The sequence below is a fragment of the Bifidobacterium vansinderenii genome (assembly GCF_002234915.1).
In the GTDB taxonomy this organism is placed as follows: Bacteria; Actinomycetota; Actinomycetes; order Actinomycetales; family Bifidobacteriaceae; genus Galliscardovia; species Galliscardovia vansinderenii.
Window position 1 is genome coordinate 1 of record NZ_NEWD01000020.1, and the last position, 57,671, is coordinate 57,671.

Annotated in this window: 40 protein-coding genes and 1 pseudogene (1 of these 41 running past the window's edge); 29 read left to right on the top strand and 12 right to left on the bottom strand. The window is 63.0% G+C overall.

Annotation, left to right across the window (positions count from 1 at the left end):
* Window positions 1–33 precede the first annotated feature (33 nt).
* Window positions 34–414, bottom strand: coding sequence for a hypothetical protein (locus Tam10B_RS12970; RefSeq protein ID WP_143248599.1), 381 nt, complete (start codon window positions 412–414; stop codon window positions 34–36).
* 317 nt (window positions 415–731) lie between these two features.
* On the opposite strand from Tam10B_RS12970, the gene Tam10B_RS07680 reads away from it, so the two are divergent.
* The 9 genes from Tam10B_RS07680 (at window position 732) to Tam10B_RS07720 (ending at window position 14,568) form a co-directional block, all read left to right on the top strand.
* On the top strand, window positions 732–3,347 hold the full coding sequence (locus Tam10B_RS07680; RefSeq protein ID WP_158214164.1) for a Spy0128 family protein: 2,616 nt from the start codon (window positions 732–734) through the stop codon (window positions 3,345–3,347).
* Between the two features lie 398 nt (window positions 3,348–3,745).
* On the top strand, window positions 3,746–5,590 hold the full coding sequence (locus Tam10B_RS07685; protein WP_093960669.1) for an AMP-binding protein: 1,845 nt from the start codon (window positions 3,746–3,748) through the stop codon (window positions 5,588–5,590).
* Between the two features lie 61 nt (window positions 5,591–5,651).
* Window positions 5,652–5,876, top strand: coding sequence for an acyl carrier protein (locus Tam10B_RS07690; RefSeq protein WP_093960670.1), 225 nt, complete (start codon window positions 5,652–5,654; stop codon window positions 5,874–5,876).
* A 429-nt stretch (window positions 5,877–6,305) separates the two neighbouring features.
* A complete protein-coding gene (locus Tam10B_RS07695) occupies window positions 6,306–6,965 on the top strand; it encodes an ABC transporter ATP-binding protein (RefSeq protein WP_093960721.1) in 660 nt (219 codons plus the stop codon).
* A 7-nt stretch (window positions 6,966–6,972) separates the two neighbouring features.
* Complete coding sequence (locus Tam10B_RS07700) at window positions 6,973–10,293, top strand: FtsX-like permease family protein (RefSeq protein WP_093960671.1); 3,321 nt, start codon at window positions 6,973–6,975, stop codon at window positions 10,291–10,293.
* A 15-nt stretch (window positions 10,294–10,308) separates the two neighbouring features.
* Window positions 10,309–11,847, top strand: a complete 1,539-nt coding sequence (locus Tam10B_RS07705; RefSeq protein WP_093960672.1) for a condensation domain-containing protein — start codon at window positions 10,309–10,311, stop codon at window positions 11,845–11,847.
* Complete coding sequence (locus tag Tam10B_RS07710; RefSeq protein ID WP_093960673.1) at window positions 11,844–12,455, top strand: 4'-phosphopantetheinyl transferase family protein; 612 nt, start codon at window positions 11,844–11,846, stop codon at window positions 12,453–12,455. The genes Tam10B_RS07705 and Tam10B_RS07710 overlap by 4 nt, the downstream gene beginning before the upstream one ends.
* On the top strand, window positions 12,452–13,696 hold the full coding sequence (locus Tam10B_RS13395; RefSeq protein ID WP_198947560.1) for a hypothetical protein: 1,245 nt from the start codon (window positions 12,452–12,454) through the stop codon (window positions 13,694–13,696). Before Tam10B_RS07710 ends, Tam10B_RS13395 begins: the two co-directional genes overlap by 4 nt.
* Window positions 13,697–13,743: 47 nt before the next feature.
* On the top strand, window positions 13,744–14,568 hold the full coding sequence (locus tag Tam10B_RS07720) for an SDR family NAD(P)-dependent oxidoreductase (protein ID WP_093960674.1): 825 nt from the start codon (window positions 13,744–13,746) through the stop codon (window positions 14,566–14,568).
* Between the two features lie 112 nt (window positions 14,569–14,680).
* Here the strand turns inward: Tam10B_RS07720 and Tam10B_RS07725 are convergent, their stop codons facing one another.
* The gene (locus tag Tam10B_RS07725; RefSeq protein WP_093960675.1) at window positions 14,681–16,498 is read right to left on the bottom strand and encodes an AMP-dependent synthetase/ligase; all 1,818 of its coding nucleotides are present in this window, start codon (window positions 16,496–16,498) and stop codon (window positions 14,681–14,683) included.
* Window positions 16,499–16,681: 183 nt separating this feature from the next.
* The gene (locus tag Tam10B_RS07730; protein WP_093960676.1) at window positions 16,682–17,410 is read right to left on the bottom strand and encodes a gamma-glutamyl-gamma-aminobutyrate hydrolase family protein; all 729 of its coding nucleotides are present in this window, start codon (window positions 17,408–17,410) and stop codon (window positions 16,682–16,684) included.
* 77 nt (window positions 17,411–17,487) lie between these two features.
* Here Tam10B_RS07730 and Tam10B_RS07735 point away from each other — a divergent pair, with 77 nt between their 5' ends.
* The 4 genes from Tam10B_RS07735 to Tam10B_RS07750 all read left to right on the top strand — a co-directional run bounded on the left by Tam10B_RS07735 (window position 17,488) and on the right by Tam10B_RS07750 (window position 22,655).
* Window positions 17,488–18,786 (top strand): hypothetical protein, encoded by a 1,299-nt coding sequence (locus Tam10B_RS07735; RefSeq protein WP_093960677.1) that lies wholly within the window; start codon window positions 17,488–17,490, stop codon window positions 18,784–18,786.
* Between the two features lie 279 nt (window positions 18,787–19,065).
* On the top strand, window positions 19,066–20,406 hold the full coding sequence (locus Tam10B_RS07740) for an MFS transporter (RefSeq protein ID WP_093960678.1): 1,341 nt from the start codon (window positions 19,066–19,068) through the stop codon (window positions 20,404–20,406).
* 101 nt (window positions 20,407–20,507) lie between these two features.
* Window positions 20,508–21,548, top strand: coding sequence for an NAD(P)-dependent alcohol dehydrogenase (locus tag Tam10B_RS07745; protein WP_093960679.1), 1,041 nt, complete (start codon window positions 20,508–20,510; stop codon window positions 21,546–21,548).
* A gap of 186 nt (window positions 21,549–21,734) precedes the next feature.
* Window positions 21,735–22,655 (top strand): AraC family transcriptional regulator, encoded by a 921-nt coding sequence (locus Tam10B_RS07750; protein ID WP_093960680.1) that lies wholly within the window; start codon window positions 21,735–21,737, stop codon window positions 22,653–22,655.
* Between the two features lie 103 nt (window positions 22,656–22,758).
* Here Tam10B_RS07750 and Tam10B_RS07755 read toward each other — a convergent pair.
* From Tam10B_RS07755 to Tam10B_RS07765, 3 genes and pseudogenes are all read right to left on the bottom strand, one after another.
* Window positions 22,759–22,965, bottom strand: a pseudogene (locus Tam10B_RS07755) (VOC family protein); the annotation flags it as partial.
* Between the two features lie 139 nt (window positions 22,966–23,104).
* Complete coding sequence (locus Tam10B_RS07760) at window positions 23,105–24,511, bottom strand: MFS transporter (RefSeq protein ID WP_093960681.1); 1,407 nt, start codon at window positions 24,509–24,511, stop codon at window positions 23,105–23,107.
* 573 nt (window positions 24,512–25,084) lie between these two features.
* Window positions 25,085–26,098 carry a zinc-dependent alcohol dehydrogenase family protein gene (locus tag Tam10B_RS07765; RefSeq protein WP_093960682.1) on the bottom strand — a complete coding sequence of 338 codons (1,014 nt, stop codon included), beginning with the start codon at window positions 26,096–26,098 and terminating at the stop codon, window positions 25,085–25,087.
* A 763-nt stretch (window positions 26,099–26,861) separates the two neighbouring features.
* Here Tam10B_RS07765 and Tam10B_RS07770 point away from each other — a divergent pair.
* From Tam10B_RS07770 to Tam10B_RS07790, 5 genes are all read left to right on the top strand, one after another.
* A complete protein-coding gene (locus Tam10B_RS07770; protein WP_093960683.1) occupies window positions 26,862–30,686 on the top strand; it encodes an ABC transporter ATP-binding protein/permease in 3,825 nt (1,274 codons plus the stop codon).
* Between the two features lie 219 nt (window positions 30,687–30,905).
* Window positions 30,906–31,760 carry an aldo/keto reductase gene (locus Tam10B_RS07775; protein WP_093960684.1) on the top strand — a complete coding sequence of 285 codons (855 nt, stop codon included), beginning with the start codon at window positions 30,906–30,908 and terminating at the stop codon, window positions 31,758–31,760.
* A gap of 37 nt (window positions 31,761–31,797) precedes the next feature.
* The gene (locus Tam10B_RS07780; protein WP_093960685.1) at window positions 31,798–32,532 is read left to right on the top strand and encodes an HNH endonuclease family protein; all 735 of its coding nucleotides are present in this window, start codon (window positions 31,798–31,800) and stop codon (window positions 32,530–32,532) included.
* Window positions 32,533–32,843: 311 nt separating this feature from the next.
* Entirely contained in the window at window positions 32,844–34,274 is a 1,431-nt protein-coding gene (locus tag Tam10B_RS07785) for an Nramp family divalent metal transporter (protein WP_408606645.1), read from the top strand.
* Between the two features lie 201 nt (window positions 34,275–34,475).
* The gene (locus Tam10B_RS07790; protein ID WP_233133656.1) at window positions 34,476–35,789 is read left to right on the top strand and encodes a sensor histidine kinase; all 1,314 of its coding nucleotides are present in this window, start codon (window positions 34,476–34,478) and stop codon (window positions 35,787–35,789) included.
* Window positions 35,790–36,184: 395 nt separating this feature from the next.
* On the opposite strand, the gene Tam10B_RS07795 is transcribed toward Tam10B_RS07790, so the two are convergent.
* The gene (locus Tam10B_RS07795) at window positions 36,185–36,889 is read right to left on the bottom strand and encodes a response regulator transcription factor (protein WP_093960686.1); all 705 of its coding nucleotides are present in this window, start codon (window positions 36,887–36,889) and stop codon (window positions 36,185–36,187) included.
* A 363-nt stretch (window positions 36,890–37,252) separates the two neighbouring features.
* On the opposite strand from Tam10B_RS07795, the gene pstS reads away from it, so the two are divergent.
* From pstS to pstB, 4 genes are all read left to right on the top strand, one after another.
* Complete coding sequence (gene pstS, locus Tam10B_RS07800; RefSeq protein ID WP_093960687.1) at window positions 37,253–38,380, top strand: phosphate ABC transporter substrate-binding protein PstS; 1,128 nt, start codon at window positions 37,253–37,255, stop codon at window positions 38,378–38,380.
* A gap of 129 nt (window positions 38,381–38,509) precedes the next feature.
* On the top strand, window positions 38,510–39,463 hold the full coding sequence (pstC, locus tag Tam10B_RS07805) for a phosphate ABC transporter permease subunit PstC (protein WP_093960688.1): 954 nt from the start codon (window positions 38,510–38,512) through the stop codon (window positions 39,461–39,463).
* Window positions 39,463–40,449, top strand: a complete 987-nt coding sequence (gene pstA / locus Tam10B_RS07810) for a phosphate ABC transporter permease PstA (RefSeq protein ID WP_093960689.1) — start codon at window positions 39,463–39,465, stop codon at window positions 40,447–40,449. The genes pstC and pstA overlap by 1 nt, the downstream gene beginning before the upstream one ends.
* A 36-nt stretch (window positions 40,450–40,485) precedes the next feature.
* Complete coding sequence (gene pstB, locus Tam10B_RS07815; protein WP_093960690.1) at window positions 40,486–41,265, top strand: phosphate ABC transporter ATP-binding protein PstB; 780 nt, start codon at window positions 40,486–40,488, stop codon at window positions 41,263–41,265.
* Between the two features lie 307 nt (window positions 41,266–41,572).
* Here the strand turns inward: pstB and Tam10B_RS07820 are convergent, their stop codons facing one another.
* Both Tam10B_RS07820 and trxA read right to left on the bottom strand, forming a co-directional pair.
* Window positions 41,573–42,616, bottom strand: a complete 1,044-nt coding sequence (locus Tam10B_RS07820) for an aggregation-promoting factor C-terminal-like domain-containing protein (RefSeq protein ID WP_093960691.1) — start codon at window positions 42,614–42,616, stop codon at window positions 41,573–41,575.
* A gap of 135 nt (window positions 42,617–42,751) precedes the next feature.
* The gene (gene trxA / locus Tam10B_RS07825; protein WP_093960692.1) at window positions 42,752–43,108 is read right to left on the bottom strand and encodes a thioredoxin; all 357 of its coding nucleotides are present in this window, start codon (window positions 43,106–43,108) and stop codon (window positions 42,752–42,754) included.
* A 275-nt stretch (window positions 43,109–43,383) separates the two neighbouring features.
* Here trxA and Tam10B_RS07830 point away from each other — a divergent pair, with 275 nt between their 5' ends.
* The 7 genes from Tam10B_RS07830 (at window position 43,384) to Tam10B_RS07860 (ending at window position 52,453) form a co-directional block, all read left to right on the top strand.
* Complete coding sequence (locus Tam10B_RS07830) at window positions 43,384–44,007, top strand: DUF4916 domain-containing protein (RefSeq protein WP_093960693.1); 624 nt, start codon at window positions 43,384–43,386, stop codon at window positions 44,005–44,007.
* Window positions 44,008–44,086: 79 nt separating this feature from the next.
* Window positions 44,087–44,953, top strand: coding sequence for an alpha/beta fold hydrolase (locus tag Tam10B_RS07835; protein WP_233133657.1), 867 nt, complete (start codon window positions 44,087–44,089; stop codon window positions 44,951–44,953).
* Window positions 44,954–45,055: 102 nt separating this feature from the next.
* A complete protein-coding gene (nudC, locus tag Tam10B_RS07840) occupies window positions 45,056–46,126 on the top strand; it encodes an NAD(+) diphosphatase (protein ID WP_093960695.1) in 1,071 nt (356 codons plus the stop codon).
* 247 nt (window positions 46,127–46,373) lie between these two features.
* Window positions 46,374–48,164: a L,D-transpeptidase gene (locus Tam10B_RS07845; protein WP_093960696.1), complete on the top strand. Its 1,791-nt coding sequence runs from the start codon at window positions 46,374–46,376 to the stop codon at window positions 48,162–48,164.
* A gap of 135 nt (window positions 48,165–48,299) precedes the next feature.
* Entirely contained in the window at window positions 48,300–48,701 is a 402-nt protein-coding gene (gene gcvH, locus Tam10B_RS07850) for a glycine cleavage system protein GcvH (RefSeq protein WP_093960697.1), read from the top strand.
* Window positions 48,694–49,923 carry an App1 family protein gene (locus Tam10B_RS07855; protein ID WP_093960698.1) on the top strand — a complete coding sequence of 410 codons (1,230 nt, stop codon included), beginning with the start codon at window positions 48,694–48,696 and terminating at the stop codon, window positions 49,921–49,923. Before gcvH ends, Tam10B_RS07855 begins: the two co-directional genes overlap by 8 nt.
* Window positions 49,924–50,005: 82 nt before the next feature.
* Window positions 50,006–52,453, top strand: coding sequence for a S9 family peptidase (locus Tam10B_RS07860; RefSeq protein ID WP_093960699.1), 2,448 nt, complete (start codon window positions 50,006–50,008; stop codon window positions 52,451–52,453).
* Window positions 52,454–52,585: 132 nt separating this feature from the next.
* Here Tam10B_RS07860 and Tam10B_RS07865 read toward each other — a convergent pair whose 3' ends face one another.
* From Tam10B_RS07865 to Tam10B_RS07875, 3 genes are all read right to left on the bottom strand, one after another.
* Window positions 52,586–54,952 carry a hypothetical protein gene (locus Tam10B_RS07865; protein WP_143248600.1) on the bottom strand — a complete coding sequence of 789 codons (2,367 nt, stop codon included), beginning with the start codon at window positions 54,950–54,952 and terminating at the stop codon, window positions 52,586–52,588.
* 117 nt (window positions 54,953–55,069) lie between these two features.
* Entirely contained in the window at window positions 55,070–57,508 is a 2,439-nt protein-coding gene (locus Tam10B_RS07870; RefSeq protein WP_093960701.1) for a type IV secretory system conjugative DNA transfer family protein, read from the bottom strand.
* Window positions 57,509–57,666: 158 nt separating this feature from the next.
* Window positions 57,667–57,671, bottom strand: partial view of a hypothetical protein gene (locus Tam10B_RS07875; RefSeq protein WP_093960702.1) — the 3' end only. It continues 811 nt past the right edge of the window; 5 of the gene's 816 nt are visible here — the last part of the coding sequence; its start codon lies beyond the right edge, outside the window; it ends in the stop codon at window positions 57,667–57,669.

The window sequence follows — 57,671 nt, forward strand, 5'->3', positions numbered from 1 at the left end:
GTCGGAGATGTACCACCGTCTCAACAACCGCCACTAAAAATATTGCGGTGATGGAGCGTCATCGGCACAGTGGAAGACTCGACGTACCATTTGTACGCCTTCGCCTTCCACTGCACCGATGCCGCACGCATCACCACAATATTTTTGGGTAACAACTGAATAACGAGTTATTCGGTTGTATTGCCTGATCGGAGATGGATCGGTTTCTTCGATCGGGCAAAAACCGGATGTCGAAGTCAGTGCTTCGGTGTTCGGATGAATCTGAGACGGTTGCCATTCGGCTGATGACGGATGACGACCGGCAAAGATCTCCTTTGTGGGTGTGCGATGACATTTTGTCGCCGCACACCAAGCAGTAGTTATTCTCTTTCTTTTCTTCTCTCCTTCCTTCCCAAAAGGGCCGCTTCCAATCACGGAAGCGGCCCTTTTTTCTTTCCGTATGCGTTCCGTCCTCGATCGAACATCGGCCGGGCCCAAGCGAATCGACTGTCAGGCAAACAGTTCGTGATAGTTCGGTGAAACAGGGTGTGATACGGGATTCGTCGAATACATGCGATCCCAATACATCGTCAATATTCAGTGGGTATTTCACCGCGATAGGGGGAGTGTTGCGGGGGCTACAGACCTGCTACACGGTTGGTTAGCGTGATGCATTGAACTATCTCCATAAGACCATCGATATTCCAATGAACTTTCTGGAGATGCAATCGGAGAATCTAGGGAGCATACACATGACAGTCCTGAACAAGGCCGGACTGCGTAAGGTCGTCAAGACGGCCGTCGCCGCGGTCGTCTCGGTCGCCACGTTCGGCACGCTGGCCGTGGCCGGCGCCGGAACCGCCGTGGCCGACGACAGTCTCACCCTGCCGCAGCCCGCAAGCTCGAAAACCGTCACCCACAACAACGACGGCACCTACACGATGACGCTGAGCGTCACCGGCAAGACAGCGCAGAACAGCACCGTAAAGACCGCGCCGACCGACATCGTGCTCGTCGTCGACAAGTCCAACAGCATGAGGGGCGACCGCTTCACCACCGCCAAGAACGCCGCTACCGGCCTGGCGGACAAGCTGCTCACCGCCGACAACGCCAAGTCCGGCGTGGTGCGCATGTCCGTCGTCACGTTCGACACCAAGGCGCAGAACGCGACGAACTGGACCACCAGCGCCAATGATGTGAACGCCGCCATCGGCGACCAGCCATACTATGCCGACCGCTACAGGGGTGGCACCAACTGGGATGACGCCCTCGAGAAGGCCAACGCCGCGACCGCCCGCACCAACGCCACCAAGTACATCGTGTTCCTGTCCGACGGCCTGCCCACCTACCGCAACGACGCCCGTTACGGCATCGCCGGTAACGGTCAGGATGACGAAGACGGCCGCAACTACGCCGCCGCCCTCGCCGAGGCCAACAAGCGCGGTAACGCCGTGCTGTACTCCGTGAGCGCCGCCAGCGAAGCCAACGACAACATGCGCAGGCTCGCCAACGAGACCAAGCCGGCCGGCACCTTCTTCGACGGCAGCAACTCCGCCAAGCTCAACGACGCGTTCAACAGCATCTACGACAAGATCACCTCCACCGCCGCCTACAGCAACGTCGTGGTCAGCGACAAGCTGTCTGACTACGTGACCTTCGCCGAAACCAACGCCGACGGCACGCCCGCCTTCACCGCCACCAAGGGCGGCAAGGCATGGGCCAACGCGCCCAAGCCCACGGTCGACGGCAAGACCATCACCTGGAACCTCGGCTCCACCGAACTCGAGGCCGTCGAATACCAGCTGTCCGTGAAGCTCAAGCCCACGCAGGACGCCTACGACCAGGCCGTGAAGAACGGCAAGGAATCCACCCTGCCGTCCAACGACGACGCCACCGTGAACTACAACGTCGTCACCAAGGTCAACGGCCAGCCTGGCAAGCCGCAGCCCGGCACCCCGGTCAAGCTGCCCGCAGGCACCATCACCGTGCCCGTGTCCAAGGTGACCATCAACAAGGTCTGGGCCGGCAAGGAGCCCAGCACCAACAGCCTCGACGTGACGCTGCTCAAGGACGGCAAGGACTACCAGACCGTCACCCTCACCAAGGCCGACAACTGGACCAAGACCGTGATTGTGCCCGCCGGCACCGACTCCCACACGTGGACCGTGGCCGAGCCGAACGTCGCCGAAGGCTACACCGCCGTCATCAGCGGCGACAACGGCAAGAAGTTCGCCGCCGGTACCGCCGACAGCGCCACCATCACCGTGACCAACACCTACGAGGCCAAGCCCGCCACCCTGAACGGCAAGGACAACCTCAAGGGCACCAAGGAATTCACCGGCCGCGCCGACAACGCCTGGCTTGAAGGCGACAAGTTCGACTTCGCGCTCGCCGGCGCCGACGACGCCACCAAGGCCGCCGTCAAGTCCGGAGACGTGAAGCTCGGCAACGACACCGCCAGCGTGACCGGCAAGAACGGCGAATTCAGCTTCGGCGACGTCACCTTCGCCAAGGCCGGCGACTACGCCTTCGCGATCACCGAAACCAAGGGCAACATCGCCGGCGTGACCTACGACGGCCACGCCTACACCGTGAAGGTCAAGGTGACCGACAACGGCAAGGGACAGCTCGAAGCCAAGGTCGACTCCACCAGCGGCAGCAGCACGTTCAAGAACACGTACGCCGCCAAGGCCGTGACCTCCGGCGAACTGACCGCCAAGAAGACGCTCAAGGGCGGCGACCTCGCCGACCAGCAGTTCACCTTCACCGCCGCTCCGGAAACCGCCAAGGAATCCGAGGCCAAGGATTCCGACGCCAAGACCGCTCCGGCGTTCACCAGCGCCACCGCCAAGAACGACGCCAAGGGCGTGGTGAACTTCGGCACCGTCACCTTCGACAAGGCCGGCACCTACGCCTACACGGTGAGCGAGAAGAACGACGCCCAGAAGAACATCAAGTACGACGACTCCACCTACACCGTGACCTACACGGTGACGGACGACACCAAGGGCTCACTGAAGATCGAGAAGACCACGATCGTCAAGAAGACCGCGGACAACACCGCCGAGGCCAAGGAGATCGCCTTCGCCAACCAGCAGGGCATCCCCGCCACGCCGCTCACCCCGGCCACCCCGGTGAAGCCCGACGACGGCAACAAGCCGGAGACCAAGCCCTCCACCCCGTCCACCACGGAGCAGAAGACCCAGGCCCCGGCCAAGCAGCAGGCGCAGCAGGCCAAGAAGGCCCAGCCCAAGCAGCTGAGCCGCACCGGTGCCGCGGTCACCGGCGTGGCGATCGCCGGTCTGATCGTCGCCGTGATCGGCGGAGCGATGCTCATCGCACGCCGCCGCGAGATCAATTCGCTCTGATCCCTGATCTCTGACCGCTGATCACTGAGGACAAAAGGCTTCCCCATACGGGGAAGCCTTTTTTGTACGCCTACACGTCCAATCCTGTTCGCATCATGTTCGCTGTATCCCCCTATATGAACACTTCATTAATTTCTGTCCCCCTTATGGTCATGTAGTAATTCTGGGAATTACATGAATAGGGGGTGAAAGTCGTTATCAAAACGTTTGATGCGGGGTAACGCTGTTTCAACGGGGGAATTCTACGGATTTCGGTACGAGGAAAGTGGGGGATGACACCGGTTCGCTGAGAGAATACTCTTCCACACAGGAATACGAGGCATATGTGATGTGGTGGGCATCAGACGGGTGCATGGAGCATATGTGCGTTCCAGTAACCGAGGGGAGTCTCAACAGGAATGAAGCGGTACTACAGAATTCCCAATCTTTCGAAGATCGAGAATCTTCGAGATGCCATCAACTATGCCAAGCGTAAATACGCCAGCAAGATCGCCTACCGTCAGATCGAAACGCCGATCTACGAAAGCGCCATCACCTTCCGTGGCTTCGCCGACAACATCAACGCGCTCGGAACCGCACTCATGAAGCTGCCCGAACCGTTCGGCGCGGATCCGAAGCCGAAAGACGGTCGTCCTGCCGATACCGATGACGCCGAACAGGCCGCTCCCACACTGTCCGGTGCACATATCGCACTGATCGGCGGCACGTCCATCGAATGGCTCACCGCCTTCTTCGCCACCGTCAATGGCGTGGGTTGCGCCGTGCCGATCGACCGGCTGCTCGACCCGGACACCATGGTCGGACAGTTGGACTTCGCCGACGTGGACGCCATCTTCTGCGAGGGATCGTTCCTCGCCAAGCTCCAGCCGCTGCTCTCCCGTCTGCCGAAGGTGCGTGCCGTTGTCGTGATGCGCGGCACCGGTACAGCCGTCGACCTGCTCAAGCGACTGGCCGCGGAGGATCACGATCGCGACTACTACGCCTACACCAGGCTCATCGCCCACGGCCGCTCCCTGATGCGCGCGCACGACACCGTGTTCACCAACGCTCCCATCGACGCCGACGCCATGAGTCTGCTGGTCTTCACGTCCGGCACCACGGGCGCCAACAAAGGCGTGATGCTCTGCCATCGCAACATCGTCACCGTCATGAAGGGCGCACGCCAGCTCACCACCTTCCGCCGGACCAATCTTTCCGTGCTGCCCATCAACCACACCTACGAGCTCGTATGCAACATCATCTGCTCGATCTGGGAGGGCACCACCGTGGCCATCAACGACGACCTGCGTCATGTGGCCCGCAATCTGGAGCACTTCGGCCCGGAGATGTCGAGCATGGTGCCCATGATGCTCGACCTGCTCGTGCGCAAGATCACCATCGAATCCAAGCGCAACGGTCTGTGGGACCACCTGCAGTACGGCATCAGGGTGAGCAACGCGCTGCGTCTGATCGGCATCGATCGCCGGCGCAAGTTCTTCAAGCCGGTGCTCAAGGCGCTGGGCGGCAACCTGTCCATGGTCGTGTCCGGTGGCGCGCCGCTGGCTCACGAGACCGAATCATTCCTTGACGCCATCGGCATCGACGTAAAGAACGGCTACGGCATCACCGAATGCGCGCCGCTCGTGGCATCGTGCGGCGACTACTTCCGCAAGGCGGGATCGGTCGGCCATGTGATTCCGAACATCGAGGTGCGCATCGCGAACCCGGACGAGCACGGCAACGGCGAGATCCAGGTGAAGGGCGACAACGTGATGCTCGGCTACTACAAGATGCCCGAGGACACGGCCGCCGTGTTCACCGACGACGGCTGGCTGCGCACCGGCGACCTCGGCCACGTGGACAGGGACGGCTATATCTTCCTCACCGGCCGTCTCAAGAACCTCATCATCCTTGCCAACGGCAAGAACGTGAGCCCCGAGGACATCGAGGACCACATCATGCACGATCTCGACTATGTGCGCGAATGCGTGGTGTACTCCGACGAGGCCGGCACCGGCATCTACGCCGTATGCTTCCTCGACGACGACGCGTGCGAAAAGCTCGGTCTGCACGACGAGAAGTCGCGGCACGACCATCTCATGAACGACATCCGCACGTTCAACAAGTCGATCCCCTCATACAAGCGCATCGCCGACGTAAGCATTGCCGACCACGAGTTCGAGAAGACCACCACGCAGAAGATCCGCCGGTTCAAGGTGATCGAAAGCATGCGCAGGAAGCGCCGCGGCCGCAACGACAGCTGAGACGACGAGACGAACGGAACACGGAAGAACACAGAAGAACACAGAAAGAAGGATTCAGACGATGTTTGAGAAAGTACGCACGATGCTGTTGGAATACGTGGACGTCGATCCCCGGACGATCACGCCGGAGACCGAGTTCCTCAAGGATCTCAAGGTCACTTCGTACGACATCCTGACGATGGTCGGCGAACTGGAGGACGAGTTCGGCATCAGCATCGGCGATGACGAGCTCAAGGACATGATCACCGTGGGTGATCTGGCGAAGTACCTGTCGGACAACGTGTGAGCCGACGGCGAGAGAACGAATGAGATGATTCCGCGCGGGCATGAGGCTCGCCTGCGGAACCGTGAAATGCGGAGGGCATGAAGGATAACCATGGATACACCGATCGAGGATGTGAATGATCTGGGAGTGTTCGCCCAGAACGGTGCGAACGCTCCGGCCGGGGAGGCCGGCAAGGGTGGCAGACACCGCCGTCGCACGGCGTCGTCGTCCCGTCCGCACGTGACGGTCAGCGACGCGCCGACTGCGATTCCTGTTGTGCCCAAGACCCCGACCGTGCCCGCCGTCGATCCGATCGCCACGACGCGGACGGTCACGGAGCCGATCGCACGTCCGGAGAACGTCACCGATCCCATTCCCGCAACGACCCCCAATACCGACGGCGACGATCATGCGTTCATCGAGTTCGACCATGTATCGAAGACCTACACGATGGGCGAAACCCACATCCAGGCGCTCGATGACGTGAACTTCCGCATCGACAACGGCGAATTCGTGATCGTGGTCGGCGCGTCCGGCGCCGGCAAGAGCACCATCCTCAACATCCTCGGCGGCATGGATACGCTCACGTCCGGCAAGGTGTTCGTCGACGGCAACGAGGTGAGCACGTACAACGACAAGCAGCTCGTGCTCTACCGCCGCTACGACGTCGGACTCGTGTTCCAGTTCTACAACCTGGTGCAGAACCTCACCGCGCGAGAGAATGTGGAGCTCGCCACGCAGGTGAGCCGCGACCCGCTCGACGTGGACGAGGTGATCGACGCCGTGGGACTCAACGACCGCAAGGACAACTTCCCCTCGCAGCTTTCCGGCGGCGAGCAGCAGCGTGTGGCCATCGCACGAGCCCTGGCCAAGAACCCCAAGCTGCTGCTGTGCGACGAGCCCACGGGTGCGCTCGACTACAACACCGGCAAGCAGATCCTCAAGCTGCTGCAGGACTATGCGCGCCGCAGCAAGATGACCGTGATCATCATCACGCACAACTATGCGCTCACCAGCATCGGCGACAAGGTGGTGCACGTCAAGAACGGCCACATCGAGTCGATCGAGCTCAACGCCCATCCGATGAACATCGCGGACGTGGAGTGGTAGGCCCGACATGACCAAAGCGCTGCTGCTCGATTTCTGGCGGGAGATCCGCCATTCGGCGAACAGGTTCTTCTCGATCCTGCTGATCGTCGCCATCGGCGTGGGCTTCTTCGCGGGCCTCAAGTCCGCCGCGCCCGACATGAAGCACACGATGGACGGCTACTTCGACCAGTCCAACATCGAGGACATCAACGTGATGTCCACGCTGGGACTGACCGACAAGGACATCAACGCCATCCGCAAGACCGAAGGCGTTCAGGCTGTCCAGCCCGGCCACTTCACCGACGCGCTCACCAAGGAGAACGGAAGCCAGCTCGTCTTCCGCATCCATGGTCTGCCCACCGGAACCAGCACCATCAACAAGGTGACCCTGGTCAGCGGACGCATGCCCACCAAGGCCAACGAGATCGTGATCGAGGACAGCGCCAACTACGGCCGGAGCCTCAAGGTGGGCGACAAGCTCACGTTCACGTCCGGCACATCCAAGAAGCTCACCGACGGCACGCTGTCCACCGACACGTTCACCATCGTGGGCCGTGCCATCACGCCGTACTATCTGACGGTCGAAAAGGGCACGTCGCAGATCGCGGGCAAGTCGATCAACCTGTTCGCCTACATACCCGACGACACGTTCACGGTGAAAGACGACAACGGCAACCCGATCTACACTCAGGCGTCCGTGACCGTCAAGGGCGCCCGGGAACTCAACGCCTTCGACTCCAAATACGACAAGCTCGTGGGCAAGACCGAGGACTCGCTGAACAACATCGGCTCCGACCGTGCCCGCGAGCGCGGCAACGAGGTGCGCAACGCCGCCCAGCAGAAGCTGCAGGAGTCGCAGGACGAATACAACAAGAAGAAGGCCGAGTACGATCAGCAGATCGCCGACGCACAGAACAAGCTCGACGATGCGAACGCCCAGCTGGCGAGTGGCGACGCGAAGCTCGACGGTTCCAAGGAGAACTATCAGCTGAAGAAGGAGAACGCGCAGCTGCAGATCCAGAACGGCCAGCAGCAGCTCGACTCCGCCAAACAGCAGATCGAATCCGGTCAGGCGCAGGTGGATGCCGGCCAGCAGGCGTATGACAGCCTCAAGCAGCAGTACGACAGTCTGAACCAGCAGATGGGCCAGGCCACGGCCATGACCCAGTGGATGCAGCAGCAGATGGATTCCATGAGCGGCAATCTCAAGGATCTCAACGATCAGATGTCGAAGCTGCCGCCGGATCAGCAGCAGCAGATGAAGCCGATCATCGACTCGTATCAGAAGATGTATGATCAGCTCTCTCAGCAGAAGTCCGCGCTTGATCAGACCACCAAGGGCGTGCAGCAGCTGCAGGGCTCGGTGCAGGGCGCGTTCGACTCGGCGGCGGCCCAGCTGCAGGAGGGCAAGGATCAGCTCGCCCAGGCGCAGCAGGAGTACCAGCAGGGTCAGGCGAAGCTGGAGGCTGCCAAGAAGCAGCTCGCCCAGGCGGATGCGAACGCGAGCAAGCAGTTCGCTGATGCGAAGGCCAAGCTCGATCAGGGCAAGTCCGAATATCAGAAGAGCAAGGCCGACTTCGAGACGCAGAAGGATGACGGCGCGCAGCAGCTCGACGACGCGAAGGAGAAGCTGATCGCCGCCAAGTACCGCATCGACACCCTCAACAATCCGAAGTGGTATGTGCTCGACCGCAATGCGAACGCCGGTTTCGTGAGCTACAAGAACACGGTGGATCGTGTGAACGCGATCTCGCAGATCATCCCCGTGTTCTTCATTCTGGTGGCCGTGCTGGTGTGCATGACCACGATGGCCCGCATGGTCAGCGAGCAGCGCGGCGTGATCGGCACGTACAAGGCGCTCGGCTACGAGAACAACGCGATCGCCATGAAGTACGTGCTGTACGTGGTGGCGGCGAGCGCGGTCGGCGGCATCATCGGCGCGATCGTGGGCGCGTGGACGTTCCCCGAATCGGTGTACAAGGCGTGGGCGGCCATGTATCGCCAGCCGCCGCTGGTGCACGGGTTCCATCCGCTCATCATCCTCACGAGCCTGCTGATCACGGTGGGCGCCATGGCGCTGGTGTCGTATCTCACCTGCCGCAAGGAGCTCAACAGCCAGGCGGCCACGCTGATGCGTCCGAAGGCGCCGAAGATCGGCAAGCGCATTCTGCTCGAACGCATTCCCGCCATCTGGAAGCTTCTCAACTTCTCGCAGAAGGTGACGGTGCGCAACCTGTTCCGTTACAAGCGTCGTCTGATCATGACGATCGTGGGCATCATGGGCTGTACGGGTCTGCTGGTCGCCGGCCTGGGCATGAACGATACGATCGGTTCGGTCGTGGCCAAGCAGTACGGCAAGGTGTTCGCCTATGACATGTCGGTGTCGATCGACCAGACGGCGACCGATGCGCAGGTGTCGGCCATCTACGATGCGCTCGACGGCAACGGCGCGGTCAAGTCGTACACCCGTGCCGGCGTGGGCAGCGTCAGCATCAGCAACGGCGGGGACGACGAGACCCTGGCGCTGTATGCGGTCAACAAGCCCGACTCGTTCGCCGACTACATCCGTCTTGACGATCCGTCGACCGGCAAGACGATCCATCTGACCGACGATGGCATCGTGCTGACGCAGAAGCTGGCCAAGAATCTCGGCGTGACCACGGGCGACACCGTGGCCGTACGTGATCCCGGCGGCATGACCAAGCGCATTCCGGTCACCGGCGTCACCGAGAACTATGTGTTCCACTACGCGTACATGAGTCAGAAGTCGTATGCCAAGTACTTCCTCGAACAGCTGCCGCCGAACACGCTGCTCATCAAGTTCAACGACAAGGCGACCGCACGGCAGGAGAGCAACCTGACGAAGGCGTTGCAGAACAGCGCCGGCGTGACGTCGGTGACGTCGTACACGAAGGTGGCCGACGAGTTCCGCGATCAGATCAAGGCGATGAACAGCATCGTGCTGCTCATCATCGTGTGCGCGGCCCTGCTGGCGTTCGTGGTGCTGTACAACCTGACGAACATCAACGTGTCGGAGCGCATCCGCGAGATCGCCACGATCAAGGTGCTTGGTTTCAAGCGCGGCGAGGTGGCCATGTACATCTACCGCGAGAACCTGCTGCTCACCATCATGGGCGCGGTGCTCGGCCTGCTCATCGGCAGTGGCCTGCACCGGCTGATCATGCAATCCATCGAACAGAAGGACGTGACCTTCGGCTATGTGATCTCCCCGTGGAGCTACGTGTGGTCGTTCCTGCTCACCCTGCTGTTCTCCATCATCGTGATGGCCGTCATGTACCCGAAGCTGGTGCGCATCCCGATGGTCGAATCGCTGAAGAGCGTGGAGTAGAAGAGAGGTATCCCAATGACGTCTCCAAATGCAAACGAACACGACGACGGTCTGGAAAGCCGCACCATCGACGGCGTAACGTACTATCCGCTCACGCAGTCGCAGAACCTCATGTTCTACAACCTCAAGTACAGCTTCCGCAAGCAGGTCGTGAACATCTGCAGTCTGGTGGATCTGTACGACGAGCTCGACGAGAAGCGTCTCGTGCAGGCCGTGTATCTGGCCATGATGCGCATCCCGTCGAACTCGGTGCGCATCCATATGATCGACAAGCGTCCGTGGCAGTACTTCGCCGACGACGTGCCGCACGACATCGAGATCGTCGACATGAGCGAGCGTACACAGCATGAGGTCGAGGAGTACTGCGACGGCATCGGTTCCAAGCCGTTCCCCGACGGCGGCAACGACGTGCAGCTGTACCGTGTGCGGATCATCCGTCGTGCGGGAGGGCTGTTCAGCCTGTACTACTGCGTGAGTCACGTGGTGTTCGACGCCTACTCGCTTATGAGCTGCCTGACCTACACGTTCGACATCTACCAGTCGCTGTGCGACGGCACGGCCCTGCCGGACGAGCCGTATTCGCCCCTGCCCGCGTACAAGGCCGATTTCGCGCAGCAGAAGGGCGAGCGCTACCAGCGTCAGGCGCAGTGGTGGAAGAAGCATTTCGCCACGGAACCGCATTTCACGTCGGTCAACGGGCTCAAAGGCAAGGAGTTCATCAAGGGCGAGCACTACGGCGTGACCCTGCGCCTGTGGCAGACCAAGGGCGGCATGACCGACTATCGCATCGACCGCCGGCTGGTCAAGGCCCTGCGCGACTACTGCGAGCGTACGCATCTGCCCCTGCAGGTTCCGTATTTCGTTGCGTTGCGCACGTTCCTCGGCCGCATGTCCGGCACCGACGACGTGATGTTCATGAACGCGGTGGCCCGTCGCGCCACGCTCGCGCAGAAGCGCGCCGGCGGCACGATGGTCAACGCGGTGGCGCTGCGCACCGTGATCCCCGGCTCCACGCCGTTCGCTGACGCATGCGGGATCTTCCTGCGCGAGCAGATGGACGCCTACCGTAGAGCGAACGTGGCCACAGCCGACATCCTGGAGGCGCTGCGGCAGAACTTCGACCTCAAGCCGTGCCGTGGATACGCGAGCGTGAGCACCACGTTCCAGCCGTATTTCAACGGAGACCTGCCGGTGCGGTTCCGTTTCCGCAGGCGGCCGAACGGCGCGAACACCATGCCGCTGTACATAAGCATCATGCCGTTGGACGCCAGCGGCGACCTGTGGGTGAACTACGAGTACATCGTGGGATACGTGGAACCGGAATCGATACGTCGACTTCACCGGTTCCTGCTCGCGTTCCTCGACGAGGTGGCGAAGAACCCGGATCGGACGATCGACCAGATCGCCACGGTCGCGCACGGTCGCGCGTCGGCCATGCATCTTGAGACGCCCGAGGATCTGCCGTACGAGATCGCCATGCAGGGTGCCGAGTCGGCCGGTGCGGCGGATGACGGGCGGATCGCGGAAACCGCCGCGGAGGGCGAGTCCGCATGAGGACCGCGTTCGAGGCCGTGGGCCTGAGGCAGGGCCGGGACAGCGTCGCCTACGGGACGATGCTCTCCCATCGCGCCCATGCGCTGGCTCTGGGACTCGTACGCGCCATGAGCGGCGATGATCACGCCCTGATCCGCAAGGACGGACACGGCCGGCCGTATGTCGTGGACGGAACCGCGGCGCCGGCCGCTGAATCGCCGGACTGGTCGGTCAGCATCTCGCACGCCGACGGGCTGATCGCCTGCGCCGCGCATCAGGGCGGCCGTGTGGGCATTGACGTCGAGGAGGTGCGCCGACCTACCGCCGGCGTGCTTCGACATTGTTTTTCCCCTCGCCAACGCGAGGAACTGCGCGACATCGCCGGGAACGACGATGCCGATGCGTGCACCGACATGATCGCCGAACGGGCGACCATGCTGTGGACGCTCAAAGAGGCTTACGGCAAATTCACAGGACTGGGACTCGCGGACTGTGTCGCGATACGCGCGTGCGAGCCTGGGTTCTGCCGATGCCGTGGGCTGGCGGTCGCACAGACACGACACGTGCTGAACGGCCGCCAGTATTGGTGTTCAGTTGTATTTCCAAGTAAAGAAGGAGAAAGGAAATGAGCAAGTGGAGCAAGGCCCTCATCGGCTCGATCGCCGGTCTGGCGATGCTGGTGCCGGTGAACGGTGCCGCATTCGCCGCCGACGGTGACGCCGCGGCCGATCAGACCCAGACTCAGACGACGGAGCAGTCGAACCAGTACTTCGATCTTTCGAAGCTGTTCGACTTCTCCTCCAACAACCAGGATGGCGACACGTCCGTCGCGTCCATCCCCGCCACCAGCGAGGAGCGCGCCCGCCTGCAGGCCGAGGTTGACAAGGACAAGGCCATCGACCTGTCCAAGTACCAGGACAACCTGCACAAGACGATCTTCCAGCAGCGTCTGGCCCACGCCGAAGAGGTGCTTGCCGACGCCAACTCCGGCACAGCCCGCGTGAACGTGGCCTACGATCTGCTGTACAAGGCGGCCGACCGTCTCGACCCGATCGCCGGCGAGCCGAGCACCAAGCCCGACCAGCCCGGCACTCCGGACAAGCCCGGCCACGGCGACTCCGAGTCCTACACCTACACGTTCGTGGTGTACGATCCGGCCACCGGCAAGAAGGTGCACGAGGAGTCCAAGGACTTCAAGGCCGGCAAGAAGGTCTACGTGCCGTTCAACACCAAGCTGTCCGCGCCGGCCGGCTACGAGATCGTCGGCTGGGCCGACGAGTGCGGCCGCAGCTACGACGCCGATCTGACCGGCGTGTTCTCCACCGCCGACACCACGCTCGTCGCCCTGCTCGCCACCATCAACAACAACGGTGGCAACAACAACGGTAACGGCAATGGCAACGGTAACGGCAATGGCAACGCCAATGGGAATGGCAATGCCAACGGCAATGGCAACGCCAATGGGAATGGCAATGCCAACGGCAACGGCAACGCCAATGGAAACGGCAATGGCAACAACAGCGGTAACAACAACGGCAATGGCAACGCCAGCGGCAACACCATCATCGTGAACCGCGACAACAACGGCAACGTGATCATCCCGTCCTGGTGGACCAAGAACCCGACCACGAACGGCACCAACACCCCGTCCAAGCTTGACAAGACCACCACGCCGACCAACGGCAAGAAGTCGACCACTCCGTCGTCCTCCACGCCGAGCGCGTCCGAAGGCAGCCAGCTGGCCAGCACCGGCGCCGCCATCGGCACCGTCGTGACCGTGATGGTCGTGCTTGCCGCGGCCGCCGGCGCCATGTTCGCCCTGCGTCGCCGCAAGCTCGCCGACTCCCTTCGTGCCGGCGACGAGCACTGACCGGTCCGAACGATCGTCATCCTTGAGAAATTGAATCGAGGCATGCAATGAAGAAACCATTCGAAGGACGTTTCGCCGGCAAGGTGATGATCCTCACCGGCGCCGCGCTGGGCATCGGCGAAGCCACCGCCCTGCGCGCGGCACAGGAAGGAGCCAAGCTCGTCCTTGTCGACAAACTCGAGAAGGAAGGCGAGGACATCCTCCGCCGCGTCAAGGACCTCGGAGCCGAAGCCGTATTCCTGCATGGCGACGTCTCCGAGGAGAGCACCTGCCGTGAGATGGTGGAACTGGCCGTCAGCACATTCGGCCGGCTCGACATCGCCATCAACAACGCCGGCATCATGGGCCAGCCAGGCCGCATCGTCGACGTCACCAAGGAGCAGTTGGACCACACCATGGCCAACAACTTCTACTCGGTGTTCTTCAGCTGCAAGTACGAGGTCATCGAATTCCTCAAGGAGAACCACGGCGGCGTGATCCTCAACGTCTCGTCGATCGCAGGACTGACCGGACTGCCCGGCAATCTGCCGTACAGCGCGTCCAAGCACGCGGTGAACGGCCTGACCAAGAACGTGGCCATCGACTACGCCAGCAAGGGCATCCGCGTCAATTCGATCAACCCGGCAGGCACCACCACGCCGCTGACCAAGGCCGCCTACGAATACGTCAAGCGGCACCGCGAGCAGGCGATCGCCGCCGGTATGGACCCCAAGGAGGCCAACTCCATGGCTGGTCTGAAGCGGCGCTCGCTGATCGACCGCGAGGCCGACCCGGACGAGCAGGCATCCGTGATGCTGTTCCTCGTCTCCGACGACGCCTCGTTCCTCACCGCGGAGACCATAGCCTCCGACGGTGGCTGGACGTCGTTCTGACGGATCGGCCGTCATAACAACGCCAAGGGGCGCTCACGAAGTTTTTCGTGAGCGCCCCTTTTGCGTATGTTGTGCGTGTCTGCGTGATGAACGTCAACGACGGCGATCGCAACTACCGCTTGCCGGCGTACACCTCGTCGTCGATCACGTCGGCGAACACGGCATTGACCTTCGGACGAACCACCTTGAGCGACGGGGTCAGGCAGCCGTTGTCCTGCGTGAAGCGGTCGGGCAGCACCACGAACTTGCGCACCGACTCGGCGCGCGACACCTGCGAGTTCGCCTTGTCCACGAACACCTGGATCTCGTCGCGCACCGTCTGGTTCTCCGCCGCCTCATCCAACGGCATGTTCGCCGGCAGACCATGTGCGGGCAGCCACACGGCCAGCCCCTCCGGGTCGAGCGTGATCAGCGCGGCGATGAACGGACGCCCGTCGCCGATCACCACCGCATGCTCCACGATCGGGCACTCGTTGATCGCGGCCTCCATCGGAATGGGGGAGACGTTCTTGCCTCCGGCCGTGATGATGATGTCCTTCGCACGGCCGGTGATGGTCAGCGTGCCGTCGTCGTCGAGCGAGCCAAGATCGCCGGTGCGCAGCCAGCCGTCCTCGGTGAACGCCTCGGCCGTCTTCTCCGGCAGATTATGGTAGCCGCGGAACACGTTCGCACCCTTGACCTGCACCTCGCCGTCGTCGGAGATTCGCACCGAGGAGCCCGGCGCGCAACGACCCACCGTACCGATGCGGTTGTCGTCCACGCGGGTCACGGTGAACGGCGCCGCCGTCTCCGTCATGCCATAGCCCTGAATCATCGGCAGGCCGATGCCGGCGAAGAAGTGCGCTAGATCGGGGTTGAGCGGTGCGCCACCGCACGCCACGTACTTGATATTCGGGCCGAGAGCGCCGCGAACCGTGCGGTACACGGCCGACTCGTACATCGCATGCTCGGAGATCTGCTTCAGCGTGTGCCGACGACCCTCCTGCGAGGTGCGTGACCAGTCGCGCGCGGCCTCGGCGGCCTTGGCGAACAGCCGGCCCTTCATGCCCATGCCGGCCTTGCGCGAGGCCGCGTTGTACACCTTCTCGAACACGCGCGGCACGCCCAGCAGATACGTGGGCTTGAAGCTGCGCAGGTCGGGCAGCAGCGAGCGCGTGTCCGGCAGGTAGCCGACCACGCCGTCATCGGAGCCGATCGAGCAGTACTGGATGTAGCGGGCGAAGCAGTGGGCGAGCGGCAGGAACAGCAGCAGTCGCGGATGACCGTCGCAGATCATCTCCTTCATGCACACGAATCCGGCGCGCACGATGCTCAGGAAGTTGCGATGCGTGAGCTCCGCACCCTTCGGAGCGCCCGTGGAACCCGACGTGTATACGATCGTGGCGAGATCGTCGGCGCCCACCGAGTCGATGCGGTCGTCGAGATCCTCGTCGCTCACGGTGACGCCCAGGCCCTCGAGCGCACCCAGCGCGTTTGCGTCGAGCATGAGGATATGGTCCAGCTTCGGGCAGTCGTCCACCACCGACTGCAGACGGTCGAAGCGCTCCTGATCGTCGGCGATGGCGATCCGCACGTCGGAGTCGTTGAGAATGCGCTTGGCTTGTGCGGCGGAGTCGGTGTCGTAGATAGGCACGTTCACCGCACCGATGGCGGCCAGCGCGAAGTCGAGTACGCCCCACTCGTAGCGCGTGGAGGAGAACAGGGTCACCGCGTCGCCCTTGCGGACGCCGAACGCCATGAATCCCTTGGCACAGGCGCGCACCAGACGGTGGAACTCGCCGGTGGTGATGTCGGCCCAGGCGCCCGGACCGGTCTTGCGGCTGGCGATCACCGTGTCCTCGCCCGTGCGTTCGATGCGCTCGGTGAGCAGCGAGTACAGGGTCTCGTCGTTGCGAACCTCGATGGTTCCCGGTTCCGTATATTCCTTCATCGATCCTCGATCCGTTCCATAGCAGTCAAATCCTTTTCCATGCTACGTTCCGGATGCGGTTTCGGCATTGTCCTATGACATCAACTTCCGCACGCAACCTTGTGTAGGAATACAAAAGCGTGCGCGGGATCACACGGCGAATCTTCGTGATCCTGTGCACGCCGCTGCGCGATCAGCCGGCCGTCATTTGGCATGATCGCGGCGATAGTCGGCACACGCCTGTGCGAACGCGTGTGCCAGACGCCGGCTCGGCTCGTCGTCCGGCGTCTGCTCGGGATGCCACTGCACGGCCATGAAGAACGCGCGATCGGGACGATACGCGGCCTCGATCACGCCGTCCGGCGCGGTCGCCTGCACCTCCACGCCATCGCCCGGCCGATGCACGGCCTGATGGTGCACGCTGTTGACCGGCATCGAATCACGTTCGAGAATGCGGTGCAGGGGAGTGCCGGGCGCAATACGCACCTCATGCGACGGTTCGGCGAACGGCTGGGTCTGCCAGTGGTTCAGCGCGCCGGGAATCTCGTCGGCGATCTGCTGGTATAGGTCGCCACCCGCCAGCACGCACATCATCTGCAGTCCGCGGCATACGCCCAGATACGGCATGCCGCGGTCGTAGGCGGCGCGCAGCAGGAACGCCTCGGCATGATCGCGCAACGGCACCGGCTCGTCCATGCCGGGCAGTGTCCTGCCGCCGTACAGCGTCGGATCGATGTCGTTGCCGCCGGGAATAAGCAGTCCGTCCGCACGGTCGAGCATGGCCGTCAGATAGTCGTCGTCCTCGGACGGGTCCACGGTCAGCACGTTCGCGCCCGAGAACTCCAGCAGCCGAAGATATCCGGGATCGATGTCGAACGCGCCGTCCACGGTCTCCGAATACTGCATCATCAACGCCACCACGGGCTTCATCATCGTCGCCTTTCCCTATGCCGCGCGCGGCGGCGATACACTGAATGTCAATTGCGATTATATGAGTGGAGGTCCTCCCCATGGCTGACGAACGTCGTGATGACGCGACCGCGTTCCCCGGCGCCGACGCGCTGCTCGGTGAGCTCGCACGATCCGAGTTTCCGGTGTCCGACGACGTCATCGAACGGCTGCGTCCCATCTACGCGCATCTCGCCGGCGTCTCGCCCGACGACCCCGAATTCGAACGCTACCTGCGCGAGGACGTGATCGAACACGAGACGTTCGACCGTGCCGACGCCATCGACATCAGCGACTCCGTGCTGGACGTGAGCGCCAGGCACAAGAACGATCCCGCGCTGCTGCCCGTGTTCTTCATCGCTTTCGAATGGTTCCACCGCTGCGAATTCGACGCCGAACGACGACTGCGATACTGGGGACGGTTCGTGCCATTGATGAACGTCTGCCTCGGCGCGTTCTCGCTGTACCAGTACGCGCTGTCCATGTTCCACCTGTACGGCGGCGACGAACGGCGCGCCGAGATCGCATCGCGCAAGGCGCTGGACATCGCCCCCGACCACATCGGATTCCTCAACACCTACACCGAGCAGATCCTGGACCGCGTGGAGCGTGAGCTCATCTCCACCGGGCGGCAGATGCCCGAGGACGACGACGAACGATCGCTCACCGAACTGCTGACGATGTTCGACAAGCGCCCGCGCGAGGGATGGCATCCGATCTTCCACGTGAGCTATGGCAGGATCCTCGCCTGTCTCGGTCGGTACGGCGAGGCCCAGAGCGAATTCTCCCAGGCCGTCGACATCGAAAACGCGCGCTACAACGCATGGCGCGAGTCGCGCGACGATTCCGGCGACGGCGCCGGCAAGGGCAAGACCATCAAGGAAAGCACGTATGTGACCGAGATGAACGAGATCTTCGACGCGCGCAACACGTGCAACATGCTGTCGAACATGCGCTCGCTGTCGTCGGTCATCGACGATGCGCAGTCGGCGCAGCGGGATCGTGCCCGCGAACTCGACGACAAGATGGACGAGCTGGGCCGTCGGTTCGACAACGAACGTATTGACATGCTCGAATTCATCGGCTTCTTCGCCGGCATCATCTCGTTCGTCATCGCGTCGATCCAGCTGGGCGACGGACTGGAGTTCCCCACGCGCGCCCTCATGGTGCTGTTGCTCATGGGATCGCTGCTCGTGGCGTTCGGTTCCTTCTCCGCGCTGCTGGAAAGCGGGCGCGCCGTGGATCCGCGAGAGTCGAAACGCGGACACGTGTTCGGATTGCGTGCCGGACTGGTGACGGTGATCGCCCTGGGGCTTATCGTGATCGTCGTCGCACTACTGCTGTATCTGGTCATACGGTGATCGAACGCAGGAGTCAAGCAATGACGCTTGTCTCCTGCATTTTCGTGCCGCTCGTCCGCGATTTCGGTATTCGCTGCCGGATTTTCCATACTCGGCGGAGCAGGGCGGCGGTTTGTATCTTGGCATGATGATGTGCCTTTTGCTTATCCTCTGATGTGCAAAAAAGTATCAATTCTTTACCGTGGGCAGCCATAAAACCATGGTTTTTCGGAACGAAACTTGTATTAACGCTTCAAAGACGGGCGGATGACAACGAAGTTCCACGGTAAGGAGACGAGCATGGCGCAGGGGCTGATGCGAAGGCTGTTGCCAGGATTCCTGGCAATCGGCGTATTCATGACGGGTGACGGATTCGAACTGACGTTCCTCTCGAAGTACGTGGTCGATCAGGGATTCAGCTCGGCGCAGGCGTCGATGCTGTTTACCATGTACGGACTGGTGGCGGCCTTGGCCGGATGGGCGTCGGGAGTGCTGGCCGAACTCTTCGGCGCCAAGCGCATCATGCTCATTGGCGCCATCTCGTGGATCGGACTGCATCTGGTGTTCATTGGCGTGGCGCTCCCCAGTCACATGTATCCGCTGATGCTGCTGGTGTATGCGTTGCGAGGCATGGGCTACCCGCTGTTCATCTACTCGTTCGTGGTGCTGCTGGCGCAGACCGTGGACCCCGGCAAGCTGGCCTCGGCGATGGGATGGTTCTGGACGGCCTACTCGTTCGGCATCGGCGTGTTCGGCGCCTACCTGCCGGCGTTCATCACCCCGGTGATCGGCGAATACTACTCGCTGTGGGTGTCGCTGCCGTTCTCCATCGCCGGCATGCTCATCTGTCTGTTCTTCGTGCCGAAGACCGCCAACGAGAATCTCGATGCCATGAGCACCACGGAGAAGCTGCAGGAGCTCTCCCGTGGCGTGACCATCCTTGGCCAGAACCGGCAGATCGCCCTCGCGGCGGTGTTGCGCGTCATCTGCAACCTTACGCTGTATGGCTTCCCGGTCATTATGCCGCTGTACCTCGCTACGCACAACAATGGCGGTGGCGCATGGTTCCGGGTCACCGAATGGTCCACCATCTGGGGATTGCTCTTCGTCGTCACCGTGTTCGGCAACGTGTTCTGGGGTCGCATGGGAGACCGTTTTGGATGGATGCGTCAGATGCGCTGGTGGGGCTGCTGGCTCTCCGCGCTCGGCACGCTCGCCATGTACTACGTGCCGCAGTTCCTCGGCCATAATCTGCCGGCCATGTACGTGTGCGCCGTGGTGCTGGGCATGGGAATCTCCGCGTTCGTGCCGATGGGCGCCATCTTCCCCGCCTTGGAGCCCGAACATAAGGGTGCGGCGGTCTCGGCCCACAATCTCGCCTCCGGACTGACCACGTTCTGTGGTCCCTTCATCGCGACCATCCTGCTCGAGACGGTCGGGTTCGCCGGCGTGTGTTGGGCCTATGCGATCTGCTACATTGGCGGCTCCGCCATCTCGATCTTCATCCGGCCGAAGCAGCCCGGCTTCGACGGGCATGGTCGTCGAATCGCAGCCACCGAGCTTGACAAGACGAGCGGACGAGTCGTTTCCATCGGCGGCGACGACTCGATGACGGCCACGGCCGTAGCCACGGTCACCTGAGCCCTGCGATACATAGACGCATCCGACACCGCCAGACAAGCGAAAATCCAATAAACCAAACCAACCGACAACAATCAAACCAACAGCAAAAGGAGATCACCATGAAGGCAGTAGTTCTCGAGAAGCAGGGCGTCATCAACGTGCGCGAGGTTCCGGATGCTCCGGCCCTCGGCCCTGGTGAATTGCGTATCGCTCCGCACACCGTGGGCGTCTGCGGTTCCGACCTGCACTACTACACGCACGGACGTGTCGGCAAGTACGTGGTCGAGCAGCCGATGATCCTCGGCCACGAGGCCGCCGGCACCGTGCTTGAAGTCGGCGAAGGCGTCACCGGTTTCAAGCCCGGCGACCGCGTGGCCCTCGAACCCGGCATCCCCGACATGTCGTCCCGCGCAAGCCGTCTCGGCATGTACAACGTCGATCCGGCCGTCCGCTTCTTCGCCACCCCGCCGATCGACGGCTGCCTGTGCGAGGAAGTCGTCCACCCGGCCGCCTTCACCTACCACCTGCCCGACAACATGAGCTTCGGCGAGGGCGCGCTGCTCGAACCCACCGCCGTGGGTATGTGGGCCGCCACCAAGGCGCGCATCAAGCCCGGTGACGTGTGCGTGGTCACCGGCTCCGGCACCGTGGGCATGCTCACCGCCTCCGCCGCGCTCGCCGGCGGTTCCTCCAAAGTCATCGTCTCCGATGTCTCCGACGTCAAGCTCGGCATCATCGGCCAGATTCCCGGCATCATCCCCGTGGACCTCACCAAGGAGGACCTGGTCGAGCGGGTCCGTGAGGAGACCGGTGGTTGGGGCGCCGACGTGGCGTTCGAATGCTCTGGCGCCCCCAAAGCGTTCGAGACCTTCTGGAAGCTCATCGCCCCCGGCGGCTGCGCGGTGCTCGTCGGCATCCCCGTGAACCCGGTGTCCATCGACATCACCGAGCTGCAGGCCACCGAGGTCCGCATCGAGAATGTGTTCCGCTACGCCAACGTGTATCAGAAGGCCATCGACCTGGTCGCCAGCGGCAAGCTCAACCTCAAGCCCTTCATCACCGACACGTACGCGATGAAGGACGCCAAGGCCGCCTTCGACCGCATGGACGAGGGACGCCCCGGCGACATCAAGCTGCAGATCACCGTCGATCGTGACTGACTCTCAATCGTCTATGACGCCAGAGTCGTGAGGACATGAATATACAGCGAGAGGCCATCGATGTTTTTGTCGATGGCCTCTCGCCGTATGATGCGAATGGAGACAGGAATAATGACGTTGCCGTCGACTGCGGTAACGCAGGCCAGACCGCACAGACGGCGGTATCGCAGACAAGGAGCGGCTGAAATGAACGCATGGCCGGTGAACACGGTGATTGGGGGATTCCCCGATGGAGCCCATGCCGGTTCGGGCGCATTGGAAGTGATTGTTCCCGACGCCGACGCCTCGATCAGATGGGCATGCCATGGATATCCGAATTCTCTGGCCAAATGGCATTACCATCCGCAGATCGAATTCCACCTCATTCGCGAAGGCAGCGGACAGTTCATGGCGGGGGACGGATTGATGCCGTTCGAGGCCGGGCATGTGGCGATGGTTGGATCGAACCTTCCCCACAACTGGCTGTCCGACATCATTCCCGGGGAACGGCTACCGCATCGCGATGTGCTGTGCCATGTTCGTCCCCAGATCATTCGCAGACTGATCGGCATCTTCCCTGAGACGGCGGGTTTCGAACGGGTGCTGCGACGCTCGCAGCAGGCCATTGTGCTTTCCGGCGAGGCAGCTCGGGTCGCGGGCGAGCTGCTGGTCGCCATGGGCGAACATACTCCGGAATGGAGAGTCGCCGATCTCATCGCCCTACTTGCGGTGTTCGAACAAGCCTCTCCGGATGAAACCCGTACGGTGGTTACTCCGGATTACAATCCCGACATCGCGGTCGGTGCCGAAACCGCCATCAACTCGACGATCGCCTATATCTCCGCGCATCTCGACGACGCCAGTCTCGAGCAGGCCGCGAAATCCGCGTCGATGAGCGTATCGACGTTCTCTCGGTTCTTCAAGAACGTGGCCGGCATAGGATTCTCGGATTTCGTCTGTCAGCTGCGAATCAGCCGCGCATGCCGCCTGCTGACCACCACGACGATGACCATCGCTGAGATTCGTCGGCTGAGCGGATACGCCAACACCTCTAATTTCAATCGTCGGTTTCTCGATAAGACCGGCATGACACCCTCCCAATATCGTAGGACACACACCAATCGGTAATAGCTCCGGCGTCGTCTGACAGACGACAATAGAAACGGCGGACGATCGTTGTGCGCGACCGTCCGCCGGTGACGACGAGGACGAATGCTGCTAGCTCACCCGATCACACGATCTGGCAGAATTCGATGGTTTCGCCGTTCGGGCCATAGACGTTGAAGAAGCGGATGCCGTTGTCCCAGAACGAGGGGATGGACTGGAGCTCGGTGTCCTTGAAGTTCAGTCCGAGCTCCTTGGCGTTGGCGAACGCGGCCTCGATGTCCGGGGTGTCGAATGCCCAGTGGTTGATCGCGCCGGTGGTCATCGGCGCGGGTATTGGTCACTCGGCTCGGGCGATCCCAGTGATCGGGTTTGTAAAACGTTGAAATTGCAACGATCGTATGATGTGATCACGCGGGCCGGGCGAGCCGAGTGACCAATACCCGGCCCACGTGACTGTTTATGTTGGACGATCAAGCCTTGGCTGTGGCGATCATGGGCGAAGGCGAGGCGGCGGGGGAGTTGGCCACGAGAGCCACGTCGCGCTTCTCCTCCTGCTCGCGCTCGGCCTGCTCCTGCTCCTCCATGAGAGCGTCGCCGAGAGTCTTCGCGCCGGGGATGCGGTGGCCCTTCTCGTCGAAGCCGGGCTGATGCGGGTGCAGGGTTAGGGTGAGCAGGAACGCCACCACGTACAGTGCTGCGTACGTCCAGCAGATGCCCTCGATGCCAACGGCCGGCAGCAGCAGCGTTGCGATGCCGGGGCCGACGAACGTGGTCAGGCCGGCGGCCAGATTGTAGGCGGAGAGTGCGGCGCCCTGCTTGTCGGGCGCCTCAAGCGTCATGATGGTCGGCAGGCAGGAGAACGCGCAGGTGCCGATGCCCACCACGATCGAGGCGATGATCATCATCAGCGCGTTCGGGCCGAACCAGCGCGGCATGTAGTAGAAGAGCACGGAGCCCACGGCCAGCACGCCGCAGCCGAACCAGCGCATCGGCCAGACCCAGCCGAAGCGGTCCATGAACCAGCCCCAGAAGGTGTTGAAGATCAGCGTGACGACGAACACGAAGCCCCAGATGCGCATCCACTCCTCGGTCTTGAAGATGTTGATGCCTCCGTACTTCGTGGTGCACAGATACAGCGGCATGATGACCGGGAAGCCATACAGCAGCAGGTTGTTGATGATGCGGATAATCGCGCAGATGGCGATCTTGCGGTTGGTGAACAGGATGGTGGCGCCGTCGGTGAGCTCCTTGAGCTGTTCCCTGCGGCTCAGCCCCTCGCCTTTGACGACCTTGTTCTTCGGTACGCAGAAGAAGCACATGATCGTGCCGACGATCGAGAACGGCAGTGCGAACCAGAACGTCTTGTACTCGCCGAAGTGCGGCATGATGAAGCTCGGCAGGTAGGCGCCGAACACGCCGATGCCCAGCGAGAAGCAGGTCCAGAAGAAACCGGTGGCGCTGGCCAGGCGGGCGGGGGTGATGTACTGGGCCATGAGCACTACGAAGCTGTAGATGAACAGCGGGTAGCCAATGCCGCGCACCGCGTATACGGCGAGGATGAACGGATAGATGCCGCTGGGCAGTGCGACGGCGAGGAAGACCAGATGCACGCCGATCCACCAACAGGCGCCGAACATCATGACGCGACGGGCGCCGAACATTTCGGCGAGAACGCCTGCCGTCCAGCCGCCGAGCGCGGCGAACAGTCCGTAGACGGTGACCAGGCCGGACGCCTGTGCGGCGGTGAAGCCTTGGTCGACCATGTACTTCGACAGGAAGGTGAGCTCGAAGCCGTCGCCGGTCATGAAGATGGCCACGGCGAGGAATCCCAGCAGCAGCGTGCGCGGGATGCCGAATTTCTCAATCATCTTGAGCATGATGTCTCTCTTACATAAGTCCAATTTCCCGCATCATCGCGGAACGAATATTGTCCTTCCCCTTGAGGGGAAGGTGGCACGCGAAGCGTGACGGATGAGGTGAAGCGCGCTGAAGCACCGAAAGGATCCGCATCCTTGTAGCTTCTCCCGCTGCGCGGGCCGGCGTGTGGGGTTCGACACACTCGGGCCGTTTGGCCTCGCTCCGGCGATGTGATCGCGAAGCGTATCACATCGCCTCCGCTGATACAGTCGACCCCCACACGCCGCCCCACTCCGCTAGACCCCGAGTCTCTTGATCGAGTACTTCCCGGTTAGTTCGAAAGAGAACGCCCGAAATCCATCCGGTTCTATTGCCCAGATAGAGGCCATTCCCCGACCGAAGGACCTTATGCCCTCGAGGTCAAGTATTCGCTCAACCTGAGCGGAGGGGAGGGGCATGCGTTTTGCGAGCGTAGGCAGCGGAGGGATTTGTTATGCTTCGCAAACAAATCCCGGAGCGAGGCCGAACGGCCTTGAGTGTCTCGCGAAACGCATGCCCCTCCCCTCCGCGGCCAAAGGGGAAAGAGCCGAACCTTACTTGCCGACCTTGCCGACCTTCACCACGGCCTTGGACACCCCACTGATCCTGCCGTCGAGGAAGTCCTGCACCTGTTCGAGCTCGAGCTCGTGGCTGATCAGACCGCCGATGTTCATCTTGCCGGTGGAGACGAGGGCGATGGCGTCCTTGAAGGTGAGCGGGTTGATGAAGGAGCCCTGGATGGTCAGCTGCTTCTTGTAGATGTCGTAGGTGTTCATCTCGAAGTGGGCCTCCTGCGGTCCGACGCCGAACATGAGCACCTGGGCTCCCTTCTTGGTGGCGGCCACGGCCTGGGCCTGGGTGGCGGGCAGGCCGACGGCTTCGATGACCACGTCGTAGGCGTCGGCGGGGATCTGCTCGCGGGTGGTGTTGAACGTCTCGGTGACGCCGAACTGCTCCTTGTTGCGGGCCAGTTTGTCGTCGAAGATGCCGGCGAGGTCCACCTGGTGCACGCCGTAGGCCTGGAGCAGCTGGGCGAAGATCTGTCCCATGAAGCCGTCGCCGATCACGAGGGCCTTCTGGTAGGGGTGCAGGTCGAGCAGGTCGAGGCCGTGCACGCCGCAGGAGACGGGCTCGATGGCGGCGGCGTCGCGCAGGCTGACGTTGTCGGGCAGCTTGTAGACCACGGAGGCCGGGGCGGTGAACTGTTCGGCGAGGCCGCCGTCACGGGTCACGCCGACGGCGCTGAGGTGGTCGCACAGTTCGGGACGCTGGGTGAGGCAGAACTCGCACTGGCCGCAGTAGATGTTCGGGTCGACGGCTACGCGGTCGCCGGGCTTGACGTTGGTGACTTCGGCGCCGATGGCTTCGACGATGCCGGAGTTCTCGTGGCCGAGCACGATCGGCGGAACGGCGGCGGCGGAACCGGGGCGGCCGGCGTACAGGTCGTGGTCGGTGCCGCACACACCGGCGTATGCGGTGTTGATGAGCACTTCGTTCGGTGCGATTTCGGGGGTGGGGAGGTTCTGGATTTCGAACTGCTTGACACCGGTGAGAACGAGAGCCTTCATGATAAATGCCTTTCTGTTGTTCCTCGCGTTTGCGCCCGCGGGAGGGCGTTGGCTTCTATGCCGTGATCGGGTGAATGATGACCATATGGTCGGAGTCCGTGGATTCATGGGTTGGCTTGTGATCGGGTATGAATCGGGGACTGTGCTTGTTTCACGTGAAACGACGTGAGTGCGCTGGAACGATCATCGTCAATGCTGATCGTCGCTATGGAAAGGCGGTTTACATGTGGGTCAGGCGACGGACGAGGCGCTCGTGGCGATGGCGGAACTGCACCGCCATCAGAGCGGCATCGTCAAAGAACTTCATCATGGCGGGAATCACCTCCTGTCGCGTCGTTGCTGATGGCTGCCGTGGAACATCGGCCGGGCATTGTGGCTGGCTGCAATGCCGTCGGACTTGATGCCCTTGGCTGTGTTGTTGACACTTACTTTATCTTATGGAAAAAACTTTTGCAAATCATATTGATAAAACATGCGACACGCCTCGGATTTCAATAGTTTCAGAGGTATCTGTTTGACGGCGAGATTGCCTTGGTGTCACCTCATCCGTCGGCTTCGCCGACACCTTCCCCTCGAGGGGAAGGCGGCATATTGCCGGGCTGCCTTGCCTGCATGCCATCGCTTTTTTCGCCATCCCCGCGCAGGGCTGAAAACGAACCCTTCCCTAAACCTGCGAATCACGCTACCGTGGTAGGGCTGTACGAACGCATGCGCCGGTACGCGCATGGCGACACATATATATAGGGGAGGCCCAAGGGGAAGTATGTTCGATAAACGACTGTTTGCCGTGGTTCCGGGCGTCGGCCGGCTTGTCGCCGGCAAGGCGGCGCTGCTCTGGGTCACACTCGTGGCGAATATCGCATTCGCCATAACGCTGGTGATGTTCCTCTATGATCTGCTCAACGCCGCAGATCCGCACCGTCCGGTGGCGGCGATCTGCCAGATCACCCCGAATGGAGGCTGTGCGCCGGCCCCCGGCCTCGCCGACATCCACATCGCCATGACGCCGGGCGAGGCCGTCCCCTACATCATCGCCTTCGTCGTCATTGCGGCCATCCGATATGCGGCCACGCGCGGCGCCACGCATCTGGGATTCCTCGCCGCCGAAAAGGTCAAGCTCGCCCTGAGGCAGCGGATGATCCGCAAGATGCACGCCCTCGGCCCCGCCTACTCCAACGCCGTGCGCACCTCCAGCGTGGTGCAGCTCGCCGGCGAAGGCGTGGAACAGGTGCAGACCTTCTTCGACCTGTTCCTGCCGCAGCTGTTCTACAGCGTGCTCGCCCCCGTCACCCTGTTCGTCGTGCTGCTGCCCGTGAACCTGCCGGCCGCCGTCACGCTGCTGGTCTGCGCGCCGCTCATCGTACTCATCGTCGGCATGGTCGCCATGAGTGCGGCCCGCGTCTTCAAAAAATACTGGGGCAAGTACACCGACCTCGGTGCCACGTTCCTCGACGACCTGCAGGGCCTCGAGACCTTGAAGAACTTCGACGCCGACGAACGTGCGCACGCCACCATGAACCGGCGTGCCGAGGAGTTCCGCGTCATGACCATGAACGTGCTGCAGATCCAGCTGCGCTCGCTGTCGGTCATGGACCTGGTCGCCTACGGCGGCGCGGCTGCAGGCATCGGCGTAGCCCTGTGGCAGTATGCCTCGTATGGCGTGAGCCTGCCCGGCGTGCTGCTCATCGTGCTGCTGTCCGCCGACTTCTTCATTCCGCTGCGTCAGCTCGGCTCCTACTTCCACGTGGCGATGAACGGCATGACCTCCAGCCGCAAGATCCTCGACCTGCTCGACACGCCCGAACCCGAGCACGGCAGCGCGTCCATGCCCGACACCGACGTGACCGTGCGCTTCGACGGCGTCGGATTCCGCTACACTGATACGGCCGATGACGGCAAGCCCACGACGAGCGGCAATGCTTCGTCCACAACGACCGTGGAAACCGCGAACAAGTCTGGGGATTCCGAAATCGCCAAGACCCCCGATACCGGCGAGACCGAACAACACTACGCCCTGCATGGCGCGTCGTTTGTCGCGCGTCCCGGCGAGCTCACTGCAATCGTGGGCGTGAGTGGGTCCGGCAAGTCTACGGCTGCCGGACTGATCGCCGGACGACTGATCGGGTATACCGGATCCATCACGTTCTCCGATGTGGATTCTTCCCTCAGTCCGGCTGCGTCGTCCAGCTCCCTCCCCGGGAGGGAGCACGCAGAGGTCGTGGAGCTGCGCGACGCGTCCCTTGATTCGTTGCTCGCCGGAGTGACCATCGTCTCCGCCACCAGCCACCTGTTCCACGACACACTGCGCGCCAACCTGCTCATGGCCAAACCCGACGCCACCGACGACGACCTGTGGCACGCCCTCGAACTGGCGCGCATCGCCGACTTCGTGCACGCACAGCCGAACGGGCTTGACATGCCCATCGACGAGGGTGCATCCAACCTGTCCGGCGGTCAGAAGCAGCGCATCGCACTGGCGCGCGGACTGCTGCACGACTCCGCCGTCGTCGTGTTCGACGAGGCCACCAGCAACGTGGATGCCGAAAGCGAGCGTCTGATCCTCGACGCGATCCACGATCTCGCAGCCTCCGGCAAGACCGTGATCATGATCACCCACCGCATGGCCAACGCCGTGGACGCCGATCATGTGGTCGTGTTCGACCACGGCACCGTGACCGAAAGCGGCACGCATGACGAACTCATGGCCGCCGGCGGCGAGTACGCGCGACTGTTCCGCACGCAGAGCGCGGTGGAGGAGTTCGGGAAGCGTCCGGTTGGCTTCACGCCGGATGCGGATGATCGCGGCGTGAACGGTGCGTTGACGTTCGGCTCCCCTCAGCCGGAGGAAAACGAGGTCATCGATGTCGCGGACTCCGCTGTAGCGGGGGAGCCGGAGAACAAGGCGCCGATGTCCACGATTGCGCTGATCCGGCGACTGGTCGGGCAGGCGCGTCCATTGGCCGGATTCATGACCGCGGCCGTCGTCTGTGGCGTGATCGGTCACCTGTCCGCCACGCTGCTGCCCACGTTCGGCGTGATCGGCCTGTTCGCGCTCGCCGGACACCCCGTGTGGGGCATCGGCGTCGTGCCGGCCGCGACCGGTCTGGCGGTCTGCGCCGTGATCCGCGGCGTGATGCGCTACGTGGAACAGTTCATGAACCATAATGTGGCGTTCCGTCTGCTCGCCCTGTTCCGTGACAAGGCGTTTGGCGCGTTGCGTCGTCTCGCGCCGGCCAGGCTCGCCGGCCGAGGCAAGGGCGATCTGGTGGCCCTGATCACCACCGACGTGGAACTGCTCGAGATCTTCTTCGCCCACACCATCTCCCCGGTGGTCATCGCCGTCGTCACGTCGGTCGTGTTCGCCGGTCTGCTGGCCGGACTTAACCCGTGGTTCGCGCTGCTGCTCATCGTCGCCCATCTGACGGTCGGCGTGGCATTGCCGCGACTGTTCGCCGCCCGCGTGACCCCGCTGGGCGCGCAGATCCGCAAGAAGTCCGCCGAACTCGACGACTACGTGCTCGACGGCATGCGCGGCATGGACGAGACCATTCGCTTCAACCAAGGTGAGCGTCGCGTGGCGTCGGTCACCGAACGCACCATGGCCCTGTGGGATCGACGTGGCCGGCTCAGCCGCGCCAACGGCGTGTTCGCCGGACTCGGCGGCATGCTGGTCGAACTGTTCACCGTGATCGCCGCCGCCATCGCGCTGTCTCTGGCGTTCGCCGACTCGCTCAGCGTGCCGAACTCGATCGTCGCGGTCACGCTGATCTCCAGTTCGTTCGGTCCCACGCTCGCATTGAGCGCGCTGCCGGCCAGCCTGACGCAGACGTTCGCGTCTGCCCGCCGACTGTTCGCGCTCATGGACGAGACCCCGGCCGTGGACGAGCGCGGCACCGCCACGCCCGACTACGACGGCATGACGCTCGACCACGTCACCTTCGCCTACCCCGGCACGGCCTCGCCGATCCTGAACGACGCGTCGCTGGACGTGCCGCGCACGGGCGTGCTCGGTGTGCAGGGCCGTTCCGGCGCCGGCAAGTCCACCATGCTCAAGCTGCTCATGCGCTACTGGGATCCGAACACCGGCACGGTGCGCATGTCCGGCACGGATCTGCGTGACGTGGACGCGCATCACCGCCGCCGGGTGCAGACCATGCTTGCGCAGGAGACCTATCTGTTCGACGGCACGATCCGCGAGAACCTGCTGCTTGCCGATCCGGATGCCACCGACGCCGATCTGGCCGACGCCTGCCGCCGCGCCAGCGTGACCGACCTGATCGATTCGCTGCCGGACGGGCTCGACACCGCCGTGGGCGAACTGGGCGACAGGCTGTCCGAGGGCGAGCGCCAGCGCATCGGCCTGGCACGCGTGTTCCTGCGCCGCGCCGACCTGGTGCTGTTCGACGAGCCGACGAGCCGTCTCGATGCGCTCAACGAGGCCGTGATCCTGCGCTCCATCGACGCGCTCGCCACGGGTACGACTGGCGGGACCGATTCCGGGAACGCCGCCGGCCCCGCCGTGATGCTGGTCTCGCATCGCGAGTCTGCCATGCGCGTCGCCGACCGCATCGTGCACGTCGGGCGCTGAGCGGGGCATAGGCGCTGCGGTCGGGCACCTCATCCGTCAGCCTACGGCTGCCACCTTCCCCTCAAGGGGAAGGAGTACTACGTCGGCTTCCCCTCGAGGGGAAGCTGTCGGCGAAGCCGACTGATGAGGTGCCCGACCATTCCGATCAACCCGGCGATCAGACCCCAGCCGCATCCCTGCGTATCATGGCAGAAGGCAAACGAGAACTAAGGAGCTTCCATGGGTTTCGGACCAATCCCCAACATTGAGCTGTCCAACGGCGCCGCCATCCCGCAGATCGGCCTGGGCGTGCTGCGTATCGACGACGACGCCACCGCGCCGGTGGTCGAGTCCGCACTCGAGGTCGGCTACCGTCACATCGACACCGCCGCCGGCTACGGCAACGAGGGCGGCGTGGGCCAGGCGTTGGAAGCCAGCGGCTACGCGCACGGTGCCAAGCGCGAGCAGGTGTGGGTCACCACCAAGCTGCGCGACTCCGAACAGGGCTACGATTCCGCGCTCAAGGCGTTCGATCGTCAGCTCGGTCTGCTGCGCACCGATTACGTGGACATGTACATGATCCACTGGCCCACGCCGTTCGACTGGCGCAGCGACGACGTGTGGCGCGCGTTCACGCGTCTGCGCGACGAGGGCCGCGTGCGCACGCTCGGCGTGTGCAACTTCCTGCCCGAGCATCTGGAGCGTCTGCACGACGAGACGGGGGAGTGGCCGGCCGTCGACCAGATCGAGCTGCACCCCACTTGGCAGCAGCGCGAGGTGACCGAGTTCTGCAAGGCGCACGGCATCGCCGTGGAGGCCTACTCGCCGATCGCCCGCGGCGCCGATCTCAACGCCGGCGACGGCGTGATCGCGCGCATCGCCGAGGCACACGGCGTCAGCCACGCTCAGGTGATCCTGCGCTGGCACATCGAGAACGGCACGATCATCATTCCCAAGTCCGCGCATCGGGAGCGTCAGATCGAGAACGGTTCGCTGTTCGACTTCGCGCTCACTGCCGAGGAGCATGCGGCCATCGACGCGCTCGACGGACCGACCCGCGCAGGCCACGATCCGCGCACCTTCTCCTACAGCTGATCGCACGACCGATCGAAAAAACAGGACCAGTCAGGTCATGACCAGACGTCGTAGACGCGCATTCCGAGGATCGTCGCCGCTCGAACGGCTGGCGATCCTCGTGGTGCTGGCCGTCGTGGCCGGAGTGACCGCCGGACTGCTGCTGCCGCAAGTGAGCGTGACCGTTGGCAAGGCCACCGGCGAATACACGGCGACCGGCAGCGCCGCCGACACACTGGCCACGCTCGCCGTGGTCGACGACCGCAAACCGTCGAGCACCTACCAGCGCGACGCATTCGGCTTCCGCGAATACGATCCCGACGGCAACGGCTGCGATTCGCGCAACGATACGCTCGCCCGCGATCTCAAGAACGTCACCTACGCGAACGCCGAACGGTGCAAGGTCGAATCGGGCACGCTCGACGATCCGTACACCGGCAAGACGATCTCTTTCAAGCGCGGGCAGACCACCAGCGCCGCCGTGCAGATCGACCACGTCGTGGCGCTCAACAACGCGTGGAAGTCCGGCGCCGACTCGTGGGATACAAGGAAACGCTACGAATTCAGCAACGATCCATACAATCTGCTGGCCGTGGACGGACCTGCGAACGTGGAGAAGGGCGACGCCGACGCGTCCGTATGGCTGCCGCCGAACACGAGCTACGACTGCGCGTACGTGGCGCGGCAGATCGGAGTGAAGGCCAAGTACGGGTTGAGCGTCACCTCCGCCGAAAAGGAGGCCATGCTCAAGACCCTCGCCGACTGCCCGGGGCAGGCCGTGCCGGAAAGCTGAGAGGGTTATGTCGGATTCCCTTGCCTCGCGGTGAGCCGGATTCCCTGACTTCTCCCTGTGGATGTTGGTATTGCATATTCCTTGCTTTGCGGTGGTGGATCCCTCCCTCAGCCTCACTGCGTTCGGCAGCTCCCTCCCACGGAGGGAGCACGTAGGCACAATAGCTTTGTGCTCCCTCCGAGGGAGGGAGCTGGCCGCCAAAGGCGGACTGAGGGAGGGGCCTAACACCAAAAACCTCAGCAATTCGCCGAGGGGGCGGCCCTTCCCTCACCCCGCCCGATACGCAATGGTGCTATAACGGCGGTGTGACTATGCAAGGGGAAAATGCAAATCTGAACAATCGCAACGATCACAACGAACGGTCCGGCGTCGGGGAAGTGGGGGAGTCCCGGATCGGTGCCGTCAGGGGCGAGGCAGGGGACAAGCCTCTGGAGCATATCGACCCCCGTGAGGCCGCCGCGCTCGCGGCCAGCGGCAAGCCGCACCGCCAGCACATGCGCAGCGTGCCGAAGCTGGCCGCCCCGCATACCGGCGCCAAGACCAAACTGTCCGCCATCATCGGCCCTGCGTTCGTGGCGGCCGTGGCCTACGTGGATCCGGGCAACGTGGCCGCCAACATCACCTCCGGCGCCCGGTACGGCTTCCTACTGGTCTGGGTGCTGGTGCTCGCCAATGCGATGAGCGTGCTCATCCAATACCAGTCTGCCAAGCTCGGCATCGTCACCGGCCAGTCGCTGCCCGCACTGCTCGGCAACCGCATGAACCCGGGCGGCCGTCTGCTGTTCTTCGCCCAGGCCGAGGTGATCGCCATCGCCACCGATCTGGCCGAGGTGATCGGCGGTGCCATCGCGCTCAACCTGCTGTTCGGCCTGCCGCTATTCATCGGAGGATGCGTGATCGGCGCTGTCTCCACTGTTCTTCTGCTCTTCCAGGGCAAGCGTCAGAGCCTGTTCGAAAAGCTCATTGTGGCGCTGCTGCTTGTCATCACGTTCGGGTTTATCGCCGGACTGTTCATCGCGCCGCCGGATCCCGGCAAGGTGCTCGGCGGTCTGGTGCCGCACTTCAACGGCGCGGACTCGGTGCTCATGGCCAGCTCCATACTGGGCGCCACCGTGATGCCGCACGCCATCTACCTGCATTCCACGCTGGTCAACGACCATTACGAGGGCCGTACCGAGCGCCCCGACATCAAGCGCGAACTGTTCGGCACCAAGATCGACGTGGTGTGGGCGCTGCTGCTGGCCGGCACCGTGAATCTGGCGCTGCTGCTGCTCGCCGCGAACAGCCTGCATGGCATGACCGGCACTGACACGATCGAGGGTGCGCAGCATGCGGTGGTGCAGGTGCTCGGCCCGGTCATCGGCACGATCTTCTCGATCGGCCTGCTCGCGTCCAGCCTGTCGAGCACGTCGGTGGGCACCTACGCCGGTCAGGAGATCATGCACGGACTACTGCACGTCGAGGCGCCGATGTGGGCGTGCCGCATCATCACGCTCGTACCGGCCCTGATCGTGCTGTGGTTCAGCACCAATCCCACGTTCGTGCTGGTCGTGGGTCAAGTGATCCTCTCGATCGGCATCCCGTTCGCCATCATCCCGCTCATGCGGTACACGCACGACCGCACGCTCATGGGCGAATGGGCGGACGGTACGGTCAAGCACGTGATCTTCCTGATCGTGGCCGCGCTGATCATCGTGCTCAACGTGACGTTGGTCGTGCTGACGTTCATGGGACAGAGCTGACCGCTTGCCAGTGAGCGATCACATCGGCGACGTCCCAACGACACGCCGATATCGCCGAGGAATTCACCGGACGGTCATCTGCCATACCCCGATCGGTCATCTGCCAAATTGTGTCGTCCGCGGCCCCTCCATAATGTGGATAACGGAAAAATCGATTGACGACAGGCGAGAGAATGCCTGCACGAGTGGACGGGGCAAAAGATGTCGGAATCCATGACCGCGATGGTGATCGCAGTGGGGATCGTATCCGTGATCGCGATCGTGCTCATCGGCCTGGCTTGGCGATACGGCGTGATGGCCGGCGAGGAGCACGCCAAGACGCGCCACGCCGACGAACGGAACGCGACCCCACAGTCGATCTACGGCAAGGGGGTGTCCGCCGACGAGGCGTCGCGCAATCTGCTGCAGACGCTGCGCAGCGGCACCATCATCGTCGACGGGCTTGGCGACGTACGCTATTCCAGCCCGCGACTGGACGATCTCGGCGTGGTGAACGACGGCCATCTGGTATCCGACGAGATCCGCGACATCCTCGCCCAGGTGGCATCCGACGGAGAGATCCGCGACCGGGAGATCGAAATGACCATGCAGTCGCCGTCCGGACGGATCACCGAACAGTCGGACGTGTACCTGCAGGTGCGCATCGGACACATCGCCACGATCGAGACGTTGCCCGTCACGTTCGGCAGCGAGATCGCCAACGCCGGGGGAGCCGACGAACTCTACGTGATCTTCCTTGAGGACATCAGCGAGAAACATCACTTCGAACAGATGCGCCGCGACTTCGTGACCAATGTGTCGCACGAGCTCAAGACGCCGGCCGGCGCGATCTCACTGCTCGCCGAGACCGTCTCCAGCGCGGCCGACGACCCGGACGCCGTACGCTACTTCTCCGGCAGGATCTCCAAGGAGTCCGCACGACTGACCGAACTCGTGCAGAAGCTTATCGCCCTGCAGAAGGTGCAGGACGAGGACGGGCTCACCGCCACCGACAGCAAACCGGTGTCCATCCCGAGAATCGTGCGCGAGGCCGTGGCCGAAAACGAGGTGCAGGCCGCAGCCAAGCATATCGAGATTCGCATGTACTTCGGCGACGACACCGAGGGCGTGACCGCCGAAACTGCCGAAAACGGCAAACCCGACACGTCGCTCGACGACGAGATCATCGTCAACGGCGACGCCGACTCGCTCAAGACCGCGGTGAAGAACCTCGTGGAGAATGCCATCCACTACTCGCCGGAGAACACGCACGTGGGCGTGAGCGTCCGCAAGAACGGACGCGTGCAGATCCGAGTGGTCGACCAGGGCATTGGCATTCCCGCCGACGCGCAGAAGCGCATCTTCGAACGCTTCTACCGTGTGGACCCGGCACGCTCGCGGGCCACCGGCGGCACCGGTCTGGGACTGGCGATCACCAAGCACATCGTGCAGGACGCCGGCGGCACGATCTCCGTCTGGTCCAGGCCGGGGGAGGGCTCCACCTTCACCATCGACCTGCCCAAGGCGGAGCAGTGAAGGCTTGGGCAGACGGGGCCGCTAGCACACATTGGTATCGGCCTGCGGCCGATACTGTGTTTTCTTCCCGCTGCCGCGGGAATTCCCACCTCATCCGTCGGCTTCGCCGACACCTTCCCCTCAAGGGGAAGGCGGCATCACGGCGGATAGTTCTATCAGGTCATACGTTGCCTTCCCCTCAGGCTGAGGCCGTAAAGCAAACGCCGGAGGCGTTTGTAGGGCTCAGACGAGCCGACAGGCGAGTGAGAAACGCCGGACGAAGTCCGTCAATTCTTGCCGAAGAAGGTGTCGGCGAAGCCGACGGATGAGGTGACGCTTTCCGAGACATCGGAAAGAAGATGCAGTATCGGCCGCAGGCTGATTCCGGTTCCACCGCCCGCTACATTTCCGCCGAACTACTCGGCAGGCTCGTCGATTTTGTAGCCGAGACCGCGCACGGTGGTGATGTAGTGCGGGTGGGCCGGATCCTCCTCGATCTTGGAACGCACACGCTTGATGTGCACGTCCAGCGTCTTGGTGTCGCCGACGTAGTCCGAGCCCCACACGCGGTCGATCAGCTGATGACGGGTGAGCACACGGCCCTTGTTTTGCATCAGATACTCAAGCAGCTCGAACTCCTTAAGCGGGAAGAACACGCTCTCGCCGTGCACGGTCACCGCATGCTGCCCCACCAGCATGCGGATCGGGCCGCACACCAGCGGAATGTCGTCGTCGCCGGAATCGGAGCCGTCGCCGCCGCCGGAACCGCGACGCAGCACCGCACGCACGCGGGCCAGCAGCTCACGGAACGAATACGGCTTGGTCACGTAGTCGTCCGCACCGATCTCCAGACCTACGACCTTGTCGATCTCCGAGCTCTTGGCCGTGAGCATGATGATCGGCACACGGCTCTGCTCGCGGATGCGGCGACACAGTGACGTGCCATCCAGACCGGGAAGCATCAGATCAAGCAGAACCAGATCCACGCCACCCTTGGTAAACAGCTCAAGGCCCTCCTCGCCGGTGGCCGCGGCCACTACGTCATAGCCTTCATGGGTGAACTGGTAGACCAGCGGTTCCCTGTAGGATTCCTCGTCCTCAACGACCAGTATGCGGGTCATACGATTGACTCCCCCTTGTGTGACTTACTCGTGACTTACTCAGGCACGGTGACTTACTCAGGCACAGACAGCATACATCGCCATGCTGATACCTAGGATTCACCATACAAACGTTCAGACTTCACCTACCGTACGCCATCGAAAGCTACACAATCTACATCTGATCGATGTAGAAAGCAGATATCAGCACAAGTTCACTTTCCGTTCACCCACAATGGTCATGGTCACCCCCAAGCTCCCATAATCTTGAATTGTCATAAAAAAGCGTGCTCGGCCAATGACAGCAACCTGAAGGCGGCACGCGGTCGTAAACGTTGATTTTTCAGCGGTTTGCGGCGGAAAAGGATATAAGAGGGAATAGTTATGCGAAAGAACATTCTTATGCGCTCCGTGGCCGTCATGTCCGGTCTGGCCATGCTCGCCTCCCTGGCGGCCTGCGGCGACAACACCTCCAGCTCCAGCAACGGCTCCAGCTCCAGCGCCTCCGCCGAGAAGATCTCCGGTGACTTCCAGGGCGCTGGCGCCTCCTCCCAGCAGAGCGCCGTTGAGGCCTGGATCGCTTCCTACCAGGCCACCAACCCCGACGCCAAGATCGCCTACAACCCCACCGGTTCCGGCGCTGGCGTCACCACCTTCCTCACCGGCGCTACCGCATGGGCCGGCTCCGACGCCTCCCTGACCAACGATCAGGTCAGCCAGTCCAAGGACGTGTGCGCCGACGGCACCACCGCCTTCGACATCCCGGCCTACGTCTCCCCGATCGCCGTGGTCTTCAACCTCAAGGACGTCTCCGGTCAGGGCAAGCACCTGAACATGGACGCCGACACCATCGCCAAGATCTTCGACGGCAAGATCACCAAGTGGAACGACGAGGCCATCGCCAAGCAGAACCCGAAGGTCACCCTGCCCGACACCGCCATCACCGTGGTGCACCGTTCCGATAAGTCCGGCACCACCCAGAACTTCGTCAGCTACCTCAAGGACGCCGCTCCGAGCTCCTGGACCTACGACCTGAGCGAGAACTGGCCGAACGAAGTCGGCCAGGGCGGCAAGGGCACCTCCGGCGTGATCAGCACCGTCAAGCAGGCCGACGGCACCATCGGCTACGCCGACGCCTCCCAGGCCGGCGATCTCGGCACCGTCGCCCTGAAGGTCGGCGAGAAGTACGTGCCGTACTCGGCCGAGGCCGCCTCCAAGGTCGTCGACGCCTCCCCGCTCGATGACTCCGCTCAGGGCGACAACCGCGTGGTCGTCAAGCTCGACCACAACACCACCGCCGACGGCGCCTACCCGCTGGTCCTCGTCTCCTACGACATCGCCTGCCCGGCCTACAAGGACGCCAACACCGCCAAGTTCGTGAAGTCCTGGCTGACCTACGTGGTGAGCAAGGACGGTCAGGACGTGGCCGCCAAGAACGCCGGTTCCGCCCCGCTGTCCGACACGATGCGCGCCAAGATCACCAAGTCCATCGACGCCATCAAGACCGAGTGATCCGAGCGATTCGGTAGCTGAGTCCAGGAATCGAAAATTCGATCAGGCCGCAGTGCTTCCGCCTGAAGCGAGAGACACTGCGGCCTCATCGGGTTTCAATCCGATCATCAATTCGTGTAAGGAGAACCCGTGAGTTCGCAAGACAAAGCGGCAGTTCAGGAGAATACCGGAAAGACCGCGGATAAGGTCTTCAAGGTCATCGCCTACGCCGCTGGCATTCTGATCCTCGTCGCGCTCGCAGCAGTGTTCCTGTTCCTGCTGTTCCGTGCGTGGCCCCTCATCGGCGGAGACCAGTCCGCCAACGCCGCCACCGTGGAATCCTTCACCGGTGGCAAGGCGCACAACTTCTGGCAGTACGTCGGACCGCTCGTGTTCGGCACCGTGCTCGTCGCAGCCCTGGCACTGATCATCGCCTTCTTCATCGCCGTGGGCATCGCGCTGTTCATCTCGCACTACGCGCCCAAGCAGCTGGCCGTGGTGCTGAGCTCCGTCGTGGACCTGCTGGCCGCCATCCCCTCCGTTATCTACGGTCTGTGGGGCGGTCTGATCCTGGTTCCGGCCATCGGTCCGTTCTGGAACTGGGTGGCCACCTACCTCGGTTGGATCCCGATCTTCAAGGGACCTGCCGCCAGCCCGGCCCGTACGGTCGCCACGGTCGCCGTGGTGCTCGCCGTCATGATCCTGCCGATCATCACCTCCGTGTCTCGCGATATCTTCCAGCAGGCCCCGCGTCTGCAGCAGGAGGCCGCGCTCGGCCTCGGCGCCACCAAGTGGGAGATGATCAAGCTGGCCGTGATCCCGTTCGGCAAGTCCGGCGTCATCTCCGCCTCCATGCTCGGCCTTGGTCGTGCACTCGGTGAGACGATGGCCGTCCTCATGATCCTGTCCCCGGGCCTCACCTACTCGGTCAAGCTTCTTCAGGCTTCGCAGAGCCAGACGATCGCCGCGAACATCGCCGCGCAGTATCCTGAAGCCAACGATTTGGGCGTTTCCACGCTGATTGGAACCGGTCTGGTGCTGTTCATCATCACCTTCCTGGTCAACTTCATCGCCCGCAAGATCACTGAGAAAGCGAGCGTGTGATGACTTCCGCAAACACCTCCGTCAAGGTTCCCCAGCCTGACTTCGACAAGCTGGCACCCACTCGTTCCTTCATCCAGGCGCGCAAGCGCAAGGACGCGATCATGCGAGGCCTCATCTATGTGGCCTTCATCATCGCTCTGATCCCGCTGATCTCCGTGCTGTGGGCCACATTGGTCAACGGTCTCAAGCGCCTGAACCTGAACTTCCTCTCCTACAACATGACCGGCGTCATCGGCGGCAACCCGACCCCGTCCGGTGGTTACGGCGGCGTGCTCCACGCCATCATCGGTACGCTCGAGATCACCTTCGGCGCCATGGTCATCTCCATCCCGATCGGTCTGATGTGCGCCGTGTACCTTGTGGAGTATGCGAACCGCAAGGACAAGCTCGCCAAGTCGGTCTCCCTGCTCGTCGACGTGATGAGCGGTATTCCGTCCATCGTCGCAGGTCTGTTCGCCTACTCGATGTTCACGATCTTCTTCGGACCGGGTACCATCAACGGTTTCGAAGGCTCTGTTGCACTGTCTCTGCTGATGATCCCGACCGTCGTCAAGACCAGTGAGGAAATGCTCAAGATCGTGCCTCACGATCTTCGCGAGGCCTCCTACGCGCTGGGCGTCACCAAGCAGCGTACGATCACCAAGATCGTGCTGCGCACCGCACTGCCGGGCATTGTCTCCGGTGTGATTCTGGCAATTGCGCGAGTCATCGGCGAGACCGCCCCGCTGCTTATGACCGCAGGCTTCATCTCCAGCACCAACGTCAACCTGTTCAGCGGACAGATGACTACGCTTCCGGTGTACGTCTACCAGGAGTACAGCAAGCTCTCCGTGACCTGCCCTGCCGCCGCCGACGCCAGCTGCGTGCCCACCATCCCGATGGAGCGCGCATGGGCCGCCGCCCTCGTGCTGATCGTGGTCGTGCTGCTGCTGAACCTGCTCGGACGCTGGGTCGCCAAGGTCTTCGCCGTGAAGTCGGAACAGTAAGTCGCCGCATAGAACGAATCAAGTTAAGGAAAACAAATGGGACAGCGAATTGATGTCAACCATCTGAACGTCTACTACGGCAACTTCCTCGCCGTCGAAGACGTCAACATGAAGATCGAACCGAACAAGGTCACCGCGTTCATCGGACCTTCCGGTTGCGGTAAGTCCACCGTGCTGCGCACGCTCGACCGCATGCACGAGATCATCCCCGGTGCTCACTGCAAGGGCGAGGTCCTGCTCGAAGGCAAGAACCTCTACGCTCCTGACGTCGACCCCGTGGAAGTGCGCCGCGACGTCGGCATGGTGTTCCAGCGCCCGAACCCGTTCCCCACGATGTCCATCCGTGAGAACGTGCTCGCCGGTGCGAAGCTGAACAACCGCAAGATCAGCAAGTCCGACGCCGACGATCTGGTCGAATGGGCTCTGCGTGGCGCCAACCTGTGGGAAGAGGTCAAGGATCGTCTTGACAACCCCGGCATCGGCCTGTCCGGTGGTCAGCAGCAGCGTCTGTGCATCGCCCGCGCCGTGGCCGTGCACCCGCAGGTGCTGCTCATGGACGAGCCCTGCTCCGCTCTGGACCCGATCTCGACGCTGGCCGTCGAGGATCTGATCAACGAGCTCAAGGGCGACTACACGATCGTGATCGTGACCCACAACATGCAGCAGGCAGCTCGTATCGCCGACTACACCGGCTTCTTCAACCTGAAGGCCGTCGGCCAGCCTGGCCACCTCGAGTACTTCGCCGACACGAGCACCATGTTCAACAATCCTCAGAACGAAGAGGCCGAGCGTTACATCTCCGGCCGCTTCGGCTGATCCACTCCGCCGGGAGAACTTTCGCATAGTCGCGCTCGCACGGGTCATGTGCGGTCGGTGTGCGTGGAGGCCGTATGGTTGCACGCGGCTTCCATACCGCCGTCGGCGGCGCGTGGCCTGATGCTCGCGACATTCCCTCCTCCCGGCGGTTTTATTCTTCCCCTGTGTTTTTCTTCTCTCCACTGGGGATGCCAAGGGCTCCTGCACTGCCTCCGGGCAGACAGGAGCCTTTTGTATATCTGCATACGAAAAATCCCCGCATCGGACAAACCAGATGCGGGGATTTCTGTGTGTGAGAATTGATCGATCAGTAGCTGTGGTGCGACAGCCAGTACGTGTAGGCCTGCTGGATTCCGCCGTAGCGGTCGTTGCAGTAGCCGATGAACCACTTGAGCTGCGTCTGGTAGTTGGTCTTCCAGTCGGAGCCTGCGGACGCCATCTTGCTGCCGGGCAGGGCCTGCGGCAGGCCGTATGCGCCGGAGGAGGCGTTGGTGGCCGTCACGTTCCAGCCGGACTCGTGGTTGATGATGTACACCATGCCGGTGAAATCGGCCTCGGAGTAGCCGTTGGCGAGCAGGTAGTCGTGCGCCCACTGCTGCATGTCGCTGGCCGGGATGGTGGTGCCGATGTCGGAGGACGACGAATCGGACGAATTCGAATTCGACGAAGACGAGGAGGAGGAAGAGGACGACGTGCTGCCGGTGCCGATGAGCACCACCTTGTTCACAGGCGCCTTCTTCACGTAGGAGCTGATCGTGTTGCTGGAGACGACGTTGCCGCCGGACTTGGTGACCAGATTCGTGGCCTCCATCACACCGGCCTCGCCTTCGGTCTTCACCTTGGTGGTGCCGGCCGGCAGGGAGTCGGTCTTCTCCTCGACCGTGTTGAACGGGATCTCGGTGTCGGCGGTTTCGATGGTGCTGCCCGCGCGCTCGATGGTGATGGTCGTGGACTCGGTCACCTTGGTGTCGAGGCTGGGGGAGACGGAATCCTCCGGCTCCAGCGTGATGCTGCCCTGATCGAGCACGGACTTGACATCGGTGAAGTCGGTGCCCAGCACGAGACGGGATTCGCCGTTGATGACGACCTTCACATAGGAGGTGTTGGCGTCGGATCCACGGGCGTCGCCACGGGATGCGGCCTTGAACGCACTGACCTCGTCGCTCTTGGTGGCGGAATACGAGGAGATGCTGTGCTGCGAGTGGTTGGTGTTCGTCTGATAGAAGTCACGGGAGACGATGCCGCCACCGATCAGTAGTGCCGCCGCGGCGCTTCCAGCCGCGATGCGCATCCACTGACGCTTGGTAAGACGCTTGAGGATGAATTCCTTCGGTTTGCGATGACTCGCCATGAAGCTCCTTAGATCGACCGATAAGGCTCACACTGCCTCCATATTCTACCGATCGGTTATGACGAAGAAAAAAATTCCGGTGTGCCGTACACCGTGTCGGCACACCGGACGTGATATATTAGCGGATTTTTGCGATTATTCGGCCTCGACGGTGCTTGTCTTCGGCTCGTCCTCGGTCTCCTTGACCTTGCCGATCAGCGTCTCGAGATCGGAGGGGCGCAGTGCGCCGGCCTGCTTGAACACCACTTCGCCGTTGCGAATCGCGATCAGCGTGGGTACTGCGGAGATGCCTGCGGCCTGTGCCAGACCCTGCTGCTGGTCGATGTCCACCTTGGCGAAGTACACGTCATCGTGCGCTTCCGAAGCCTTCTCGAAGGTCGGGCCGAACGCGCGGCACGGTCCGCACCACGTGGCCCAGAAATCGATGAACACGATCGGGTTCTTGGTGATCGTCTCTTCGAAGTTCTCGGTGGTCAGCTCGTGGGTAGCCATAATCGCTCTCCTCTGCGTCTTGTATGCGTTCTGCTTTGCGGCGTGCGGATGTTCGCGGCCGCATATACGGTGATTGCACTCCTCTTATATAGGCGTGATCCTACATATGGGTTGAGCCGCTATAAGCATCTCACAGCATGGCGCGACACGACAGTGCGTAAGCTCTTGGCGCAGTGCGTCGCTGCACGTGCGTGGCGTTGCTTCCCACGATGTATTTCGGGAACGTACAGATCGTCGTCATGAAAAGGTCATGTGGCGGGCCGATAATGGGGATCATGCCGGTTCTTAATGACGAAGTGCCCGACGAGGGCGATTACGACGCCTCGCGTCGTCGTGGCGAGTTCGACAACATCACTCCCGACGATTTCATCCGCGGCTCCGATGGCAGCAATCCTCCGGGATGGCTGGATTCCTCGGAGATCGACGATCTGCGTCGCAAGTTGCCGATCGTCTACGTGGAGGTGGTGCCGGTGCGCGCCGACGACTTCGGTCGTATCTCCAAGGTGGGCACATTGCTGCATATGGGCCCCGACGGCATGATCGAACGTACGCTGATCTGCGGCCGCGTGCTGTTCCATGAATCGTTGCGTGAGGCCGTGGCCCGCAACATTTCCAAGGATCTTGGCGACATCGCGCTGCCGTTGCTGCCGTTGAGCCTGCAGCCGTTCACCGTGGCCGAGTTCTTCCCCACGCCCGGCGTCTCGGAATTCTACGATCCCCGTCAGCATGCGGTGACGTTGTGCTATGTGGTGCCGATCGCCGGCGACTGCAAGCCGCAGGACGAGACGCTTGACGTGGAATGGGTGGACCCCGCTGAGGTGCGCCGCCCCGACTTCATGGCGCAGATGGCCGGAGGCCATGGCGAGATCCTGCGTCGTGCCATCGGCTGGGCCGGTTGATCGCCGCCGATATGATGCGCTGAACCTATATTCACCGGACGAGCCGAACGGTCCGGACAAAGGAAGGAACCGAACGATCATGACTATGACGATTCTGCGCACCGCGTACCGCGAACCCGATCAGAGCGTGGATCAGGGCGTGCCGGTGGTGCTGGTGCACGCATTCCCGATCGACCATCGCGTGTGGGACGAGTGCGCGTCGGTGCTGTGCACGATCAGCGAGGGCGAGGATGATCGTCCGTTCGCCGTATACGGACTGGAAATGCCCGGTGCCGGCGAGTGCCCGGTGCCCACCGCCGAACAGACCGGCCCGGTGGCCAGCGACGGCGCCTACCCGGAGGCCATGGACCGCATGGCGGAATCGTTCGTGTCGGAATTCCTCGCCACCGGTCACACCAAGGCCGTGTGGGTGGGCATCTCCATGGGCGGCTACCTCACGCTCGCCGTGCACCGTCTGCACCCCGAGGTGGTGGCCGGCGTGGTGCTGTGCGACACCAAGTCCGAAGGCGACGGCCCCGAGGCCCGTGCCAACCGTCTGCGCATTGCCAACGTTTGCGAAAGCGAGCATACCGTGGAGCCGGTCATGCATTTCGCCCAGCCACAGCCGGACGACTCCGATTTCAAGAAGTCTCCCGCGTTCGTTGATCTGTTTACGCGTTGGATCAACGAGCAGCATCCCGAAGGCGTGGCGTGGCGTCAGCGCATGGCCGCGGGCCGTCCCGATGAGACGCCACAGCTTGCGAAGATCACCGTGCCGGCCGGACTGGTCTCCGGCACGCTCGACCCGTCCAGCGATCCCGACCGCATGCGTCCGATGCTGGAGAGGATGACCGGCACCGAATGCGCGTTCACCGTGGTGCACGACGCCGGCCATTTCACCTGCGTGGAGAAGCCCGACGTGGTGGCCCGCGCCATCCTCGACGTACAGCATCAGGCCTCGCTCTGACGAGGAAGACGGCCGGCGACGGCCGGAGGCAGAGACCGGATTCCTCGTACGCGGCGCTTCATTCCGCAAACCAGGAATCCAAGAAAGGAATATACGACAATCATGGCTGATTTTTCGGCGTTCTCGCCGCTGGCGCTCACGCAGACGCTGCCGTTCCTGCCGCTGGCGCAGGGCACCATCGACTATGAGGTGAACCGCCGCGGCGAGGAGGGACTGATCGACACGCTGCTGGCCGACCCGACCACGCGCGTGATGCTCGTCAACCATGGACTGATCGCCGTGCCGAAGGGGCAGGGCGCCAAGGTGGACTTCGATTCGGCGAAGATCCGTCCCGCGACCGTTCCCGGAGCGTACGTGCGTGACGACGTGCACGGCAACGCCGGCATCGTGGCGATATTCCTCGGCACCGATCGCACCGAATCGGCGGCCGGCACGCATTACGTGGCGTTGGACATCACCCGCGCCGTACAGTCCGTGCCTGATGACGCGCATATCGGCGCCGACCACGCCTTCGACGGGTCGAACGGCTCGCCCGTTGCCCGCGCTGCCGAAATCTTCGACTGGGTGGACCTGCGTGGATTCGCGCCGCATGCCAGTGCGCGTGAGGCCGGACTGGCCACCAGTGCCGTCACCGTGGGCATCTGGCATGATCGTCAGCGATTCTGCCCCTGCTGTGGTTCTCCCGTACGCCCGGCGCTCGGCGGCTGGGCGCAGCGCTGCACCAGCTCGTCCGACGGCAACCGCATCCTGTTCCCGCGTATCGAGCCGGCCGTGATCACCCTGATCGTCGACGGTAACAACCGCGTGCTGCTGCAACACAACACCGCGTGGCGCAACAACCTGTACTCGGCGTCTGCGGGATTCGTGGAGGCCGGCGAGAATCTGGAACACGCCGCCCGGCGCGAGGCCAAGGAGGAGACCGGCATCACGCTCGGCGAGGTGAAGTATCTCGGCTCGCAGCCGTGGCCGTTCCCTTCGTCGCTCATGATGGCGTTCAAGGCGCGGGCGCTGAGCACCGAGATCAGCGTGGACCATCAGGAGACCAGCGAGGCGCGCTGGTTCACCCACGACGAGTTCACCAACGCCATGATCACCGGCGAGATCGAAGTGCCTGGCAAGGCTACCATCGCCCGCTACATGATCGAGGAATGGTACGGCCAGCCACTGAGCTGAGTGCGGAGGAGCCGGTGGCTCCGATTGTCTTGGCCGAGTCGGTGCGGATCCCTCCCTTAGCCCGACCTGACGGTCGGGCAGCTCCCTCCCCGTGAGGGAGCACACAGCTTCGGAACCAGCGTTCTCCCTGGCCATACAGTCCTGTTCACTGCAGGGTGACTGTGGGATTGTTCATAACAACGTTGTCACTTCCACGGGTATAGTGGACACCGTTGCAAGACGCGAAAATCGCGAGAAATGGAAGATTATGACTGACGACAAGGACTTCGGATACACAGGGTCCGCCGGGGACTCGGCCTTCGATTTCCCCACCGCCGCGGCCCCGTCGCCCGACGAGGCGCAGACCGTCACCATGATGCCGCTCGGCAACCCCGGCGTATCCACGGCGTCCGGTGACTCCGCCGCGGCGTCCACCGTGGCATTCACCCCCCTGAACTTCGGCAGCGCGCCCGCCCCGGCGGCAACGGCATCCGGCACGGCGGCAGCCGCCATCTCGACGCCGCTCACGCCTTCGAACGGCGGCGTGGTGCCTCCCACGTTCGACAACGGCTCCACCGCCTTCGCCTCCGCGGACGATCCCGACGACGCCGTCATCGCCGTGAAGCGCAAGAAGCCGGTCGCACTCATCGTGGTGCTGTCGATCCTCGCCGCACTCGTCGTGCTCTTCGCCGGTTACGTGTTCGGCGGCCAGTACTACTTCAGCGACAAGGCGGCCCCCGGCGTGAGCATCGGCGGCGTGTCCGTCATGGGACAGAACGCCAGCGAATTGAAGACCACGGTGAACAACGCCGTGAAGAATTCCTCCGTGAAGGTGACCACCGAGAACGGCGCCTCCACCACCGCCTCGCTGGCCGACCTCGGCGTGACCGTCGATGTGGACAAGACCGTCGACAACCTGCTCGCCGCCACCAAGAGCAACGTGCTCTCCACCGTGAACCCGCTCTCCAAGAGCGATGTGAGCCTGGTCACCACCACCGACAAGCTCGCCATGAGCACCTATCTGTCCGACAAGCTCATCGGCGATGACGCCCGCGTGATCAACGCGAACGTGGAGTACAACGCCGACAGCAACCAGTTCGTTGCCACCGAGTCGCGCGACGGCGAATCGCCCACCATCGACGGCGTGGTCAAGGCCGTCAACGCGCTTGCCGCCGAACCGGGCACCACCAAGGCCGTGACCATCAGCACCGAGACCGTGGCCGCCCCGATCAGCGACGAGACCGCCGCCACTGCCGCGGCCGATGCGAACAAGCGCATCGACTCCGACATCGTCATCTCCAACGGCGCATCCAAGAGCTTCACCATCCCGTCCTCCGAGATCGCCAAGTGGATCAAGACCACCGGCGACCCGACCAAGGGCACCATCGAACTCACCTATGACGAGAACGCGATCAAGTCCTATCTGGCCGGCACCCTGCCCGACAAGCTCAAGCAGGATGCCGTGACCGAGGAGAACGTCGTCAACTCCAAGGGCACGGTGATCACTACCAGCGTCAAGGGTGTGGATGGCGTCGAAGTGACCGGCACCGACAACACCGCCGCCCAGGTGCTCACCGCACTGCAGAATGGCACCGGTAGCGAGATCAAGGCCGAGGTCAAGACCACCCAGCACGAGACCAAGTCCCGTCAGGTGAACTACGACGTCGAGAACGGCGATCCGCACATGGTGATCAACCTGAGCGAGCAGAAGGCCTACGCCTACAACGGCACCACGCTCGTCAAGACGTTCAACGTGTCGACCGGCAAGACCAGCACGCCTACCGACACGGGCACGTTCTTCGCCACGCTCAAGTACCAGACGCAGACCATGCGCGGCGAGGACTACGTGACCCCGAACGTGCAGTGGGTCACCTACTACAACGGCGGTGAGGGCTTCCATGCTGCACCGTGGAACGTCGCCGGCATCGCCAGCGGCACGCCCAAGTCCCACGGCTGCACCAACATGAACCCCGACGACGCCAAGTGGGTGTATGACTTTCTGCCGATCGGCGGCATGGTCGAGGTTGTGGGCAGCACCCCCTCCTCCGCCGTCCGCTAAACCGTCGGCAGCCGTCGCTTCAAGGACCTTCCCCTCCGGGAAGGTCCTTTTTCGTTTTCTGTTTCGCTCGGGATTCCCCATCGGTAACCGCCTGACGGTAGGCTTGGGGGTATGACAGACGAACAGAATACTGAAATGACCGCAAGCGACATCGCCGCGGACATCGCCGTTCCGGAACATCTGCTCTATTCCGACGACCACGTGTGGGTCGACGACTCCGTGGACCCGGCCGTGCTCGGCATCACCGAGTTCGCCACCGGTCAGCTTGGCGATCTCGTGTTCGTGGATCTGCCCGAGGTCGGCACCCGTGTGGAGGCCGGCGACGAGATCGTACAGCTGGAGTCCTCCAAGGCCGTCTCGCCGATGATCAGCCCGGTGGCCGGCGTGGTGAAGTACGTCAATCGTGAGGCCTACGACGATCCGAGCGTGGTGGACACCGACCCGTACGGCGAGGGTTGGCTCGTCAAGATCGAGCTTGACGACGACGAACCCGATCTGCTCAGCGCCGACGAATACGCCAAGGTGGCCCATGACTGACGTCACCGACGACGAGGTCAGGGAGCCCGGACAGGCCGGGCACTCCGATCCCGAAGAACCGATCATCGCGCAGCCGGCCAGCTCGAACTTCGACGCGGCCGGCCGCTATGAGCGCATCGACATCAAACCATTCGCCGTGCGCGTCACCCGTCGCGCCATCACACGCACGTTCGGTCTATGGAGTCGCATCTCCACGGCCATCGTCAAACGCATGGGATGGTTCCCGCGCGTGGAACCCTACGTGGGCTATGGCACCGGCGCCTACTCGCGTCTCATCTGCCGCACCGTCTACGCGCCGCTCAATCGTGCGGCCGGCTTGGTGCAGCGAGGTATCCGCAACGCATTCATGGTGCCGGCCGCCGGTATCCGCGTACGCATCAGCATCGACGACATCGAACTGCGCACCGTGCAGGTGGGGGCCTCCGAATCGTATGACGCCGTGGACAGAACGCGCGCCAAAAGCAGCGAATACGCCATCTCCGACGTGCAGGGCTACCTCGATCTGGTCACCGAACGCGAACTGACGCCCGGCGTGCACGACGTCTCATACGTGGTCGATGGCCGTCACGCCTGCCATGCACCGCTATACACGTTCCCCGCCGACGCCGAAGTGGGCATCATCTCCGACGTGGACGACACGGTACTGGTCACGCAGGTCCCCAAACTGTGGCGCGCCGTCTACAACATGCTGTTCCTGAGCCCGAGCAAACGCATGTCCGTGCCATCGATGTCGGTCTTCTATTCGAAGCTGAGCGAACAGTTCCCGGACGCGCCGTTCTTCTACCTGTCAACGTCGCCGTGGAACGTGGAGAGCTCGATCAGGCATTTCATCGACGAGCATGGCTTCCCCGAAGGCCCGCTGCTGCTGCGCGATCTGGATCCGCGGCCCAAGACGTTCATTCCTTCCGGTGTGCAGCACAAGCTCGAGTTCGTCGAGCAGCTGATGGCCGACTTCCCCCGCATGCGCTTCATCCTGATCGGCGACGACGGGCAGAAGGATCCGACCACATACACGACGATCGCCCGACGCTATCCGGGGCGCGTGATCGCGATCGGCATCCGGCAGCTGTCGCCCGGCGAATCGGGCCGTCCGTTGCAGCGCATGACCGGCGTGACGGCGACGCAGCCGGCCCCGGTGACTGATGTGCCGGTGTTCTACGGCGTCAACGGCGTCAATCTGATGAACACGATGATGCCGTATCTGCGCAACCTGTTCAAGTAGTCGCCCGCGTGCATGATCGCCGTGGTCGTAATTTCCGGGCGTGAAGTTATCAATCCCTAAGATAAGTGAGATACTGAAATCTATGACTGTTGACAATGTATGGTCGGACATCGCCGGACTGATGCCTCCCAAGGCCGAGAGGGAACCGAAACGACGCAGTGCGCAGGGGGACACGTTCCTCGATCCGTACGAGTGGATGCGCGACAAGGAATCCGATCGCGTGCAGAAGTTCGTCGCCGACGAGAACGAATACTGCGAGCGCCGCATGACCGGACTGAAAACGCTGCGCGGCACGCTGTTCGAGGAGATCAAGGCTCGCGTGCAGCAGACGGACATGTCGGTGCCCACCCGCATGAACGACTACTGGTATTTCACGCGTACCGAGGAGGGCAAGCAGTATGGCATCCAGTGCAGGGTGCCGATTCGCGACGAGAACGACTGGGATCCGCCGTCGATCAGCGCTGCCGCCGCACAGGGCGATGCGCTGGGCAACGAGGAGGTCGTGTTCGACTGCAACAAGGAGGCCGAGGGCCATGACTTCTTCAGCGTGGGCGGTCTTGATCTGAGCCATGACGGCCGGTATGTCGCGTACAGCGTGGATACGGCAGGCAACGAGCGCTACGATCTGCGCATCCGTGATCTGAAGACGGGGGAGGATTTCCCCGAGGTGATCAGGGAAGTGTCGGGCGGCGGCTGCATCACGCCGGACGGCAAGTGGGTGTTCTACACGCGTGTGGATGACGCGTGGCGCCCGTACTGCGTGTGGCGTCACCGTGTGGGTACGCCCGCCGATCAGGACGTGCAGGTGTACCACGAGCCGGACGAGCGGTTCTGGGTTGGTGTGGGCACGTCGTTCGACGAGAAGCAGATCATCATCGAGTCGAGTTCCAAGACCACGTCCGAGGTGCTGATGCTGCCGGTGACCGATCCGGAGGGCACGTTTAGCCCGTTCATCGAGCGTATGCCCGGTGTGGAATACGATGTGAGCTTCGCCCGCTTCGAGGACGAGGACGGCGACATTCCGGTGGCGCTGGTGATCCACAACGTGAAGAACCCGAACTTCGAGATCGACGTGATCGACATGCGCTCGCACAAGCCGCCGTACACGCTTGGCGAGGGCGTGTGCGTGGCGCAGGGTTCGCCGTCGGGCTGCGAGCCGCCGCAGGGCCGCAAGTTCACGCCGGCCACGCGTGCGATCCGCTACGAGTCGGTCAATTCGCTCAGCGAGATCTCGAACAATCCGGAGATTCTGCAGGGCGTGCAGGGTCTGCGCATCGAGGGCATTGCCATGTATCGCAACTTCGTGGCGCTGTCGTACCGTGCGAACAGCCTGCCGCAGCTGGCGGTGATGCCCAAGTATGCGGCCAAGGAGGACTTCCTCGCCGGACGCCCGTGGGGATTCGGCGGCATCGTGCCGCGTGTGGACGGCAAGCTGTATTCGATCGGCATGAGCAGCAATCCTTCGTATGATGCGCCGCGTATCCGCTACACCACGGTGAGCTACACGCAGCCGGGCGAGCTGCACGAGTACGATCCCGAGACCGACACCGACGTGCTGCTCAAGCGCGCGAACGTGCTGGGCGACTTCGATCCGGCGGATTACGCGGAGAAGCGCATGTGGGTGCGTGTGCGCGACGGCGAGCATGTGCCGGTGTCGCTGGTGTGGCGCCGCGGACTGGTGCCGGCGCTGGAGGGCGCCAAGGAGGGTCTGACCGACGAGCTGATCGAGGCTCCTCGCGAGCTGACGTTGTCGCTCGAGGACATGTCGGCGCGCTATGACCGTCGTGAGGCTCCCATGTTCATCACCGGCTACGGCGCGTACGAGATCAGCTCCGACCCGGGCTTCTCGGTGCCGAGGCTGAGTCTGCTTGACCGCGGCGTGCTGTATGCGGTGCCGCACGTGCGCGGCGGCGGCGAGATGGGCCGCGCCTGGTACGAGCAGGGCCGCAAGCTCAACAAGATGAACACGTTCATCGATTTCGTGGACGTGACGGCCGCGCTGCAGCGCAACGGCATCGCCGATCCGAAGCGTACGGTGGCGAACGGCGGTTCGGCCGGCGGTCTGCTCATGGGTGCGGTGGCGAACATGGCGCCGCAGCTGTATGCGGGCATCGAGGCGGACGTGCCGTTCGTTGACGCGCTCACGTCGATCCTCGACACGTCGCTGCCATTGACGGTGACCGAGTGGGACGAGTGGGGTGATCCGCTGCACAACGCCGAGGTCTACCGTTACATGAAGCAGTATTCCCCGTACGAGAATGTGAAGAACGCCGACGATCGCGAGCAGGAGTTCGGCACCCGTCACTTCCCGGCCATGTTCATTACCACGTCGATGAACGACACGCGCGTGCTGTATGTGGAGCCGCTCAAGTGGCTGGCCCGCCTGCAGGAGCCCGAGGTGGAGGTCGACGCGGTGGCGAAGATTGAGGTGGAGGCCGGTCACGGCGGCGTCACCGGACGCTACAAGCGCTGGCAGGAGATCGCCTACGAGAACGCCTGGTGCCTCGCCGCCATGGGCATCGAGGAGTAACGGGCGATCCTCCTCCCCGGCTTCCCCTTGAAGGGAAGCTGTCGGCGCAGCCGACTGATGAGGTGGCCGTCATGGAGTGGTGTGAGGCCATCCATGACGGCTGACAGTGCGAGCGCAGTCGGGTGCATGCCCCTACCTCAGATCGTCGTCGTGCACGCCTACGGACGCGAAGGTGTACCGTCCCTTCGCGTCCTCGTAGTAGTGCAGTCGCCGGGCGGAATGCCCCTGATCCAGATAGATGCGCCACACCTTCTCGCCGTGCGGTCCCACACGGAACGCCTCCTCGGCGCCCGAACCGGTGCGCAGACGATGGCATCGGCGTGACTTCGACTGCTGCGCGATGCCGGTGAGCACCTCCAGCGCGGCGTCGACCACGCGCTGACGGTTGATCTGCGTTTTCTCCAGCGAATCGAAGAACTCCGACGTGTAGTCCCAATGCTCCGGCAGCGGGCGATGCTTCTTGTCGGCGGCGGGGAAACGCAGCGCCCACGCCTCGCGAATCCACATGTCGAACCGGTCGCGTTCAAACAGCAGTCGTTCCTTGTCGTTGCGAAACAGGCCGCGCAGCGTCCGGTATTGCTGGCCCTGGTAGATGCGGGCACGGCGCTGGCTCATCGCATCCTCGCGCAGTGATCCGTTCTGTCGTTGCAGGGCGTCAAGTTCGGCGTGCATTTTCTCGTTCGCACGCTGCTCCTCGCCGATCTGCGCGGCCAGTGTCATGATCATCTCCGCCGCATCCTCGCCGGCGTCATCGGGAATCAGATCGCGCACATCGGTGTCCGCGTCGATCACGATGGCACGCTGACGATCGTCGGCGTTGGACTTCAGCACACCCTGATCGGCCGGCTGCAGCCACGCGGGCCCGCCGTCGATCAATGCGGGCGCGGGTTTGATATGGTCCTTGTCCGCCTCCACGAACGAGACGAGCCAATCGTTCTGTTCGGTGCCGCGCGCCACGATCAGCATGGGCAGCACGGTGCCCGCGTCGAGCAGCAGACGCAGATCCTCGTGCTCGCCGAACGCGTCGCCCAACGCGTCGGCGGCGTACACCATGATCTTCACACCCGGGTAGAACGTCACCATGCAGTAGTCCATGCGCACGGCGTCGATACGGCCAAGCACGGTGTCGCCTTCCGCATAGCCGGCGATCGCATCCGTGCCGGCGCGCACCGCAAGTCCCGTGATCATCCGATCGCGTGAACTGAACTGGCCGCGGATCACCTGACCTTGGGCCAGCACATGATCGGCGGGAATGCCGTCCGTCTCCGACGGCAGGGTCACCGAGGCCATCGAACCCGACACCAGTCTGGCGATGCCACGCTGCGGATACACGCCGACCACCGTGGCCGTGACCGGCACCGTCCGATCGGGCGTGGCGGGAACGATCGTCGAATAGGCACGGGCCACCATGCCCTCGGTGTCGTCGATGAGCTGTCGGCGCTGGATCTTGCGCCGCTCCTCGGTGAAGCCGCCATACGGTCCGCCGAGCAGTCTGGGGTTGTCCACCCATTCGAGATTCGGCGGGTATGCGCGCAGCATGCCGCCATACACCTGCGCGTCGGCGGGCAGCGCGGCGGTGAGGTTCCATGCGGTCTTGGCGCTGTCCAATTCGAAGACGATGGCCGTGGATTCGAGATCCCTGGCCAGCTGTTCGGAATCGAATACGGGTTTGTGTGTGCTCGACGTGCGTGTGGCCACCACCACGGGAATGCGCCGCTCGGGATCGGTGAGGTATTCGGCCAGCTCCTCGGCCTGATCCTCGCGCACCAGATGCACCGTGCCGTCGGCCTTGTCCCGGATGGCGGCGGTGACCAGGGTGGCTTCCGGCTCGGTGGTCGATTCGGAAGCCGGGGAGGTCGTGTCGTTTTCGGAATCGTTGGCAATGGCGGATATGGGTGTGGACGTTGTTGTGGACGACGTGGAAACGTTGGGGGATATGGCGTTCACGGCGGTCTGGGTCGTGGCGTCGGTGACGGTTGCGCCGGCCGTTGTCGTTGTACCGACCGTCGCCGTTGTGCCGGCCGGTGCGGTGTCCGTTATCAGCCGGCTCTGTTGGATCTTGTGCTCCTGCCGTTCAAGCGCTACCTGCCGGCTGATTGCGTCGCGTACGTCGTACTCGAACGCTCTGGCGCTGATGCGCTTGTCGAGTACCAGTTTCGATGCGCGGAAATTATCGGGCTTCCACCATCGCGAGGTGCTGGGATATACACGCACCGCCCCGCCGAACACCGATCGTTCTTTGCCGATGCGGGAGGTGAGCTGCCGGCAGACGTCCATGGTGTCGATGATCGCGACGTCGATGTCGAAATCATTGAACAGGGACAAGGGATCGATGTCGAGCGTATCGCCATCCTTCTTATGGGTCATGACCACCAGTGGACGTTCCCGTCGTGATCGACGCAGATACCGCTCCAATGCGATCACGTCGTCCAGCGAACGGACGTGGACGGGACAGTCCGCAGGGAATCGTGAACTATACGGATCTCGTGTTGTACTCATAGCGCCATCCTTTACGTAGTTCGATTGTACGTGGCGGCGTGCGGCATGGTTGTCGGTTCGACAGCCGGGTCACACGCCGCCATATCGGACAATGCCGAGGGATGCCTGAGACGGAATCTACCTGTCGGCATGAAGGGCATCAATGAATCGCGAGACCGTGTGCGGCGTGGGCACGTTGAGGTTCCTCGCGAGCTGGGTGTAGGGGCTGACGCCGAGCAGATGCCGCAGATGCTCGGACTGGTCGCCCAGATCCCTGGGCGGGTCCACCTCCAGCGTGAACGGCTCGGTCGGCACGCCATCACGCGTGATCATCGCCGCACCGCGGAAGGTCGGCATGTGCATGAGCTCGTCCTCCGGCCATCCCCCCAGCTGTGCGCTGGCACGGGATGCGTCGCGCAGACCGGCGCGCAGCGCGATGAACGAGCCTGCGTCGGCCTCCAGCGCATCGGCCAGATGAGAATTCAGCTGCCCGATGCGCTGGTGGGCCACCACCACGCATACGCCGAACTTCCTGGCCTCGTCCAGCATCGAGGTGAGCGGGCCGAACGCCGCGGCGTGCGCCTCGTCGACCACCACCACGAACGGCTTGTCCGTGTGCTGGCGCTGGAGCATGGCGCTCTTGACCTGAATCAGCCAGCAGGCCAGCAGGAACTGCGCCGCCGATTGTCCTAGCTCGCTGCCGGCAAGGTTCACGGCGAGCCCGACCCCACGGTCCATGCAGTCGACCAGGTCGATCGCGTTTATACCGCTGCCGAGAATGTTCATGAGCATCGGCGACGAATGCAGCACATTGAATCGCGAACCCAGCCATGAGAACATATCCTTGCCATCTGAACTGGAAAGACCGGACAGCTCGTGGCGGATGTGCAGCGCGGTCTGCATGTCGACGTCGCGCATCTTCACGGCAAGCTTCTCGCACAGATCCTGCCGCACCAGCGTGCTCGTGACCATCGGGATCGATGCGGTTCCCAGCATGCGGTACGTCTGCGCGATGAGCGAGAACGCCGAGGATGCGCGCTCGCCGAACATGCCCTGATTGGTAGGGTCGATGTACTCCTTGAGCGCATTGGTGATCTCGTTCACCTTCATCGCGAACGTGTTGTCGTCATTGTCGCCGCTCAGCGGATTGAGCGGTGTCACATTCACCTTGTCGGCGTGGTCCACGCCGAAGGTGCGGAATCCGGCGGTCTGCCGCACGTTGAGCATGATCCGGTCCATCAGGTCGCGGTGCGTGGACAGGAAGATGAACCCCACGCCCTGATCGGCCAGCTCGCACGCCAGATCCACGAGGAACGTGGTCTTGCCGGAGCCGGGCGCGCCCAGCACATGCAGGTGCCGGGTCAGATCGGTCGCCTCGAGCGTCACATCCACATGCTCCCCCTCGGCGGTCACGGCCGATCCGATGCGAATGGGCATGGTCGTGGCGGGCTCGGGCATCGGGTCCAGCACATGCGGCTCGATCGGCATCCGTTCGCTGCGCATGCCGGGGAAGGGTTTCGTGCCGGCCACGGGCAGACGGAGGAATGCGCTCGCGCCGGCGGCCGGCATCAGGCTGCCGCGCAGCGTCACTGAATCGGGGTCGCATGAATCCAGATGGTCCTGCATGGTCAGATGACGGAAATCGGCGCTGGTCAGCGTTTTGAATTCGCTGAGCACCGCCCTGCTCACCATGACGGGGGCGCTGATCGTTGCATGGAACCGGATCGGCGGCGTGTTCGGCAGGTCAGACAACTTGCTGAAATCCCGGTTGGCATCATACAGCTGTGTGATCGTGGTCTGTGCGGTCGGATCGGCGCGATGCATCATATAGGTGATCGTCGTGTCGTCATGCTGGAGCATGGTGTCGAACAACGAGGCCACGTCCTTGGTATGCAAGGCATCGATGGGACTGGGCATGCCGTTGGAGAAGCCGTGGGGGCTGTACTGCAGATCATCGTTCATGATCGTGAAGAACCGGTCGTCAAGCGACGGCTCGTCCGGCATATCGAATCCGATCGGGACCATGGGCTGCGTTGCGGGACGGTCATTGACCGCCCATGACAGCGGTATGGTCGCCTCGTAGGCATCCCGTTCGTACACGGGATCGAGCAGTACACGCGTCTCGTCGGCGAAGTTGAGGATGCCGTCGAACACGTAGCGCATATCGTCCGCCCATGCGGCGAAGATGCGCTCGTCACGGGGCGTCGGGCATTCGATGGATTCCACGGCGTCGGGGGAGGCCGCCACGGTGACGTTCAGCCGTCCGCTGCTGCTACCGATGCGGATCATCATGGTGGCGGAGCTCATGTTCACGATGTCGATGAGTCGGCGGGTCATGGTGACGATTCGGCTCTGACGATCCTTGCCCTGTTGGAGCGACAATACCGGCAGAGCAATCCACGAATGCGTGACGATCGGTTTGGCGGAACGGACGCCGGATGCCGGCCGCGCTGTCTGCCTCGTCTGCGTGGTCCTGCTCCGTACGGTCTTCGTCCTTGCGCGACGCGTCCGACGCGTCGTCGTTGCGGAGGCGTTGTCACTGATGGAGCCATTTCGCTTGGAGATTTCGTTGGCCATTGCCGTACCTTTCCTATGTGTCGGATGACAACGACCGGTTGGCCGTGTCACCTATCACAGGCGCAACCGCATGGCCCCGATTCCTACGACACGCCGATGGTCACGAAATCGACGGTGACGTTCGATATCCGTCACCGACGTCGACGTCGACATCGACGTCAGC

Bases quoted from the DNA above. Each gene is read 5' to 3' on its own strand.
- Tam10B_RS07680 (WP_158214164.1), top strand. From the start codon at position 732: ATGACAGTCCTGAACAAGGCCGGACTGCGTAAGGTCGTCAAGACGGCC.
- Tam10B_RS07685 (WP_093960669.1), top strand. From the start codon at position 3,746: ATGAAGCGGTACTACAGAATTCCCAATCTTTCGAAGATCGAGAATCTT.
- Tam10B_RS07690 (WP_093960670.1), top strand. From the start codon at position 5,652: ATGTTTGAGAAAGTACGCACGATGCTGTTGGAATACGTGGACGTCGAT.
- Tam10B_RS07695 (WP_093960721.1), top strand. From the start codon at position 6,306: ATGGGCGAAACCCACATCCAGGCGCTCGATGACGTGAACTTCCGCATC.
- Tam10B_RS07700 (WP_093960671.1), top strand. From the start codon at position 6,973: ATGACCAAAGCGCTGCTGCTCGATTTCTGGCGGGAGATCCGCCATTCG.
- Tam10B_RS07705 (WP_093960672.1), top strand. From the start codon at position 10,309: ATGACGTCTCCAAATGCAAACGAACACGACGACGGTCTGGAAAGCCGC.
- Tam10B_RS07710 (WP_093960673.1), top strand. From the start codon at position 11,844: ATGAGGACCGCGTTCGAGGCCGTGGGCCTGAGGCAGGGCCGGGACAGC.
- Tam10B_RS13395 (WP_198947560.1), top strand. From the start codon at position 12,452: ATGAGCAAGTGGAGCAAGGCCCTCATCGGCTCGATCGCCGGTCTGGCG.
- Tam10B_RS07720 (WP_093960674.1), top strand. From the start codon at position 13,744: ATGAAGAAACCATTCGAAGGACGTTTCGCCGGCAAGGTGATGATCCTC.
- Tam10B_RS07725 (WP_093960675.1), bottom strand. From the start codon at position 16,498: ATGAAGGAATATACGGAACCGGGAACCATCGAGGTTCGCAACGACGAG.
- Tam10B_RS07730 (WP_093960676.1), bottom strand. From the start codon at position 17,410: ATGATGAAGCCCGTGGTGGCGTTGATGATGCAGTATTCGGAGACCGTG.
- Tam10B_RS07735 (WP_093960677.1), top strand. From the start codon at position 17,488: ATGGCTGACGAACGTCGTGATGACGCGACCGCGTTCCCCGGCGCCGAC.
- Tam10B_RS07740 (WP_093960678.1), top strand. From the start codon at position 19,066: ATGGCGCAGGGGCTGATGCGAAGGCTGTTGCCAGGATTCCTGGCAATC.
- Tam10B_RS07745 (WP_093960679.1), top strand. From the start codon at position 20,508: ATGAAGGCAGTAGTTCTCGAGAAGCAGGGCGTCATCAACGTGCGCGAG.
- Tam10B_RS07750 (WP_093960680.1), top strand. From the start codon at position 21,735: ATGAACGCATGGCCGGTGAACACGGTGATTGGGGGATTCCCCGATGGA.
- Tam10B_RS07760 (WP_093960681.1), bottom strand. From the start codon at position 24,511: ATGCTCAAGATGATTGAGAAATTCGGCATCCCGCGCACGCTGCTGCTG.
- Tam10B_RS07765 (WP_093960682.1), bottom strand. From the start codon at position 26,098: ATGAAGGCTCTCGTTCTCACCGGTGTCAAGCAGTTCGAAATCCAGAAC.
- Tam10B_RS07770 (WP_093960683.1), top strand. From the start codon at position 26,862: ATGTTCGATAAACGACTGTTTGCCGTGGTTCCGGGCGTCGGCCGGCTT.
- Tam10B_RS07775 (WP_093960684.1), top strand. From the start codon at position 30,906: ATGGGTTTCGGACCAATCCCCAACATTGAGCTGTCCAACGGCGCCGCC.
- Tam10B_RS07780 (WP_093960685.1), top strand. From the start codon at position 31,798: ATGACCAGACGTCGTAGACGCGCATTCCGAGGATCGTCGCCGCTCGAA.
- Tam10B_RS07785 (WP_408606645.1), top strand. From the start codon at position 32,844: ATGCAAGGGGAAAATGCAAATCTGAACAATCGCAACGATCACAACGAA.
- Tam10B_RS07790 (WP_233133656.1), top strand. From the start codon at position 34,476: ATGTCGGAATCCATGACCGCGATGGTGATCGCAGTGGGGATCGTATCC.
- Tam10B_RS07795 (WP_093960686.1), bottom strand. From the start codon at position 36,889: ATGACCCGCATACTGGTCGTTGAGGACGAGGAATCCTACAGGGAACCG.
- pstS (WP_093960687.1), top strand. From the start codon at position 37,253: ATGCGAAAGAACATTCTTATGCGCTCCGTGGCCGTCATGTCCGGTCTG.
- pstA (WP_093960689.1), top strand. From the start codon at position 39,463: ATGACTTCCGCAAACACCTCCGTCAAGGTTCCCCAGCCTGACTTCGAC.
- pstB (WP_093960690.1), top strand. From the start codon at position 40,486: ATGGGACAGCGAATTGATGTCAACCATCTGAACGTCTACTACGGCAAC.
- Tam10B_RS07820 (WP_093960691.1), bottom strand. From the start codon at position 42,616: ATGGCGAGTCATCGCAAACCGAAGGAATTCATCCTCAAGCGTCTTACC.
- trxA (WP_093960692.1), bottom strand. From the start codon at position 43,108: ATGGCTACCCACGAGCTGACCACCGAGAACTTCGAAGAGACGATCACC.
- Tam10B_RS07830 (WP_093960693.1), top strand. From the start codon at position 43,384: ATGCCGGTTCTTAATGACGAAGTGCCCGACGAGGGCGATTACGACGCC.
- Tam10B_RS07835 (WP_233133657.1), top strand. From the start codon at position 44,087: ATGACTATGACGATTCTGCGCACCGCGTACCGCGAACCCGATCAGAGC.
- nudC (WP_093960695.1), top strand. From the start codon at position 45,056: ATGGCTGATTTTTCGGCGTTCTCGCCGCTGGCGCTCACGCAGACGCTG.
- Tam10B_RS07845 (WP_093960696.1), top strand. From the start codon at position 46,374: ATGACTGACGACAAGGACTTCGGATACACAGGGTCCGCCGGGGACTCG.
- gcvH (WP_093960697.1), top strand. From the start codon at position 48,300: ATGACCGCAAGCGACATCGCCGCGGACATCGCCGTTCCGGAACATCTG.
- Tam10B_RS07855 (WP_093960698.1), top strand. From the start codon at position 48,694: ATGACTGACGTCACCGACGACGAGGTCAGGGAGCCCGGACAGGCCGGG.
- Tam10B_RS07860 (WP_093960699.1), top strand. From the start codon at position 50,006: ATGACTGTTGACAATGTATGGTCGGACATCGCCGGACTGATGCCTCCC.
- Tam10B_RS07865 (WP_143248600.1), bottom strand. From the start codon at position 54,952: ATGAGTACAACACGAGATCCGTATAGTTCACGATTCCCTGCGGACTGT.
- Tam10B_RS07870 (WP_093960701.1), bottom strand. From the start codon at position 57,508: ATGGCCAACGAAATCTCCAAGCGAAATGGCTCCATCAGTGACAACGCC.